We start from the raw sequence: 55,925 nt of genomic DNA on the forward strand, positions 1-55,925 counted from the left end.
CGTCTGCCCTATACGGTGGCGTATACGTTCCTGCAATCGCAGCGTGGGTTTGATGCCGGTGACGGCGGCGGTTCGAATCTTGTCGAGCAGATCGTCTTTCATCTGATCAACGCGTAAGGACAATGTTCCCGAGGGCTTCGCAACGAAATCGAATGCGCCGAGGCGAAGCGCTTGCAGGGTCTCATCGGCGCTCTGTGATGTCACCGACGATACCATGACGACCGGGGTCGGCCTTTCCAGCATGATACGATCAAGGCACATAAAGCCGTTCATCTGCGGCATGTGGACATCGAGCGTGACCACATTGGGGCGGAAGGCGTGCAGGCGCTCCAGTCCTTCGGCGCCATTTCGAGCGGTTTCAACTTGGAATTCGGATGCGTCCGACAGCATTCCGGCAAGCAGCTTTCGAACGAGGGCAGAGTCGTCGATGATCAGAACCTTGATCAAGTCTGCAGCTTGGTTTGAAAAGAGTCCAGAAAGGTGCGCTCGGCACGCGTGAGCAGTTCGGTTGGATCAAGCAGCATGAGGATGCGAACGCCTTCATCCAGGCTGACGATCGACTGGATCAGGCGCGTAGTTTCTCCCGCCAGATCCGGCGCCCGAGCGAGCGCTGATGCATCGACGCCCAGGACTTCCGAGACGCTGTCGACGATGATCCCGGCGCGGTGGGAACCGGATTTGACCACAATCAGACGCGTCCGGCCACGATTCTCAAGCGGCGGCATGTCGAAGCGCTTCCGCTGATCGATGACAGGCAGCACCTCGCCGCGCAGATTGATGACCCCTTCAAGAAATTTGGGCGTCTTTGGAACCCGCGTCACACGCTCCGGCACCAGTGCAACTTCCTCGACGGCCTCAATGCGCAAGGCGAATTCGCCGGCGCCAAGTTGGAAGGCGAGCAGCTTGATCTCGTCGCGCTTTGAACCTTCTGTCGATGCGGAGCCGTCTCGGGCTGGAGCTTGCACATGACCCAGACCACGCATGGTTTCCTCGCTGAGCAACAAATCCGGGTGCAAGACCGAAAGCAGCCGGCTATCAGCCTCGCTCCGATAGATTGCCTTGACCTTAGCCTCGCCGCCAATTCTGGCTGCCATAATTGGCGGCACGGGTTCCAGCCTCAGAGGATCGATGGCGATGCTCTGCTTGACAGCGTCGACAACGACGCCGACCGCGGTGCCGCGGACATACGCGACGATGACCTTCTCATTTCCCTGAAGCTCGTTAGCGAGGCCAAACAGTGCTCTTAGGGACAAAATTGGTAGCAGTCCGTCGCGGAACGATATCAAACCAGGGACCTGCGCATCCGCGCCCGGCAGAGAAGTCAGGCCTCGGGGGATATTGAAGACCTCCTGCACCACGGCAAATGGAAATGCGTAATCCTGCCCATCCACTACGAACGTTGCGAGCATTTCTCGACCTACAGCGCCTATCGCGCTCATATCAGGAACCAACGTGCGGCTGCGGCCGGTTACACGATCCCGGGCTTGGGGGGTAAACGCCCCTTCGAGCAGGGTATCAACGTTGAGAATCCTCACCGCCTCGCCATCATTTGAGAAGACACTGTCATCGCCGCTGCTCACCGCGGCGCCCTTGAGTGAATGACGCTGCTCGATGCTGCTTGCCTGTACGTTGACGATCCCTTCGACAGTGTTGACAAGCAGCGCATACGGCGCGGGTGCGTCGATGACCACGGCTCGCGCCCAATCCGACAGAGGTTCAGAAGCAAGTCGCAGCAAGCGGCTCAAGTCCGCAATTGGCACAATTGACCCACGCAAGTTCGCTAATCCGCACAAAGCCGCTGGGGCTTGCGGCACCTTTGCCATTACGGGTACCCTGACGATCTCGGCCACCCGATCGACCGGAACCGCGTAAGTATGCTCGGAGCAGCGAACCGCCAAGAACCGTTTGGTTAGCGCCGCTGGCGAGCCTTGCTCAGACATTTTGTGACTTGAGCTCTTCAGCGAGGGAGGCAATCTCCTCAATCGCCGCAGCCAGGTCCTCAGCTCCTCGCGCTTGCTCTTGGGAAGCGGTCGATGCCTCTCTAGACGCTGCACCGGCTTCCTCTGCGGCTGTTGCAATCTGCTTCGCGCCAGCTGAAGCCTGGCTCGCCGCAGCGAGTATGTCGGTAGCGCCAGAATTGATCGCTTTGCTCGCCTCGACGAGCTGCGCCAGCTCTTCTCTGGTCTTCTCAAATACCGCTAAAGTGGCGCGACTATTCTGAATCTCGACTTCCGACAGACCGCAGATCCGCTCGAGATCGCCACGCAGCGAAGATATCTGCTCGATAATTCCGCGAACCGTATCCTTCACTTTGTCCAAGGATTGCGATGCTTCGCGCGCCAGCCCGCGAATGTCTTTGGACACCAAGGAGAAGCCGCTGCCATAGTCGCCCGCCCTGGCTGCTTCGACCGCTCCACTGACGGCAAGCATGCTGGTCTGAACCGCGACTAATGTGATCGCATCGACGATCTTCTCGATCTTGCGGCCAGTTACCTCCAAACTAAGCAAGGCAGATACGCTCGCTGTCGTGTCCTGGAGGGAACCCGTCAATCCGTTAATAAGGCTTTCGACCGCTGCGTAAGTTTCCCTCAGCGACTGTTCCATCGCTGCAACACGCTCCTCGGCTGCAACTGCATTTTCTTTTGCAAGGGCAGCACTTTGCTCGATCTGGCTCAGTGAGGCCGAACTTTCGTGGGTGGCCGCTGCCTGCTGCTGGGCGCCACGGTTGATCTGCTCGACCGCAGCCAGAATCTGACCGGCGGCCCCCGAGAGCTCCTGAATATTCGCCGACAGCTGTTCGGCTGCCGAGGACGCCTGCTCGGCGGCTTTTCCCGCGTCTCCGCCGCGCAATAGATTAGCCAAGCGTGCCAGCGCTTGCGCTGCCGTTTGGCCTTCAACAAGCGCCTGCGTCTGCTGTTGGATCGCTGCCTGCGATTCCGCAGCTGCAGCCGACTGCTGCTCCGCGGCACTGGCAACTTGCTCGGCACCTTTTTGCGCCTCGGTGGCAGCTTTTTCGGCTTCAACCGAAGCCAGCGAGATGGCGCGGCTGCCGAGCGCGATCTCGCCCGCGGTTTCCCGCATGGCGCGAAGGTTTCGCAGCACGACGTTTGAGGCCTTTGCTTCGGATGCCGCAGCGCGAGCGGCTGCAGCGACTCCGGCCGCAACCGCGCTGACATCTTTTTGGATGCTGGTGGACAGCGCCTGAACTTCACGTGCGCTGGTGTCGGATATCTGCGCCAGCGACCTTACTTCTTCAGCGACTACGGCAAATCCGCGGCCATGATCGCCGGCGCGAGCGGCTTCGATGGCGGCGTTTAGGGCAAACAGATTCGTCTGGTCCGAGATGCGGCTGACCGTGCGGCCTATAGCGCCGACTTCTTCAGCGCGTTTTTCGATAACAGCAATCAATTGTGCCGAGCTTTCCTGGCGAGCGGCATTTCGTTCAATCGCAGTGACCGCATTCATCACCTGATTCGTCACATCGGCAAGCAAGCCCTGCACCGATTCCGATCGCCTTTGCGAATCCTCGGCTAAGCGTCGTCCCAGGGCGAGCGTTTGCGTGGAGTCGCTGATTGTGCGCAGTTGTTCTTCAGCCGCGCCTGATGCTTCCTCCGCACCCGTGGCGATCTGGTCCATCGATCGCCGTAATTCTTCAGCGGCGGCCGATGCCTCGGTGATGCCGCTGGCCAGTTCCTCAGTGGCGGCGGCAAACCGTTCGGCAATTTGTCCGTGAGGTAGGTCTGATTTGATGCTTTGGCGTGATCTGGCCGGCAAATCTGCTTTTTCGGGATGCAAACCCTTGTCTGGTCCAGTGCGTTTCGCGATCCTTGACGTCTTAACGAGCGACATGTTGGATTGATCCTATTTCGCGGTAGCGGCGTTTGCCTGATATCTATCGTATCGCCGGTAAGCGCGCCACCGCAGATAGCCTGGCCACGTGCTCAGACTTCAAGTTGGCGAGGCAATCCTGCTGGATTGCGGTCGGCCACTATCGCAAGGCAGGTGTCACTGGCCGCGTTATAAGCGGTCCGCTATTCGATGAACGATGCCATTGCGGTAGGTTCGCTTTCTCCCAAAATGAGAGATCATCGAGGGAAGGCCCCACCGCGCAACTGAGATAAAACCGCGACCAGTTTGTCTTGGCCGCAGATGCGGCAACTCGGGAATTCAATCGAAACGGAACCCATACCCATACCCGGACGCCACCCATTTTGGAACCGAAGGCCCGGCCTTTCAAGCCTGGAAGCCGCTGAACATGAGGTTCAAGGGCGCCGCTTCTAGGCGATACTGTGACTTCTCAACGTCCGATAGCGGATCATCCGCGTTCGTGGCGTGAGATGAGACACAGTCCTCTTCATTCTTCGATCTGATATCCTGGCACGTTCGTTCTACTACCTGTTTCCAAGAGCCTTAGCCTCACGCTCCAGCGTATCGCGGTCATTGCCATGCTTCACGATGAGCTGGCGCACGTCGGGGATGCTGAGACCGAATTTGCTGGCGAGATAGCCGACCTCATACTCTTCGTCACCAGACACCCGGCTGCGATCCCGATTATCTGTTTTACTCTTGTCGTCTGGCATGATGATTCAGCTCCGTTCCGATAACCCACAACGCGAAACACGCCGTTTTGTTGCCGCCATGCCGATTCCGGAGCAGTTCTCGCTTTTGAATCGAGCTTGTGGGGGCATCCTGGCGGCGAGGAAGACCTGCCGCGTGCTTCGCTGCAGGATTTCCGTGAGGATGGAAATAATTGCCCTACTTAGTAATAATTGCCCTACTTAGTATTTGACTCGCTACTGTTCGTCCGAAAGCGTACAAGGGCGAGGTCGTCAGCTGAACAGTAATGGGCCCTGACGCTTGGGAGCGACCATCGCACTCTTGCCCTGAAGCGAGAGCAAACGCGATGACAGAAGAACGTCGCCCCGGCCTTAAACCCGAAATCGTCATCGCGCTTGCGCTGGAAGCCGGGGCCACGGAGCAGCAGATCACCGAGATAATTTCGTTGGTCGGCTTCGATCGTTCCTCGATATTGCGGGAAGCTCGCTTGCTTAAGAAGAGGTAAGTGAGCACGTAAATGTCGGTTTTGTACCGAGGCGGACAGACTCTGCTGCCGACGCTATTCCAGCTGAATCGTCTGCAAATTGCCTTGGGCGCCGACGACTGAGGGACGCGTGCTCTCGCCCGAGAGGAGCGAGCGCTAATGGATATGCATCTTGACACAAACAAAAATGCGCTTCTGCGGCGCTTCGATCCTGCCGATCTGGATCATCTCAAGCCGCATCTGCGCAACACCTTCCTCGATCTAGGCACGCCGCTCGAAAATGCCGGGCAAAAAATCGAACATGTTTATTTCCCTTGCAGCGGCCTAGCTTCGGTGGTGGCTAGGAAGAACAGGGGCGCCGACGCAGAAGTCGGCATCATCGGGTTCGAAGGCATGACCGGCTCGGCTCTTGTAATGGGCGACGACCAGGCCACGCATGATTGCTTTATTCAGATGACCGGCGAGGTGTTGGTGATCGACGCCTCGCAGCTCAAAGCGGCTTTAAAGGCGAGCAACACACTTCAGCCGTTTCTGATGCGCTACGTCCACGCTTTTCATATACAAGCCACCTACACCGCTTTGATCAATGCGCGATGTAAAATCGAGGATCGTTTGGCTCGATGGCTTCTGATGTGTGACGACCGTGTTGTTGGCAATAGTCTTTTCATCACCCATGAATACCTGTCGGTGATGCTCGGTGTGAGGCGCCCTGGAGTCACGGTCGCACTGCAGATGATTGAGGGGCGCGGGCTCATACAGTCCCGGCGCGGTGAAGTGGTCATTCGGAACCGAAAAGGTCTGATTAATCTTGCAAACGGTAGCTATGGGGAGCCGGAAGCGGAATACAGGCGGCTCGTCGGCGAAATCGAGATCCAGCCGCAGATTGTCCCTTGACGGGAACCGACGTTGACCCAGGTTTGGGCAAATGGCCCTCTATTATTTCGACGTCGACGACAATGGCTTAGTCTACGATGACGACCAGGGCACCGATTGTTCGGCCTTCGATCAAGTCAAAGAAGAGGCCGTTCGCACTCTCGTTGAAATGATCAAGGAGAGCCTCCAGATGGCGATCATCACAGGTTGACGATCAAGGTCCGCGATGACGGAGGCGGCGTGGTCTTGCAGGTCTCGCTGAACTTTGAGGTTGAGGCAGAGCACCGTTTCGGCGGTGGCAGTTCTCCCGATTCTCACGTTTGATAGCGTCCACGCAAATCGAGCGCCGCCAGAAACGCCCGCGCCGCGGCATCGCACGCATTATGCGATGGCCCATTGGAAACGAGAATAATCTCAGCGGCCTTCAACGAGAGTCCATGCTTGTCGGCAAAGAACGCCACTGCATATGGATCGCCATCTGAACCCGGATCGAGCACTCTTTGCGCCTTAAGCATTACCGCCCCTCAACCCTGTTCAAAATGGCCCGACGTGAACCCGCGCCGCTGCGGCTACGTGATATCCGCTCAGCCGACATAGCGCCGGTGACAAGGCCGGCAACCGCGCGGCTAGCATCGGTAAAAAACGTACCATCAATAGTTATTGTCCCGCATCTCCATCGGCTTATGAGTTGCAAGGGAGCTAGCTGACTTATGCGCTGCTGGCGTTTGAGAGTTCGCCAGCTCTTGCTCATCCTCGGGAGGTTTACCATCATGGGCAAGGACCGTGAATGCGGTCAGATTTCGGCCTTCGATTTCGCCATGGTGCGCCAGGCCTTTCGGCAGTCGGTATGGGAACAAGGGATCGCAGAGGGTCGATGGCCCGATCATGCCAAGCGGCTCTTTCAACAGCTAACCGATGAAGACCCCGACGATGACATGATCGGCCACATCATCGCGCGTTAGTACCTGAATTGCTCGAGCTATCGCCGCACTGGGCCGATCCCGATACTCATAGACAGTGGGTGGACCTTCGTTGCGTCCCTTCGGGAAGTCTATGAGGGTCACTCTGAGACATTTGGCTTGGCTATTCCACAAAGTGACCGCTCGGTTAGCCACCCTTGCGGCGGCGGCTTCGAACGGCGTCAACGCTTCAACTTGGTGGGTCGCCTGCAACACGTCGTCTTCGATCTCTTCCACCCGATATGAGCTCATAGCACCCCGGCCGAAATTCTACGCAGTGATGGACGATACCCTGCGATGGCGGGACCGCGCACTTGTATGAAAGTTCTATACCTAGGAACTTAGCTGGCGGCATTCGCTTATGCATTCATGAGCACACGCGGCGTCAACTTCCTCGATCGCTGGATCGGCAACAATCTTTCCGAAACGGCTAAGGTCGACGCCGTCTCGATAAGTGAGTACACACACAAATTGTATGCCGACGCTAAAGCCTTGGGTATCAAACGCGAAGAGATCGACGAAGAAGTTGACGGCATATATCGGACGCTGGTCGATGCTGTGGTCCACTTTGATGCTGGCTTAACCGAATGAGCGTTCGCGGCCTTAAGTTTCTGGACAGGTGGGTGGCCGAGCAACTGCCCATTGTGGCGCGGGGCGATCCTATCGCCGCCAGCGACTGGCGGACCAATTGATAACAGCTGCCGAGAAGGCTGGCATCCCTGCCGGCGAAATCAACGGCGAGGTCGAAAGCGTCTTTGAAGTCATCCTTAAGGTGATGCGCCGTCGAGCAGTGCCAGATCGGCGCCGGCCAATCGGCCCAAATCATTGATGCAAATCGCCGACAGGCATGCGGCCTTTATCCGACGGAGTCTTACTGGTCCGGCGTCACTATCAACTGCTGGATCGGTGGAGCCCGAGAACGGGGAAGGGCAACACGTTGCCACCCTTCCACCGCCAGCCGCGCAGTTGAATTTCGCGATAGACGAGGATCCCCATCACCATTTCCGCGCTGGCTATTTCTGATCTCGATGGAAACGACTTGAGCAGTTGGTGCGGTTGTCGCGTATCCATGGTGGCAATGTGGCCGGCGATGGCATCGATGCTATCGCCCAAGTTCGCCAGTAGCCCCGCGGCCCTCTGCATAGGCTTGCTCTACAGCCGCAAAAACGTGTTGAGATGCAGGCGCATCCTTTGGCCTTCTGCAAAGGCCAAGGCATAGGATTCGAGCTCGAATGATTGGGTAAGTTCCTGGTCTTCCTCGATCACGCGGACAAACCACTCGCCGCAGGCTTCGCCAACTTCGACACGAGGGTGTGCTTTGCGAATTGGAACTACGTCAGCCATGGTGTTGCCTCCCCAGCAATCAGGCCAAACGGGGACCGTACTGAGGAAAGCGGTCTTCAACAAGAGTGTTTGGGCAACGTGCCGACCAGAAAACGGCCGGCGCCGTGGGTTGGGAAACCTGGGTGGGTTGGCGCCGGCCACGAGCGGAACAGGCCCGCCGCAGCTCATACATCGCCGATTCGTCATGACACGGTTATGGCGTGATCGCGGAAGCTCGGTCGATCCCGTTTCCACAACAACCTGTTCGACCAACGATCTCGTCCGTGAACCAAAAGCGAGCACCTTGGTGCAGAGGCAGCAGGCAAGGTTGCTCCTCATATCCGACATTGAGGTCTCCGTGGCGTTCCTGAAAGCAGACGGCAGGCTCAGCGGGATGATGTCCGGGTTTGACCCGAACGCCACCTTATGAGTGTGAGGAGAATGTGCAACGAGGGCAAGATTGTTGCTGCTGACGGTGGGATTATTGGCGAGAAGAATAGGCTCTGGGCTAAGCCGGACCGGACTGCCCGAAGGGACCAGATGGCAGCAGGATCGTGCTGGAGATAGTGGTCAGTCCTCAATGCGCGAGATCGGAACGACTGGCAGGATGTTGACCTTGGCCTTCTGCGGGTCGTTCGGACCGAACCCTTCATAATAGTTGAATCGCCGGCTCGTGGATCGGCGAAGCTCCGGATTGAAAAGCTTCTTCGGCAGATCCTAGCTGTCGTCCTGAGCCAGCGAGCCTCCGCAGACCACGCCGCGAATGCGGAATTGTGACGATCATCAGGTTCCCTTAGGTCGTATTTGAGGTCCGGCATTAGTTGCTGGTGCTCTCCCCTTGGTAGCCTTCCTTGTTGCAAAGAATTTGACTTTTTGTCCAAACTGCCGAGAATGAATGCGGGCAGGCATTCCTGGGCAGGCATTCCAAGGCCGACGACGCCGATGCAGCACTTAGCCGAGATTGCCTCAACGTATCTTCAACTGCAATTCTGGCGCTCCGCGACCAGTTCGATATTGGCACGTGTTCTTCGACGTGGAGAGGCATGCCGAACCGCGGACGGATCGCTTCGGGGCTTCCATCGACGCGCTGCTGGCAGTGTCGCCAGTTGGCATTGCACGCGCTGTCGAAGAAGCTACCACCGGCTTGATCGTTGGCATGCGATCGTGGCCACCCCACCCGGTACTGACAATACTTCACTGCTGAGGTTGAAGCCCCGATTTCTACCTTAATTGTTCAGAGAGGAACTGAAGATGGGTCGCAAGAACTCGGTAACAATGGGAGAGGGCGGACCGACCCGCCGCGCCGTTCTCGAGGCCGGATTGGCCGTAAGTGCCGTCGCCATTGCCGGACCTATAACAGTCTATGCCGCCCCCGAGGTCGGCACCGATCCCTTGGCGCAGCAGATGCCGGTGACGCAACAGGTCGAAATCTCAATAAACGGTCAGGTACGCAGCCTCACCGTCGACACCCGCACAACTTTGCTGGACGCACTTCGCGAACACCTTGGTCTGACCGGGACCAAGAAAGGTTGCGACCAGGGCCAGTGCGGCGCCTGCACGGTATTATCGAACGATATGCGGATCGTCAGCTGCTTGTCCTTCGCTTGTATGCACGAGGGCGACACGATCACTACCATCGAGGGGCTCGGCGAACCCGAGCGTCTGCATCCCATGCAGGCCGCCTTCGTCGACCATGACGGATTCCAGTGCGGCTACTGCACACCCGGGCAAATCTGCTCGGCGATAGGAATGTTGAAGGAGCACCAAATGGGCTGGCCCAGCCACGCTACTGCCAATGTGGCTGACGGGAAGCTTGCGCTCAGTGACTCGGAAATCCGCGAGCGGATGAGCGGCAATCTCTGCCGCTGCTCGGCCTATCCGAACATTTTGGCCGCGATCAAAGACGCAGGAGGCCTCAAATGAAGCCGTTCACTTACGAGCGCAGCACCGACGTTCAGGGTGCGATCGGCGCCGTTGCCGCCCGCCCAAATTCCAAGTTCATAGCCGGCGGCACCAACCTGATTGACCTCATGAAGGTGCGGGTCGAAACCCCGGCTCATCTGGTGGATGTGAACCATCTGCCCCTCGCCGATATCGAGGAACTCGAGGGTGGGTCCTTGCGCATTGGTGCATTGGTCCGCAACAGCACACTCGCCGGGGACACAAGGGTCCGTGAGAGATACCCGGTGCTCAGTGAAGCGCTGCTTGCCGGCGCCTCAGGCCAGCTTCGCAACAAGGCGACGACCGGCGGCAACCTGCTGCAGCGGACGCGCTGCTTCTACTTTTACAACACGGCGATGCCCTGCAATAAACGCGAGCCAGGCTCCGGTTGCTCGGCCCTTCAGGGACTTAACCGCATTCACGCAATCTTGGGAGCCAGCTCTGAATGCATCGCGGTGCACCCATCGGACATGGCAGTCGCTCTGACCGCGCTGGACGCACGTGTGGAAACGCTTTCGCCCGACGGCAAAACGCGCGAGATAGCCATGACCGAGTTCCACAAACTGCCCGGGGACACTCCAGAGGTAGAGACCGCGTTGAAGCCTGGCGAGTTGATCATCGCCGTCATCTTGCCTCCGCCACCGCCAGGTGGACAGGCTTACCGCAAGGTTCGCGACCGCGCATCCTATGCCTTTGCACTCGTTTCCGTAGCGGTCGCGGGCGACCAGATCGCGATGGGCGGTGTGGCGCATAAACCGTGGCGGGCAACTAAGGCTGAACAAGCCTTGAGATCCGGTGCCGATCCAGCAGCCGCCGCGGATGCAGAATTGATTCCCGCCCGCAGCTATGGCGGAAACGAATACAAAATACCTCTGAGCCGCCGGATGATAATCCGCACCATCGTCCAAGCGAAGGAGAACGCCCGTGGCTGATCTCGCTCCCGGGTATCCGCGAAACATCCTAGACGAAGACAAACAAGGGGTACTCGGCCGCCCTCTCCCTCGCGTGGAGGGGCCGCTCAAGGTCAGCGGACAGGCCCAATACGCTTATGAGTACGCAGGCCTGGGAAAAGTGGCCTATGGCGTTATCGTCGGCGCGACGATCGCCAACGGCCGCATTGCCGCGATCGATGCTTCGGAAGCCCAGCGCATGGCGGGTGTGGTGCTGGTGATGACGCACCTAACCGCTCCGCGCCAGGCAGACTATGTGACCTTCGACGAACTGCCATCCCCTTTCGCGTCCTACAGCGTCGCCAGGCCATTTCTGTTTGACGATAAGGTCCGCTACTACGGCGAGCCTGTCGCCTTGGTAATCGCAGAGACCTTTGAGACGGCGCGTGACGCCGCGGCGCGCTTGAAAGTGCGGTACATCGAGGAAACCACTCCTGCGAGCCGGGTGACGGCGGTGGCCCAACCCTACGCGCCAAAGACCGTGCGGGGATTCATCGAAACCGATACAACCAAAGGCGACTTTGCAGCGGCCTTTGAGGCTGCGCCGGTGAAGATCGACGCTACTTACCAAACGCCATTCCAACATCATCAGGCAATCGAATTGCACGCGAGCATGGCTGTCTGGAACGGTGACGCGGTTACCGTCTACGTATCTACGCAGTTGCCCATCGACTGCCGCGATACAATCGCCGCAACCCTGCAGATTCCTAAGGATAAGGTCCGCGTTGTGTGCAAGTTCGTGGGTGGCGGCTTCGGCGGCAAGTTGGCGACGGAGGCTGACGCGGTGCTTTCGGCGCTCGCGGCGCGTGAACTGGCAAGGCCGGTCAAGACGGCTTTGACCCGGCCGCAGACATTCGTGAATGTCGCGCACCGTACCGAATCGATCCAGAGAGTACGCCTGGGAGCTGCACGTGACGGGCGTCTGCTTGCCCTTGCACATGAGTCCATCGGGCACACATCCGTATTTGACGAGTTTACCGAGCAGATTGTTGGTTCGACACGCCATCTTTATGCCGCAGACAACCGGTGGACGGCTCACAGGTTAGTACGCCTTCACCTGCCGCAGCCGGGAGACATGCGAGCGCCGGGCGAAGCCATCGGGATGTTGGCCTTCGAAGCCGCGATGGACGAACTTGCCTACGCAACCGGCCTGGATCCGATCGAACTGCGCATACGCAACGAACCCCCGGTCCACCCTGAAAACGGAAAGCCGTTCTCCACCCGTAAGTTGCTGGAATGCTACCACGAAGGCGCGAGACGTTTTGGCTGGGAGCGTCGCCCGGCCCAACCGGGTACTTTACGCGATGGACGTTGGCTGGTTGGCTACGGGATGGCGGCGGCTATCCGCAGTAATTTCATGGCTCCATCGCACGCGCGGGCCATGATGGCGGCCGACGGTCGACTAACAGTGCAAACCGCTATGACAGACATCGGTACCGGCACCTACACAATTCTTGCCCAGATAGCCGCTGAAGCGATGGGCCTTCCTATGGACCGTGTCGTGGTGGAACTTGGCGACAGCAACCTTCCGCCATCGCCCGGCTCTGGCGGATCCTGGGGAGCGGGCAGCTCCGGCAGCGGCGTTTACTATGCCTGTATCGCGCTACGTGGACGCATGGCAAAATTGGCGGGCCTGAAACGATCCGGCGCAGATTGAGATCGCAGATGGAATAGTGTCATTCGGCAGTCACAGGTTGGCGATGGACGAATTCATGACGAAATTTGCGCCCGGAGGGCTGGAAGCCGATGGCGAGATCAAGCCGGGCAAGGAAATGGAGGATTACTCGCAAAACGCCTACGGCGCGTGCTTTGTCGAGGTGGGCGTCGATATCGACTCTGGTGAAACCCGCCTGCGCCGGATGCTGGGTGTGTTCGCTGCGGGTCGTATCCTCAACGCCAGGACAGCACGCTCACAGGCAATCGGCGGACTCATCTGGGGGCTGGGATCGGCTCTGCACGAGGAGACTCTGGTGGATGAGCGCTATGGCCTGTTCTTGAACAACGATCTGGCAGGATATCATGTGCCGGCGCATGCCGATGCCGTTGAGGTGGAGGCGATCTTCCTTCCAGAATTGGACGATAAATCGAATCCGCTGAAGTCCAAGGGCATCGGAGAGCTTGGGATTTGCGGGGCAGGCGCCGCCGTGGCCAATGCCATCTACAACGCATCCGGAGTACGGGTCCGCAGCTATCCTATCACGCTGGACAAGCTTATTCTGGACCCAACCTTTCCCACCTAGGCGAGGACCTGTTCTTCAATCCCCAGGTGGGGTGCCTCCGGGATCAGCGGGCGAATAGAAAGTCGGCCGCTGTGCTTCAGGGCCAAGGACAGAAGTCCGCCTCCGGTGCCAAGTTGACAATTGATAATGGCGGCCTCTGGCGCAAAGCTCCGCAACACCCGCTACGCTGGACGCGAGGGTCGCTTCCTTGCCCAGTCATCCGAAGGCTTGCCCGCAAGTCCGGGTACGGCTGTTAGCGCCGGCCGCATGACGGGACGCGGGACCGACTGTCCACGTCCGCGGGGTCCGCATCATGCATCAGGGATCGAACCTGCCCGCGGGACCGGATGCGGGCTTGGATCATGACAGCCCGGTCGCCGATCCTCGGCGATGCTCACCACCATCAGGTTCACTCAATCGAGTCCATCGTGGGGTCGCTCTGAAGCTCCGTCAACCGAAGGTTTTCCGAGAAGTGTTGTGGGAAGGTTCGACGAGGCGAGCGGCGGCTGCGCTCGGGATAAGCAAGCCGGCCGTCAGTCAACATGTGAAGCAGTTCGAGACCACGCTCGCATCACACTGTTCAAGAGATCAGCCAACCGCATCGTTCCCTTGCAGGAAGCCTTGGAACTCCTGCGAAACGTACAACTTGCTCTGACGTCTTTGATCGACTGGAAGCGTCGATCTTCGCAATGAGAATGAGGAAAAGCAACGGATTGGGATCGCCGCGCCTTCTGTTTTCGGTTTCGTGACCTTGCCCTCTATCGAGGCGCAAGACCTGGCAGCCGAAACGATCGTCGATATCGATCCGCAGTTCGCCGCCCACGAGACGAACTTCAATGGTTGCGCTTCGCCGGCGTCGCCGGACATACTGGTTGAATTCGATTGCAACGGTCACGAGACCGGATACGTAGCTTGCGCGCTGGGCGCCAGTCCTTTCATGGCGCGGCGAAGTTTTCTGTGTCGGGGCTCCCAGGCAACAACTCGGGAGCAACGAGCGAGTTGCAACCGAACCTTCCGCCGCTCGTTGACCTATGCTGGCTCGTTCCAGCATACTCCAGGCCATTGCCCGCCGGCTCACGCTGGCGGGCTTTTTTGCGTCAGTCGGGGAACATCCTCACTCTGAGGCTGTTCGGTCACACCCGGCTCGTCCTGCAGCGGTCTCTGCCGGTGACCAAGATGGCCCCTCACTCATCATGGTCGGCCCGCGCTCGGAGCAAGCGCGGGCCATCCCTGCACAAGCCCGGCGTCCCCAGATGTCAGCGGGCTTTTCATCGTTCTCTGTCATTGCTGTGTTGTCGGTGCGCTACCGCTTCTTTGAATGCGCGTGCTGCTGCATCGCAAGCGACACGTGAGGAGCCGTTCACGGACAAGATGATTTCGGCTGCCTTCACTGTCAGACCGTGTTTTTCGGCGAACTCTGCGGCTGTGTACGCGAGCTTTGCTTTTTCGCTACTCCGCATATCTGGCTCGATATACCGCTTCCGCCTCGTGTAAGCTTTGGCGGGTCCATTGCAGGGTGTGGTGCATGCTCGCCAAAAGGCTAATGGCGTCGGTCGTTGGACTGCCTTCGTGATTCAGCAAACCAACGAGTATATCTTGCTTGGAAACGATGCTCTGGTTGTGAGCGAGTTGGCCCATCAAATAAATGAGCCGGATCTCTGCCGGTGTCGGCATGGGCCTTCTCCCTGGTCGGGCGAAAGCCTGATGATCGCTCCCAAGCGCCTCGTGCCTGTTTGTTTTTGGTTTTTCGAGGCGACCGCAACAGTGTGCGTTCGTTAGCAGGCAATGGCAACCGGCTAGGCAATTGCAGCATCGATGGTGAGCGCGGGCCGCTTCGGATTCGAAATTGTGTCAATTGCCCGATGAGCCTGCTGCCCTCGCGGCGCGAGCCGGAATGCATAATGATTGCGGATGCGGCTGTTAAAATAGAGTCCTTTGGCAAAGGCAGATCTGAACGCGACAATTTGCTCAGGCGGCACGTCCAGGAATTCGTAGTGCTTTGCCACAAACCAGACGGAGAGAACCCTGGTGTTCGGGTCATAGTCGAACTTGCGTATGGAGGTCGACGGCATGGTATTGCATCCAAAAACTCAGCTAGCCGAGTTGGATCGCCAGCTACCGGCTGAAACTGTATTCGAACATATGGCCGCGCTTTTCGTCGGCAACCCTGATCCAGATGGGCTCGCTCGTGCGCAGAGTGACGTCGCGCTCTGTCGCTTCCCGCGCCGGGTCATGCTGGCCAGCTTTTTTGTGCGGCGCAAGGAACATCCTCCCTCCGAGGCTGTTCGGTCACACCCGGCTCGTTCTTCAGCGGTCCGTTCCGGTGATCAAGATGTCCTCTCCACTCATCATGGTCGGCCCGCGCAGCCTCGGAAGCAGGCGCGGGCCATTCCATACAAGCCCGCTCGCCTCCGTCGCCGACCTTTTGTTTTTCTCCCGAGAACTCGCCGACAACCTAGTTGTCGAGGCTTTGGGTGGCGGCCAAACTTCGGCCTAAGACCTTGGTCTGAGGGGTGTAAGACTTTTGAGTTTCGAGGGTCGGCCGGTCCCAAGGAGGGTGATCTACTTCAGCAATTTTAAAGAGTTATGGTGGTTGGCGTTTCGCCGGCCGGCCGCTTCGTCTCGCAATGAAAGCACAGCTATATCTAAGTTTACCCTTTGTGTTAGCGATTGCTCATGTTGCCCGGTATACGTTTACCGGCGGTGGCAATGTCGGAGGAAATTATGACATCCCGCAAGACCCTTTTTGCCGCATTCGCGGTGTTCGCGCTTCTGGTGTCGCCGGCCCTGGCTGCTGCTGGTGGCAACGGCCATGGCAATGGTAACGGCCATGGTAATGGTAATGGTAATGGTAATGGTAGTGGTAACGGCAATGGCAATAGCGGAGGAAAGGGTAATACTAGCGGCAATGGCGGAGGCGGCGGTTCGCTCGGAAAGTCGGCATCAGCCAAGGGCCAGGCCGCCAAGGGCCAGGCCGCCAAGGACCAGGTCGCCAAGGCCGCTACCGCTTCTGTGTCCAAGGAAAAGAATATCCATGCCAAGCTCGGCCGGTTGAACTCACTGCAGCGCAACGCCAACGCCTTTATGCACTCCAAGAGCAAGAACTTCGCTGGCGTGCAGGCTTTTGTGACACAGTCGGCAATAGCCAAGAACGCTCAATCGGCGCTCGATGCCGCTAATCAGGCGGTTGCCGACGCCAAAGCGGCGCTCGACGCGCTGAATGCGAAAGCCGCTGACCCGAATACCCCGCCCGAAGATGTCCCGACGCAGGCCGACCTCGATGCAGCACAGGCAGCACTCGATGACGCCACTCAGGCCGCGGCCGATGCTCAGGCCGCCGCCACAGCCGCCGCTGCCAACGTCCCATCGATCGATGCAGCCCTTGCCCAAATGGCCAACAAGCCGGTTGACCCTGAGGTGACAGATTGGGCCAATGGCGTGCTTGCCGACAAGATCGACCAAGTAGCCGCCAAGCTGGCGCCGGCCACGCCTTAAGGCCATGCGGCGGCAGCGATCCAGTCGACGATAAAGCCGTCGGGGCCGCCCGGCGGCTGTCGGGTCCGCGCTTTCCTTTTTAGGTGGCGCGGGCCGCTTTGGGTTAGAAATTGTGTCAACCGCCCGACGAGCCTGCTGCCCTCCCTGGCGCGAGCCGGACTGCATAACGATTGCGGATGTGGCTGTTAAAATAGACGCCCTTGGCAAAGGCAGCTTTGAACGCAGCAACGGCCTCAGCAGGTACGTCCAAAAACTCGTAATGCTTGAGTTAAGCGTCGCGGTAGCCGGCGCGCTCGACTGCACATAACCTCCAACGGTTCCGTCAATCTCGCTTCAGCGACGGCAGCCCGATGCGCATGGGCTTCAGGAGAATTCCTCTCGTTCGTTCATAGGTCGCCTGGGAAAGTACGGTCCAGACCCTATTCAAAATTATCAAGGCGTTCGCGCACGATCTCGCGCATCTGCTCTGCACGTTCTGCACCGACTGAACCATCTGTCAGCGGCAACGGCGGCACGAGGTGGTCCAGACCGTGCGCGAGTGCCGCAATCAGTTCATCCATGGCCGTGTCCGCCGCAGCCGCCGGAATACCCGCGGTCGCCGAAAACCGCCGGAAGTCCGCTCTCTTCAGCCGTTCGTCCTTGCCGTTGACCTTAAGCGCCATGTGGTCATGCTGCAGGTTTGGAAACACCCGCGTCGCCACCGCGTCGTAGAGCGGCGCCAGGCGAACCGAACTGAAATCCCGCCTGCCTGGCTCGGCGATTTTCAGCATGGCCATGTTCTTGAGATGCATGTCGCCATCGGCAATCAGCCACGCAAACAGTGCCCGCCGCAAAAGCGCCAGCAGGTCCGCTTCCGCGTCGGTCGAGAGGGCGCGAAGTGCGCCGGCGATCCGCTCCACGGTGCCCGTGTATTTGTCTTGCGCCCGCACGCCCAGGACCGACGTCATGTCCTCGAGCGCCAGACGGCGCACGTCATCAAGCCTGGTGCGGATATCAAAGCGCTCTACCGCCAGGGCGTGCGGCATGCCATCGGGCATAGCAACGAGCGCGACCGCCGGGACGGTGAAGCCAGCGGCGCGGCCGAGTTCCATGGATTGCCATTCGATTGCGGGCAGCGCCTCGAATCCCGACGTGCCGGCCGGCTTCAGAATATGCGTAAACGGCTTGTTCGTGCTCGGCATCAGGGTGCCGTCGGCATCGAGGAACATCGGCGCCTTGATCTGCACACCCGACAGGCGCGGTGTCTCCCCCGTTGCGAAGATCCGCGCCAGGTTCTGTTCGAACGTGTCCTGGATGTCGCCGCGACCGGGACCAGCATAGATCCCTGTGAACATATGCTCGCTCGTGAAGGTGTTCAGCCGCGTCAGCAAAACATCAGCCGGCAGGGACGCCAGCTCGCTTGCCCGCTCGACGATCATGATATTCGACATATAGCGCTTGCCCGTGCGCAGCTCTGACCGTTCGTCGGGATTGTTCAGCACCCGGCCCAGCCAGCCTTCCGGCAGCAGCGATTCAATGAAGGGGGGCAGTCTGCCGGGCGTCGTCTGGCGCACGAGCGGCGGTCCGTCCTGATCAGCCGCATGCCATCGCCATTCGAAGCCATCGTGCACCAGCATGCCGATCGGCGCCCCGTGCCAAGCGACAATCAGGTCTAGCGCGGCTTGGTTGGCGACGGCGACGGCTGCGGCCGGCTTGCGTTTGAGGAAGCGTTCGGCGGCACTGGCTTCATTAAGCCAGTCATTGTCGCGGGCGAGCTTGAACACGGCGTCCGCGGCACTGTCTGGACTGCCGTATTCTTCGATTAGGCGCTCGGCGATCGCTTCCTTCATCGCTTCGTCGAACGAAGCTGCATGTTCGCTGCGGACGCGGAATGCTTCCAGAAAACGCTGCCGCAGCGAAGATACGTCCACACGCAGCTCGCCCATATCGTCGCCGACTATCGCGGGCGCGACGGACGGATGGTCCGGCGCTTTGTTCTGGATGATTTCGAGGGTCCGGATACGCTGCCGGTGCGCGCGGCGGCCGGTCAGGAACAGGCGGCCATCGCGCATCGGTCCGAGCAATACGGCGCTGGCGGCCGACAGGTAGGCGTTCGGATAAAGGTATTTGGCTAGGCGCACCGCGTGGCTCCGCACCGTCTGGTCTATATCGTCACCGGCATCGACATAGATACCGCGCATCAGCTGTACGAGTTTGCCAGCCTCCGCCTGGCGGTGACCGCGCATTTTGTCGATGTTTTCGCCGACGAGATGGAGGGGCATTATGCAACTTTCACGTATTTCAGATGCGCGATAGTTACGGAACTTGCCCAGACAATTCAAGCCGTATGAAATTATCGCGCGTTTCAGACACGGGATAGTTCACGAACTGGTATTGATACGCCCGCACGATTTGAGCTGCCGAGGAGGACGCAGCGGGAATCTCGCGGGCGGTCGATAGGTTCGGTGAAGGGTCGAAATACTTATACAACCAACAGGCGCATGCGTGGCCTTAATGTCTCTTTCGAAAACACGATTTAGCTTTATAGTCGTCGCCTGTGTGGCGCCTGCGGATTGGTAAAACTGCATGCATGATGAATATATCTTGGTTACCGGCTCCCACGGGCTTGTCGGCAAGGCCGTTATCGAAGGGCTATTGCGAACCGGCAATCGTGTCCTTTGCGCGGACCTTCGCTCCAACACCCCACTGGATATATGCGACCGCGAAAAGGTGGAGGCGGCCGCGGGGCAAGTGACAGGGATCATCCATCTCGCAGCTGTATCGCGCGTCATCGAAGCGGAGCGTCATCCGGCGCTCTGCCAATCCGTCAATGTCGACGCCACGCGTCACATTTTGCAGTCGGCGCTGAAAAGCAAGCTCAAACCCTGGGTCATCTATGCGAGCAGTCGGGAAGTCTATGGTCCTCAACCTGGAAAGCTCGTCCACGAAGATATCTCCCTCGCTCCCATCAACATCTACGGCCGAGCCAAATTTGAGGCCGAGAACCTGGTCGCCTCAGCCCGCGGAGCCGGGCTGAGGACGGCCGTTGTGCGGTTCTCAAGCGTCTATGGAGCCTTGAACGATCATGCCGACCGGGTGGTCCCGGCCTTTGTCGGCGCGGCGGTGCGCGGCGGCACATTGCGCATCGACGGATCTTCCTGTGCATTCGACTTCACTCATATCGATGACGTCGCCCCGGGCGTGATTGCGGTGGCAAATCAACTGGCACTGATGCGGGAGCATCATTTAGGGAAAATGGAGCACGTGGACGCATGACTATCAGGTGCACTGACGCACGGCGCAAGGGAGCGCACCTGACACTGCCCGCGCTCTCTTGTTTTGCAGAGGGCAATGGTTTTGACAGTATCCAGCCCGGTGTTCACTGTCCGAAGTCCAAGCTCAAGGGGCGCCCCTTTTGATCAACGAAACGGGACCTCATTGGCGCCATCGGCGCCGGCTTTATTTGGCCTGGATCGTTGTCGTGGCGATGCTGTTCGGGAGCGGGTTTCTCAATACGCTCCACCCAGCGCTGGACTCCGTCAGCCACTTTCGGTTTCATCTTGCAGCAATCTTGATCCTATCTATGTCGATATCGGTACGACGTCGCCCCGTTATCGCGACCCTTTGCGGCTTGCTTGGCGCTGCGGTTGCCTTATGCGCGAACTCCGCGATCGGGTTTCCGTTTGCCCGCGCGACAACGGCCCCAGACAACGCGTCCGTGCTTCGCCTGCTGCAGATCAATATCCGGTTCGACAATCCTAGGCGTACGGACATAGTCGCACTGATTCGCGGCGCGCAGGCGGACATCGTCCTTCTGGAGGAGGTGAACGATCAATGGGGCGGGCAGCTGACCTCGCTCGACGATCTCTATCCTTACAAGGTTCTTTGCGGCATCCGTCCGACCGATGGTGTTGCGATACTGTCCCGGCGATCATTCGATCCAGCCCGCCCGCCCACCTGCATTGCAGACAGATCGTTTGCCGCAGCCTCGATAGACCTGAATGGCAAGAGTGTATCCTTCGCAGCAGCGCATTTGAAGTGGCCTTGGCCTTTCACGCAAAGCGACCAGATAGAGGCCTTAACCCCCGAAATCGGTCGGCTCGGCCCAAGCGCGTTGTTGGCGGGCGATTTCAATGCCACGCCCTGGAGCGCCGCCATTGGCCGCATCGCCAAAGCAGGTGGCTTGAGTCTCGTCCCTTCTCTTGGCCCCACATGGTCTCCCTACAGCCTGCCGTCGTTCCTGCGCGTAATTGGACTGCCCATCGATCAGCTTTTGCGAAAGGGCGACGTCGTCGTTCGTTCGGTTAGAAAAATCGAAGCCCCTGGCTCAGATCATTCAGCCTTGATCGTTGATTTCACGCTGTGAGATGCCGGAGTCAGAGGGCTGAGGACTGTGATTGTCTGATCCAAGTTACATGACCGATCTGATCACCAGAGGCTATGAGTGGGGTCATCGTGGGACAGCAAACCAAGGGGAGAAGTTTGTCAGATACGGCCGATAGCGAGGGGATGGCGTCAAGTCTTTCAGCTTGGTTCTCGCTGATCAGGCCGGCGCATTGGATCAAGAACCTGCTTCTGGTTGTACCTGTTATTTTCTCCCACGCGTCGATTTCTGCCGGGATGTGCATGAAGCTGGTTGTCGGTATGGTCGCGATGAGCCTCGCGGCTTCAGCCGGCTACATCGTCAACGATATCAAGGACGCGACTTTTGACAGGCTGCATGTGCGCAAGCGTCACCGTCCGATCGCGGCCCGACTGATAAGGCCCAAGCAGGCGCTCTCTGCTGCGATCGGGATGGCGGCGGCATCGCTGACTTTAGCTGCAGCGGGGGTCAGCGCCACGGTGGGGATCGAGGTCGCTGCGTATCTGGTCGCCACCGCTGCATACAGCGCTTATTTCAAGCGGTTTGTAGGGACGGATGTCGCAATCCTTACCGGGCTCTACGTCTGGCGGCTGCTGATCGGCGGCGAGATCACCGCGACGCCCCCGTCCCCTTGGCTCATCTGTCTCAGCGTAAATCTATTCATGGCGCTGGCGTTGATAAAACGCATCGACGAGGTTTCTTCCATAAGCACGCCAGCCACAATGCTCTTGGGTCGGGGCTATACCCATGTGCACCGGTCTTCATTGCTGGCGGGCACCGGTTTTTTTGCCTTTGCCACAGTGATTACGATTTTGGGGTATCTCGCCTGGAGCAATGCCGTCGTTCTTTACTATCGTGATCCTGTTTGGCTCTGGGGCACGGCGGTCGTCGTCTGCCTCTGGCTCGTGCACCTGTGGCGACGCGCAATCGACGGCACAATCGGCGGCGACCCTGTCATGTTCGCCGCGGCCGATCCGGTCAGCCTTGCCTTAGTCGGCCTTGGGACGGCGGCTTACATCCAGGCAGTTTAGTGCTTCGGCGCGCAACTCGCGGGATCACTGATTGCCGAAACAAGTGCCGGGACTGCAAGCGGCACCGTCTTTTCAAAGATGAAGACCTGCGGGCTGTCGAAAACCGTGAACGTTTCCTCCGCCTGTCCCGTAGGGTCTAGCAGTGGCGGCAAGGCCGCCCGCCGCCGGAAAGTCGCCACAAGCTGATATCCGAGTTTCCCCGACCACAAAGCAGCGTAGTATGGGCACATTTCGGGGAACCGGGAGAGGAGCCTTGGAAGCACCGAATAGTGGCGACGGCTGGCCACGATCAACCATCTGCTGTCAGCAAGCACCTCGGCCATTCTAGCGATCTTGTCGGGCGATGAAACAGCCAGTAACGGCAGCATCTTGGTCGTAAGCGGCGTGGCGCTTGGGATCCAATAGGGCGGGCCAACATCCGCAGGCTCGACTGCCACACCATCGCCTGCGGTCAGGCGCGGCAACATCCAGTCCCAGGCGGCGATGCGCGGGTCGGGCTTTTGATAGATGGTCGCCTGCATCAGGCCGGCCAGTCCCGTAACCAGGCCTGTGGCCAGCATGACTCCGGCCCGCGTGCTGCCGACGCGCAGCTGGCTGATGAAATAGCCTGAGAACAGGATCAGCAATGGTAGCAGCGGCGCCAAATAACGTACGAACTTGGCGTGCCAGCTGCAGACGATCGCGGCATAAACGATGGTGAAAGCGAATGCTGGTACATATTCCAGCGCAATTCTGTTGTGGCCGCGCCGCAGATCGAGGACGTGCGCAACCATGCCGGCCAGACCCAGTGCCGGCACCATTGGACCCAGAAGCCATGGCAGTTGCGACACTTCGAACAGGCCGCCGACCGTGCCGACAAACTGGTAAGTCCAGAAGACGTCTGTGGTGCCACGAACGACGCCGCCCTCGAAACGCATCGTATCGAAATACGCGCCCGGGGTAGCCCATAGTTGTGGTGTCGTGACGAGCGCCAGCACGAGCACCGCGACGGCCGCGGCGGCCCCTGCCTTGATTGCCTCGACGACCTGATCTCGCCCCCGGATAGAGCAGGCAACGGCGGCGACTGGGCACAGCGCAAACACCAGCGCTGTCGTTTTTAGCCCGAAGCCCAGCCCAACGATCGCGCCGCTCAGCAGCCCGAAGCGCAGGAGGGAGATCTCACCGCGACTGTAGCATTGGCATAGCTGAATGATCGCGCACAGGCAAAGGATCAGCCCCGCTTCGGTTGTCAGGAAATGCGCCGATTGTATCAGCGCCGGCGAGACGCTCGCACAAATCGCGACGAAGAGCGCGACGCGAGGGCCGAAACTGCGCCACGCGATGCGGGCGAGCACAGCCAATGTCAGGCTCGACCAAAGCGCGGAGAGGACACGTCCGGCAAACTGTATGGAGGCTGGATCGGATCCGGCAGTGCCGGTCAATGGCGAGATCAGGGCTGCGAAATAACGTGGCAAGTAGAGAGCCAGCCCGTTATAGGCGCTGAAGTCGGAAACGAGGTGGTCGGGATAGGACAGCCGTGCAGCGGCGGAGATGATGTTGCGTTCGTCCGGGTTGAGGATCAGCCCGTGATCCCAGCCCAATCCCTGGAACCGCAAGACCGCGCCGAGCCCGACGACAAACCACAACCACTCCCGCAAGTGGCGGTCGCTCAACGGCATTGCTGTCATCTGCGGCGCCGCCGTCGAGACGGTCGACCATCGGGCGGACCTCTGGTCAATGGCGCAGACGATGCGGCCGGCTCATACCTGCCGGCCACCGCAAAGGGCAGAATGAAAAGGTTGAAATGCACCACCATATTTTGCGTCGCCTTCAGAGTTCCAAGCAGAAACGGCGACGGCGCATGATAGGTCTCGACAATTCCATTGAACAACGTGCTGGTGGTCTGCGCGGCTGTCACCGTGTCGTAGCCGATGGTGAGCGCTGCGACTGTTATGGCAACACAAAAGAGCAGGACACTCAACACCATTCGTCCGAACAATTTGGATACAGGCAAGGCCGCACCCCGCGAGGCGACGATCAGCGATGCAAAAACCAGCGGCGCGGCCAAGGTAAAGTCCGACGGGTAAAATCCGGTCGTGACAAGGGCGGGTGGCTCGAGCGCAAGAACACCTGTCGTCGTCAGCAGCGCGCCGGCTTCGGAACACGCAATGCTTTGCGATACGCCGAAGGGCATTAGCCCAAGCATCGTATTTGAAATCGGCGTGGCAAGGGTGCAACTCACATCGTCGCTGACAGCATACCAGGCAAGCGCTCCAAGGCAGGCAATGGCGAGCCAGATTTTAAGGCTTGGCAAAATGTCCGCCAGTCGCAGGCCGCGCGCGTTGGATGCAAGCACGGCAACCAGCACCGAACTTAGCAGAGGAGCGACGTAGAGATGCTGCGCCAGCATCAGTGTGGGCGTTCCAATCGAGAGGAATAGAACGATCACCCTGACGAGGTTGAATATGAAGATGACGACTACAGCAGCAAGGATAGCCATAACGGGTTTCGGAAAAGCGTCCGTTCGCCCTCCGAGCCATGCGGTCATTGCGAAAAGACTCACGACAAGGCCGCTACCGTCACAGGCCGATGTGACGGCGATGGCGTGGCCCGACAGTGTGTCCCGCAACTCGACGCCGTTACGAACCATATCGAAGCCGATGAGAGAAAGCAGCGAGGCAGCAACGATCGCCAGACCATTCGTGACGATGTCGAACAGAGCGGCAATTGGCGGCGTTTCGAGGAATACGAAGCCTGCAAAGAGGACCGTCAGGGTAAGAATGGTCAACTGCCAAGGGCGCCGACGTCGTGGGGCGCTGCCAGGCCGGTAGTCCGAAACCGTCATCTCCGCTGGTCGGACTGCCTAGCCCAGAGCAGCAGTGCCAGTAAGGCGCCAACGACGACGAAAAGCAGAGCGGGTACGCTGAAATTCGAACTCCCGCCGGGAATGGAATCGACATCGACCGGCGTCGACGTCGCCGACGGCGTCACCGACAGGGTCGGCGTATTGCTCGCTGTGGGAGAAAGGGTCCCCGTCGGTGTGTTGGTAGGCGTGCTGGTTGTCGTTGGTGTGGCAGTGTCGGTCGGAGTGTTGGTCGCGGTGGGAGTGGCGGTATCCGTTGGAGTATTGGTAGGCGTGCTGGTCGTAGTGGGTGTTGCAGTATCGGTTGGGGTGTTGGTTGCGGTGGGCGTGGCTGTGTCGGTCGGCGTGTTGGTTTGGGCTTTGACACCCCCTCCTGTCGCTACCAGAACCGCGGCGCACAGCCCCGCACCAACCAGAATACTGCAAAGCCGGGCGCTCACGTGCGTTTTCTCCGTAGGATCATGAGAAATCCCGCTGCCTGAGTTACGAGGACAAAAAGCCCATAGGCGACGGAAGATAGCACAATCTTATCATGCTCCAAACCAAGATGGGTAAACGCGTTCACCAAAGCGAACTCCCGCAATCCCCAGCCTGCAATGGAAAAAGGGAGAACCGACGCGAGCAAGACTGCGGCAAGTACGGCAATCGTAGGCAGGATCGGCGCCTCGGCGCCAAGCGCGTGCGCGATGACGAGAAAGATGGCGATGTTCGCCAAATGGGCAATCATCGCCATTGGAACTACGATCATCAGGCTGCGCCATGAAATGGCGGTGAGCACAGTTTTTGACAAACGTTGCAGCACGCCCAGACGCTTGGAAGTCCCCCAAGCCGTCAGGCCAATGCTAACCGTTACGGCCAAGACGACCGCAGAACTAATCGCCACCGGGTAAAGTAGGGTCTCGCTCAGCATCGGCGCAGCCGCCAGGCAAACGGCCAGCAGTCCAAGCAAACCGTAGATTCTGTCCACGATTACCGATCCGGCAGCAGCGGAGGCCTGTATGCCCCAGCGCGTCAGCAATGTTATCCGCATCGCATCGCCACCGACTACCGATGGCACCAGCTGATTTACGGCCAAGCCAACCCAAGTGAAGGCTCCGAAGTCCGTTATGGATGGGATTATCGGCGCAGCTACGGTCGTTGTCACAATGTGGCGCCATCGCCAGGCAAGTGTAAATAGAATCACCGCTGACAGGGTCAGGCATATCGTAATGCTGCCCGCGCCTATGGCAGCCAGACCCCGCAGCGAAAATTTTTCGGATGAAAGCCAGAATGCAGCGGTCAGCAGTCCGCAGGAAAGCGCAACACGCGCCGTCATCATCCCTACGCCAGTGGCCGGCCGGGGGCTTCGGTCGGTGTTTATTGATGCTGTGAATGTCGCTGCGTTAGTCACGCCTTAGAACGCCTTTGAGAACTTGAGCCCGCCGTCGGCGCCCTGAAAACCGTCCTCATCGGCGAATACCCCGGCAACTACCGAGAGGCGACCTGCCAAGAAGTCGATATCCGCACCAATTCCAAGCCTGCCGGAGAGTGTCTGATCTTCCGGTGCTACCGTGCCGAACGATGCGGCAAAATCGGTATTTTCGAGAAAATTAACATAGCCAGTAGCCTGCACATAAGGCGTTATACCCGGCAGCTTCGTGCCCAGCTTTAGGTCGGCCAAACCCGTCAGGACCGTGAAACCTGAGCCAGGAACGGAGGCAAACGGAATGCCTCCGGAATCTTCCTGGTAGGCATCGTTGTCCTGCCGTATGTATCGCAGCCCGGTTCCGTACTCGATGAAATAGTTGGCGGAATTCAGAGTTCCCCTCAGTTGCGCGTCGACGATATAGCGCATCGCATCGTATTCGCCTCTGTAGGTCCCCCCGGACCTTGTCGTGCGGTAGTTCAGCCACTCGGCGCCACCAAGGACGCTAAAATCGAGCGTGTCATTCAGCTTGACGATGACGCCGGCCAGCCCACCGACACCGTGATTATCTAGTGTGCCCTTGTTGTAGTCGAGATCGCCGTTTCCGTGCTCAGCAATTAACGAAGCGACCACGGTGAGGTTCGGGGAGATTTTGTGGGCTATGGCAAGGCTTCCGAACACTGAGGTGAAATCGAAGCCGAAACCATTCGGGGAACCTTCGACATAGCGAACGCCGCCGCCGAGCGAGATGCCCCACTCGCAGGGATCGCGCAGCGCCTTGGCATCGGCGTTTGCGTGGCCCAGATAATTTTGACAAAGATCAAACAATGCAGCGTCGCGCGCGGTCATTGCGGTCGTGTCGATGAGCGACGTCGCGACAGCCTGGTCGATTCGCGATTGCACCGCGGATGCGGATCCCGGCACATTGCGAGCTTCAGCGGTCGTCGTTGCCAGCAGAAGCAGGGCTACACATAACCCAAGCCACCCCCAGCTTTGCCTGCTCCAAACCCTGCCCACCCGGCCCCCGTCCAAATCAGTGCGCGAACGCAAATAACCATAACGCAACATTACCAAAGGTAAACCCGGGATCAGTTCGCGCAGCTTGCTCGGTCCACCTGAATAATCATTGCGTTGCCGCTTTGCACCACAATCGGCCCAAGCTGCTTGAAAATGTCGACATTGATGCTTGGGAACACCTCCCGCTCGACAGTGCCGATCGCCACATGCGTAACCCCATACGTTGCGACCAATGCACAGGCTTGCCGCAGGGTTGTCGAATTGTAGAACGCCGCGACTTCATCATATCGGCGATAGGCGCTGGAAATATCGCCGCGCCAAAGCCATTCGTGTCCGCGCCAACCGACAATCGTTGGAACGCCCGAGAATGCAGAAAGCCTGCTTTTCTGGGTGAAGCTGTCGCCTGGCGCCTCAACCACGATGATTTGACGGTCTGAACGCTGCGAACGAAGCCACTCGATCAGCGCCATATCGTCGTGGCGACTGCGCACCAGGAAGCCGGTTCCGCTGAGGGTAAAGGTGCGCTCACTCATCGGGAAAACCCGATATCGGTAAATATCGTCGGCATAGGACAGGGTCGCCAGCAATGGAGCCGCAAGGACCAACGCAGCCACAGCGGCGATCCCTCCTGTCCGTTGCAAAAGAAGACCGATCAAAATCATGCTTGCCATCATCGCAATTGGCTGCGCCTCGAAGGCGAGTTTGAACATGGTGTTCGCACGCCTGTTATCCGCACCGTATATGTCTTTGACATAGACGATTTCCGGCAGGGCGATCAGGCAGAGCGCACATAGCGCCAGCAAGGCTCCAGCTCTCCAGCGGGGGTCGCGGCCGAAGGCCACGAACAAGCCGACCAGAAGAGCCAGGCACGGTAGCGCGATATGACCGTAAAGGACTGCCAGTTGCCAAAACGGAGTTCGCCCGTCCATCCAGCGCAAGGTTGATGCGATCGGTTTGAAGCTGACCAGAAATGGAGAGGCAAGCACCAACGCCAAGCCGACAATCACCGCGGCAGTCAGGGAAAGCTTCACGAAAAGCCTTAGCCGGCGGCCCTTGTGGTGCCTCAGCAAAAGAAGCCCCGTCAGCGGCAACAGCAAGCCGTAGGACACCGCATCCCAACTGTTGCTCATCGCCGAGATCGCGAAAAGCAGTGCCAGGATAAGGACCTCTCGCCAGCGAAGGCCAGAATGTGCGGCCGTCCCTGTTTCGCGCTCGACGATGCGAGCAAAGATCATAAGGATCAAGAACGCCACGGGCAGATTCAGGACATGTGCATGCAAATCGCCGACACCGAAGCCGTAGGCGGGCATCTCGGTGAAGCCCCTATCATCGGTAAGTGGATCGAAGCCGACGAAGCGCGTCGAATCCGGATAAAAGAAGCCGCGGCTGTAAGTCGTCGGCGACAGCGCGCGGAAAGGTCCATAAAGGACGCTGTGGAAGTTGCCGCCGAATGCCACAAGTGATGCCGCCAAGAGCCCGCACACAACCGAGATACGGTCGTTCATCTTGCCCAAGCACCCACGGACAATCCGGTAGGTCAGCGATACCGCAAAGGCGAACACGGTTGCGACCATCAAGTTGAAGCCGTGGTCCGCCGGCACGCCACTCAACTGAATAAGCCATGCGGCAGCGACGTGACCAAAATAATAGTAATTGATCGGCTGTCCCATCCACCACGGGTCGGGAGGTGGCATCGACGAGGCCCGCAGCGCCCCGTTGATGAAGCCGAAATCCATGAACTTCTCGAGGCCCTCAATGTCGGCCGCGCTACCCTTGATGAGAATGCCGACCATCAGCAGGGCCAGGAACCCAAGCTCCCATTGCAGAAGTCTGGTCAGTGGCGGCAATCGGGGCTTTGTCCGAAATGTCAGCGCGCACAGCGCGACGAGGCCGACAAGACCGCATATCCACCCATATCGCCAAAATGGAATGCCAGCGACGGCGGCAAGCCAGGCGCAGTAGCCGCCGACCAGCCAGCCGAGCGGCTTGGCGGTCAGAAAGCCCAGATCATCATCTTGTGGAAAGAGAGCAGCCGCGAAAGGCCATGCCAACAGGCCGCATGCGCTTATGGTGAGCCAGAACAGAAGCGCCGAGCCGACGCTTGCCGCATCGATCATTTGGCTGGGACCGACGACGTCATCTTCATGCGTTCGCGATAATAAGCGATATCTGCCGCGCCTTCACGAGAAAAACGCACAAGCCTGCGCAGATTAAGCGTCGAACGACCATGGGGACGCTCCTGGTGCAGGACTGGCACTTCAATCGCATGGACGTCGCGGCGCTGGAGCACATGGGCCGCCAGCAGGACGGACGGAATCCAGCAGCCGTCGCGCATCATTTTGCTCGTCTGCAGCCAAATCTGCCGTCTTACAAGCTTGTATGGAGCTCCCGCATCGTCCACCGCCGTGCCGAGTTGCACGCGCAGCAGAAGCCGCATGAAGAACGAGATAACGAGGCGATGCAACGGATCGCGACGTGGCCGTCTAAGGCCCAGTATTGCATCGTATTGGGACGTCATCGCCCAATGCTTCGCAAACTCCCCCAGTGAGACCTGACGGTCGCTGTCCAGCAGGAGCAGCCATTCCCCTTGCGCCTGGGCCAGGCCATTGGCGAGAGCGGGTCCGTGACCCTTGTTGACCTGGTTCTGCAGCCTGATTCTGCTGTCGCGCCGAGCGACGTCATTCACGATCGCGGCAGTGCGGTCGCTGCTGCCATCGTTCACAACGATGATTTCAACATCCGTCACAATGGCGGCGACATCCTTCAGGACGTCGTCGAGTGCGCCTTCGATATTCTGCTCTTCATTGTAGGCAGGGATGATCACGGACAGGATCGGCATAACGGCACACCAGCACACATCTGGCCGTCAGCGCGCTATGCGACCTCCCGGCAATGAAAACGCCGGCGATTGCGGCGGCTTGCGATCGTGCCTTGGAAGGCTCGACCACAGACACTGAGGTTGCTAACACAAGCTTGGAGAAAAGCACAACAACAATAGACGGCAGGAAGCGCTTGGGAAGAATTCTGGTGGTGGGTGCCGGGTTTAGCGGAGCGGTCGTCGCCCGGAAGTTGGCTGAAGCCGGTTATTCATGTGTCGTTGTCGATGAGCGCGATCATCTCGCAGGTAACTGCCATACATCGGAAGACGCTGAAACCGGCATCATGGTCCATCGTTACGGGCCTCATATATTCCATACCGACGACGACGAGATTTGGGCATTCGTCGCAAAGTTCGGAGAGTGGATGCCTTACCGTCATTCGGTTTTTGCCACGGTCGGCGGCGAGGTTTATTCCCTTCCCGTCAACCTGCTAACCATTAATCAGTTCTTCGGCCGCGCGATGGGGCCTGCTGAGGCAAGGACCTTCATGGAAGCCTTGCAAGTCTCGATCGCGAATCCGGCCAACTTTCGCGAGCAGGCTCTATCCATGGTCGGGGAGAAGTTCTACGACGCGTTTTTTCGCCACTACACCGAAAAGCAATGGGGCGTCGCACCTGAATTGCTGCCCGCCAGCATTCTCAAGCGTCTTCCGCTACGCTTTTCCTACGACAGCAACTATTTCCATCATCGCCAGCAGGCGATGCCGCGCGACGGCTACACCGCCATCGTGGCTGCTATCCTCGACCATAGGCATATCGAGGTTCGGCTTGGCATCTGCGCTGAAGCATTGACCGAGACCTTCGACCATACCTTCTACAGCGGTGGCATAGACCGATACTTCGATTATCGCCTTGGCGAACTCGGCTACCGAACGCTGCGTTTCGAAGAAGTTCGCGGCGCCGACGACGTCCTCGGCTGCCCCGTCATGAACTTTCCTGACCCCGACGTGCCGTGGACACGCATGACCGAGCACCGTCACCTGTCGCCGTGGCTGAAGCCCAAATCGCGGCGATCGATCGTCTGGAAGGAGTTTTCAGAATCGGCGGTTCGCGGCGGTGCCCTGTTCTATCCACTTCGGCTGGCATCCGATGAGCGGCTTCTAGAGGCTTATGTCGCGCTGGCGCGCCGGCAAGCCGGCGTCACATTTTTCGGGCGTCTGGGCTGCCATGCTTATATCGACATGGACGCCGCGATCCGGCGCGCCATCGACACAGCAGCCGTTGCCGTAGAGGCGTTCGCGGGCGGAAGATGCCCGCCAGCCTTTGTTCATCACCCCTTGGGCAAGGCCTGAAGCAGCGTCGTCTCCACTTTTTTGCCGTCGAAGCAGGGCAGCTTTCGGTAGATTTCCACCCTGGCGTGATCGTAGACGCTCCAAGGCTCCTGGACGTCGGTGTCGTCGAACCGGAACCCTGCCGCTGGGTAGCCCAATTTCGAGCGGTAGATCGGTTCGAAGCAGAGGCTACCATCCGCCAGCATCGCATAGTAGGCGGTCGACATCGGGAAGCGCTGGTGAAGAGCGATGATCGGTTTTCGCATCCGCTCGCTAGAAATGATCAGCAGATTGGCACCTTTGAGGACTTTCACCATCTGCAAGGCTTTTTCGCGTGTATCGGGGGCCTCAAGCCCAAGCACCGAAAAGACGAAGTGGTCTTCCAGTCCTGCCCAGGTCAGATCCTTGGACCCTGGCAGACGCACATTTACCGGCAGGCCATCGTCCCAATTCGTTTCGTTAGCCAGTACCACACCTTTGTCAGTGTTCAGCCACAGCCAGCGGGACGCGGCAACGCGGTTGTTGGTCGTGGTGTGCAGGGTTACCATCCCGTAGCCCCACAGGCATGCCGAAACAACGCAAAGTGCCGCGACTGCGCTGGTCCATGGCTTTGAGAATAGTGCAGCGAATGCCAGGACCGACAGAACGCAGAATGCGGGCAGGGCAGGTGAGACGTAGCGCAGGGCTGGGTTCGGGATTGTCAGCCAATAGAGGACAAAAACTGCAGCAGCGGCCAGCAGGGGCAACAGCCTTGGCCAGACCGCCCGATTGCGCATCGCCACGACGATGCCGATGCCCACGGCCAGCGTTGTCGGCAAGCCGATGCCCCACAGAGCCAGGTCGGCGAGAGCGTTGGCAGGTCCATAGCCCCCAAACCACTGCCAGTTCGGGGGAAAGCCCTGGTCGAGCACCAGATTGCTCATCTCCCTGTAGCCCTTGATGAAATTCTCAGTCGGCACAAGACCGAAGAATCCCGGCCCTTGGAAAGTGAACGGGCTGGCAAGCCTGAACACGACAGCGGCGGCACCGAGGGTCAGCAGCACGCCGGCCACAAGATCGGGGAAGCTGCGCTTTTCGCCGGCAATGACATAACGTGTCATGGCGGCGAGGCATGCTGCACCGATCAAGGCCAGGCCAGGCAATTTGCAGGCGGCGGCCAGGCCGGCAAGGCCGCCCGCCACGACGGTCCAGGCGAGCGCTGAACGCCTGGCTTTCGTCGTCACGACCAGCGTCGCGGCAAGCAGACACCAGATGGTGGCCGAGGTCAGCCACACGTCGACGGTGAAAAAATTCGACTGCTGGATAGCCGATGGCAGGAACGCATAGAGCGTTGCGGCGGCAAGGCTGGCGATCGAACTCCGCACGATAAGCCCCGACAAAAGGAACACCGCCAGGATGGTGTAGGCGTCGAGGACGGACCCGATAGTGCGAGCCCGTTCCATGACTTGCGGCCAGCCATCATCCGCGGCGCGCGACACCAGGCTGAGGACAAGATGTGGAAACTCGCCATAGACGTAAAGGCGGTCTTTCCTGCGCGGATCAAGCGGCGATTTGCCGGCGGCAAACCACATATCGCTGACAGACAGCTCCCCGGGCTTGAACTCATTGAAGGCCCGCATCGAGTCCATCACGACGGAGGTCATATGGCGCTCGTCCGGGTGAAGGTTGGCACCTTCGTCCCAATTGGTGCCCATCAGTCTCAGCATGGCACCAATAGTGATGATTACAAGGCACGCGGCCGCGGCGAACGCCTTCGCGCGAAGTCCGGACGGGCGTGTCAGTGCTGAAAGGGATACCAGAGTGATGCTCAACGGTGGCGGCAGTGTCTCGCCATGATGTGCCAGACATCGGCTGCGTCGCAACTGGAAAATCAGCATGGGACAATCGCCTTGGTCGGCTGCGCGGTTTGGGCGTGCCGAGGTGTGAGCTGATTATGTCGCTTGAAGCATGTCGATATAGGGAGCACAGGCGACTTCATCGCCAAAGAGCCGGTCCAGGGCAGTTGGGTCCAACTCATATTCCGGCCCGTTGGTGAGCACATCGATCAAAGCGGAAGCCAGGGCCTTGGCGTCACCCGGCCGGAAGAGCCTGCCCATCCCGGTTCGCTCAACTGGAACCCGCATGCCCGGAAGGTCGGAGGCAACGACTGGGACCCGTCGAAGCATGGCCTCAACCTGCACCAGGCCGAAAGATTCGAGCCTGTCCATGCTGGGCAGCACCAGTACGTCGAGGCTCCGGTACATATCCGCGAGCGGACGTCCCGTCAGCGTTCCACGATATTGGGCCGTTCCCCCAGATGCTTCCGCCATGTCAAGGATGTCGCGCCAGTAGGTTTCGCCGACGACTTCGGCTGCCGGGCCGATCAGGTCGATCACGAAAGGCGCATCGAGTTCGCCCTTCAGGTAGGGAATGGCGTCGAAAAGAACCTCGAGGGTTTTCTGTTTGGCGATCCGTCCGACATAGCCAATGCGGTAAACACGCCCCTCAGGCTTCGGAAGTCCCTTTCTCGGCGGGCAGACTTCACCCGGAAACAGCTTGAGCGCTATCGGAAGTGGCGCGGTCTTCACCTTCGAGCGGAAGATGCGGCAAAAAGTGGATTGCGCCGCGTAATCCTCCGACACGACTTGGACAGTGTCGGCGCACGCGCCGGCGATCAGATGCGGGATGGCGGCAACCGCGCGCATCAACCGGTCGGCAAGTCGCGCCTTGCTCATGCAGCAGATGTAGCTGACGATCAGTTTGCGTCCGCGCAACTTCGCCACGATCGCTACCGCTGCGGCGTCCAGACAAGGCAAATGCACATTGACCACATCAATGTCATCAAGCGAACGCCACAGGTCAATCGCATAGGTGGGCATCACCAAAGCCTTGCCCAATCTAAAGATCGCGCGTGTACGGAAAACCTCCAGGCCATCGACCGTGTCATGGCGCGAGGCGTCATCAGGAACGCGACCGGCAAACACCTTGACGGGGAAGCCGAGACTTTTGACGTAGAGCGCCACTTCGTGTGCCGACAGGGTCAGTCCGCTCACATTGGGCAGATGGTAGGTGAGACACAGCGCAAAGCCTTTGGCTTTCTTACCCACGGTCGCACTTTGGTCTCTCATACCGTATTCCACTTTTCTATCGCGCAGACTAGATGTGCCTTGATGCCAAGGGCGAAGGCGAGGATGGCGGCGGAATGCAGGGAACCAATAGCGGCCGGTCCATTGCCGAGCGGATATTTCAGAACGAGGCGGATCCGGCTTTCCGACGTCGGGCGATATGGATAGGCTCCAATCTTTGGGACCGTTTTCTGGGCCAGCCATACAGGCTTCTGGATATCGGTTGCGGCCGTGGATTTTATTTCCCTCTCTATCATTCGCTAGGCGCCGAACTCGTGGGCGTGGAACGAGACGCTGAACCACTTTCGACGGCACGGCTTCAGGCTGAGCGTTTTGGCGCCGTCGTCCAGGATGCGTCCGCCGACAATCTGCCCTTTCCGGATGAAAGCTTTGACGCTGTCGTCATGTCGGAAATTCTCGAACATCTTCCCATGCCCATCGCCGCCCTGAAAGAAGCGCGCCGAGTCCTTCGCCCCGAGGGGTTGTTGCTGATAACGGTTCCCAACGCAAACTATCCTTTCCTGTGGGACCCGATCAATTGGTTGCTCGAGCACACCCTGCGAAAGCCTATCCGCACCGGACTGCTCTCCGGGATATGGGCAAATCATGAGCGTTTGTATGATGATGAGCTCTTGCTGGGCGAGGTGGAAGCTGCAGGCTTCGAGATCGGACAAGTCGTACATCACACCCACTACTGCATGCCCTTTGTCCACAATATCGTCTATGGACTTGGCAAGCCGCTGCTCGAAAAACGGCTGCTTCCGCAAAACTGGGCGCAAAGCGCCGAACGCGGCACGGGAGGTTCCAGTGCACTTCACCGCTTCAATCCGGTGTCGGCCGGTATCCGATTGATCCACTGGTTTGATCGCAAGAACAAGGACGCCGAATCCGAAACAATTTCGACGCTCAACATCTGCGTATTGGCTACCCCGGCCCGTTGAGCCGAGCCTCAAAGCGAGCCTTCCGGCAGTCCGCCCGCAATCAGCTGAGCAGCATCACTGTGGCTTTCTCGCCGATCATCATTGTCGCAGCGTAGGTATTGGCGGACGGTATCGTCGGCATGATCGAAGCGTCGGCGACGCGAAGCTTTTCGATCCCGTGTACGCGCAGTTGATCGTCCACGACCCTCAAAGGATCGCCGGCCGGACCCATCCGGGCCGTGCCGACAAAGTGGCAGCCCGCCGTCCCCGAATCCCGGCAAAAGGCGAGCATCTCTTCGTCCGTACCGGGCATGCTTGATGGCTGGATCATTCCGGAGAGGACCGGAGCCAATTCTACGCCGGTCAAAAGCGCTGCCATCAGCTGCATTCCAGCAATCACCGTCGTCTGATCGGCCAGAGCCGCAAGGTAGTTCGGCTGAATCTCGGGATCGACAAACACATCCTTTGCCAGCGCCCGCACATATCCCTGACTTTCCGGGCGATGCTGCCACCATGCGCCCGTTACTCCCGGATGGCTGTCAAGACGACCGGCACGATCCCGGCCAAAGCTGCCGGGGGTGAACATGCATTGCAGATCGGGCCGCGCAAACTCCGGGTTAGAGCGGCAGGAGAGAAAGACATGCGAGGGCGAAAGGGTCAGCACGCTTGGTCGGCCAAGCATCCATCGAACGCCTTCAGCCAGCAATCTCGGGCCGCGCGCCATCTGATTGAGCGTCGGCACGCCATCTCTTGCCCGCATCACGATGCGGGAGACAAAATGATCTCTGAGATTTTCGCCCACTCCGGGGAGGTGGTGAACCAGCGGCACGCCGATCTTTCCCAGACTCCGTCCATCGCCAACGCCTGACACCTGAAGAAGCCGGGGCGTGTTGATCGCTCCGCAGCAGAGGATGACCTCGCGCTTCGCGATTACAGTTTCTTCGATCCCGCCTCGCGAACGCACATAGCGGATACCGATGGCCCGCTGTTTGTCGAAGATAATTTGGACAGCGCGCGATCGCGTTTTCAACTCAATGCTGCCGCTACGCAGCGCCGGTCGTAGCATCGCGATCGCCGGCGTCGCGCGCCAACCGCGCCGGACCGTCTGCTGGACATGGGCGACGCCTTCCTGCGTGCCGCTGTTATAGTCAGGGTTCCACTCCCATCCGGCTCCTTGCGCAGCCATGACAAACGCATCCGATGCAGGATGCGACCAGCCCACATCGCCGACCGTGATCGGACCCGTGCGTCCGCGAACCGCATCGTCACCAGATCCGATGCGCGTTTCGCTTCGTCTGAAGTGAGGCAGGACGTCGCCATAGCTCCATCCGCGGAGCCCGAGCGCTGCCCAATCATCGTAGTCCTCAGGCTGGCCCCGTACATAGATCATGCCATTGATCGATGAGGAACCGCCAACGACCCGGCCTTGATAGAGCGCGAGGGACTGGCCTGCGCAAGCAGGTTGAGATGTGAAGTTCCAGCCGATCGACCTCTGCGTCAGCGCCCTCACATAGCCTGCCGGTATCCACACTTCGGGCCTCTGCTCGCAAGGTCCTGCTTCCAGCACGCACACAGTGATGCCTGGCTTTTCGGCCAGTCGGGCGGCCAGAAGCGAACCTGCGGTGCCGGCGCCAACGATGACGTAGTCGAAGGTCTCGGAGTCCAGCCGCGCACCCATGCCAATCTGAAAATCCTATTTTACAAGTTCAAGCCTTAGCAGGCTTTCACACGTTGCCATGATGGCTTCTTCATTTGAGCGAGGCGACCATCCAAGCAAGGTCCGGGCCTTCTCACTGCTGCCTTGCCTATTTCTGCCGAGATCAGATCTCACTCGATCTGCTTCCGGATTGATCAAAGCGAGAAGCCGCATGGCCCAGTTTGGCATCTCAAACCGCGGCGCCTTTGCTCCATCAGCACCCAGCCGCGATCTGAGCACCTGGGCTATCTCGTATATGCTCATTGTTTCACCTGCCATGGCAACGAAGCGCTCGCCATTGGCTACAGGTGCATTCATCGCGCGGATGTGCAGATCGGCAACGTCACGGACATCCACGATGCCGTAGGAAAGCTTCGGAGCCACCGGCAAGCTACCGTTCAGCATGCGCCGGACAAGAGAGACCGAAGGAGAATAGTCGGGACCGAAGACTGGCCCCAATATGACCGCCGGGTTGACCGTCGTGAGCTGCGGTCCACCGGTTCGCTTCACAAAGTTCCAGGCATCCAATTCGGCTAGCGTTTTGGATCGGACATAGGGGTTTTGCGCTGGAACACCAAGATCGCTCCAATCGGCTTCATTGAATCGGGCTGAGTCCGTATCGCGAGCGTAACTCATTGCAACGAACGACGATGTGACCACCACCCGCTCCACCTTGGCTTCATGCGCTGCACGCAGCACTCTCAAGGTGCCGGCCCTGGCCGTGTCGACGATGCCGGCATCTTGTTTCCCCAGAGAAAACGGTGAGGCGACATGCAACACATAGGAGCAACCTGCGACGGCGGCGTCCCAACCCGCATCGGCCGTCAGATCCGTCTCGACAAAAGAAAGAGCCTCACCAATCGGCGACGCCACCATCCGCGAGAGTATCGACCGCAGTTCTGGTTCACGTAGCAGTGAGCGAACCGTGCATCTTACTCGATAACCAAGGTCGAGCAGTTGCAAGACACAGTAAATACCAAGGAAGCCGGAACCTCCCGTCACAAGCACCAGTTCGAATCCTACAGAACGCTGCAGAGGTATGATCATCGGTTCATTGAAGGTTCTTGAATTTTTCAATCGCAGCTTAGGATGCCAAGATGCCAAGTTCAAATTGGGCGGTGATTCGACAGTCGATGACAACCAATCTTCAGCGGCAAAGGTGCGTCTCCGCCCGGCAGATGCGGGCAAGGGAGGCAGCGGTCCGCAATGCTGGATGCGCGATCACTCGTCTAGGAAGCAGCCGATCATGAGGAGACCCATCTTGAACGGCTCATCTCGTCTTCCCGCCGGCGAAATGGCCTCTCGTCTCGCCCGCATCGACCTGCACAATGCGTTTTGTGCCGCGGTTTTTCTCGGCGCTGGGCTCTCCCTTGCAATTGTCGGTCAAATTCTGCTCGCCGGCACGAAAATTGCTGGCGCTCCGCTGACTGTCGAAAATCTCGGTATCTGGCTGTCCGGACTGTGCGTCCTGGTAATTCTCGATCGAGCGGTTCGTAGATCCCAACCACGCGACCGGTCTGACATTCCTCCAACTGGAACGGTGGAGGTGACGGGATGGATTCGATGGGGCTTACTCGCTGCGGCAGGAATGGGGTCATGGTTCGTGTGGACCGAAGTTCGCGATCGAGGCGGGTCAGGCGGGCATGGCGATGTCGTCGCTTTATGGGTCCTGTCCTGCCTTCTTGCAATGATGGCTTTCGCCCCGGTGCCCGCGCAAATTTCGCAGCCGCGGTTGGATGCACGGATTCGCGCCAACTGGGCTGAATGGGTTTGCGTCCTGGCGGTGACAGCCGTCGGGCTCTACCTACGGGTCGTCGACCTTGACCATTTTCCGTGGGTGTTCACATCAGACGAAGCCAAGTTCGGTATGGCTGCCCGTTCAGTCCTGTCGAACCGCCTCCTTACGCCATTCGCCACTGGCTTTGACAATCACCCGACCCTGTATTTTTTCCTTGAAGCGGCAACAATGGACCTGTTTGGAAATAATGTTTCCGGATCGAGAATGTTGTGCGCGCTTCTTGGAACGCTGGCCATTCCGCTGACTTATTTGCTGGTTCGTCAACACCTGGGCAAGCTCCACGGATTCGCCGCAGCAACGATAGCAGCCACATTTCATTTCCATCTTTTTCTAAGCCGCAACGCTCAGAACAATTTTACGGCACCGTTTTTCCTTTTGCTTACTTTGATCATACTGCACCGGTTAGTCGCGGGCTGGCGCAAATTCGATGCCGTGTTACTGGGGATGACAATCGGGCTTGCCCAGTACTTTTATGTCGCAAATCGTCTTTTGGTTCCCACAGCGGCCGCATATATCGGTTTGACTCTCCTTTGCGAACATCGTTCTGAAATCCTGCGATTGCGCAGACATGGTGTTGCCGTAGCCAATCGGGCCGCGCTTGTTGTGGCCGGCATGATCGTGGTTACCGCTCCCCAGGCCGCGTATTTCTCGCAAAATCCTTCGGAGTTTTCTGCGCGGACCCACATCGTGTCCGCATTCGCCTCGGGGTGGCTCGACCGCGAACGCGAAAGCACCGGCGATGGTACGATTGCAATTCTGTGGGGCCAGTTCACTCGCGCCGCTCTGCTTCCCTTTCACACATTTCCTGCCGGATTCTACCGAACCGACGTGCCGTTTGCCGGCATGCCACTGGCTATCCCCGTTGCCCTCGGATTGGCTATCGTTACCGTCGGCTTCAGGCACCGGCGTTATCGGGCCTTTGCAGTGTCCTGCTGGCTGGCAGTGGTCGCGGTCGCCTTGACGGAAGGTCCACCTCAAACCAACCGGATCGCCGTGGGTGCATCGCTGTTTCCCATTCTGGCGGCCATCGGCGCGATGGCGGTCACATCAATGTGCAGCAGCCTTCTTCGTATCCCGAAAACGGTGACGGCAGCAGCCCTTGGGCTGTTTTTCGTCTGGGCGTCCTGGTGGAACGTTGACTTCTACTTTGACGATTCAAATCCGCTGTCGCGGACAAGCGACAACACAAACACGCTTGTCGCCAACACCTTCGCTTACGAGCTGAAAGATCTCGGCCCCGGATACACGGTCTATTATGCCGGGCCGCCGCGCATGTTCTACATGGGCCATCTCAACATCCCGTTTCTCGCAGTAGCCGACACTGGCATCGATGTCGATCGCCCATGGACCGCCAATGCGTCACCACCTGAATTGATCGGTCCAACAGTGTTTTTTTTCGTGCCGGAGCGCGTCGCAGAACTCACCGTCGTACAACAATGGTTCCCCGGCGGAATAGGAACCTCACACCGCACTGAACAAGGGCGAGACCTTTACACGAGCTACATTGTCAAGCCGGGCCCTTGCTCGGTTGCTCCGCAGCTTGGTCGGCTGCCTTCGAGTTCATCGATTGGTGCCGCAGTCCGGAACGCAGGCCCAGTGCACAACCGCGCTTCGTCGACCTGCGGGGCTACCCGGACGTAGACGGCGGGCAGGTGTCTTTCGCCGACAGGGGTGTTATCAATCGGTCGGGGGGAAAACGGTATTGAAGCTGTCGATTGTAGCACCGGCCTTCAACGAAGAACTCAATATTCCAGAGTTCTATCGACGGGCAAGCGACGCCGCCATGATCGCGTGTCCAGATGGGCAATATGAAATTGTCTTGGTTAATGACGGGTCGACTGACGGTACGCTTCAGTTGTTGAAAGGAATCGCAACTGACGACCGTAGGGTCGTCGCGGTCAGCCTAAGCAGAAATTTTGGTCATCAAGTTGCGCTGGCAGCAGGGCTGTCAATCAGCAATGGGGATTACATCCTGCTTATCGATCTCGACCTCCAAGATCCTCCTGAGCTTGTGGGTAGAATGATTGAGCTCGCGACAAACGAGAAAGCTGACGTGGTGTATGGAGTTCGCCGCTCGCGCGAAGGCGAGACGCTCTTCAAGCGGGCGACGGCGGCCGTATTCTACCGGCTCCTCAACGCAATGTCGGAATCCGAGATACCCAAAGACGCAGGGGACTTTCGACTGATTTCGCGACGGGTGGCGGGCATTCTCTCAGAGATGCCGGAGCGCTTCCGCTTCACGCGCGGACTGGTCGGATGGCTTGGCTTTATTCAAGTACCGCTTGAATATGATCGCGAACCTCGGCACGCCGGTACCACAAAATACCCGTTGCGAAAGATGGTGCGATTGGCGATAGATGCGACAACTAGCTTTTCCATACGTCCCTTGCGGCTGGCAAGCTATCTTGGTCTTTTTGCCGCCAGTTGCAGTCTCGTAGGCCTCGCTTATGCGATCATTGCCTGGCTGCTAAATGACACTGTGGCCGGCTGGACCAGCGTCGTTTCCGCCATCTTCTTGGTGGGCGGACTTCAACTGCTTGTGCTGGGCGTCATTGGCGAATATCTAGGACGGCTGTACATCGAGACAAAAGCAAGGCCGCTGTTCGTCGTTGAGAGCGTATTCAGAGCCGACCCGGTCATTACCAGCGCCCAATCTGGGGACTAGTTGTTTAGAACTTGCTGGATGATCAAGGCAGTCCGTAATGGCAAAATTCGCCAATTCCAGAGCGATCACTTTAAGGCTTGGATCACCTGGCTCGAGGGCGCGGAGCCACCGGCACGCACGACGGTCGGAGCCAGCTTCGCGTTGCCCGAGCTTCGCGTCGAGATTCAGTTTACTGCGGCGATCTAACTCTCGGCACGTACGTCCGAGCCAATGAGTTTGATCATTCGTCGACCGACACGCTCGGTTAGAATGACGTCACCAATGTACTTTGTCTGAAACAACAAGAACGGGAGCGATGGCCGGTCGGTCCGTCGTGGCAAGCGCTGGTTCCGATCCGCACTTGCGAGGCGGAAAGCGCGACGGTTCGCCACCTCGGCTGAAGTGCTGTGACCCATCGACGTCAATTCGACGCGCCGGACGCGCTGGTCGTTCGGCGGCAGGAGACGAAAGTCCGTCCGCTGGCGTGGCCGCCCGGTTCGATGCCAGATATGGTTCACGACGGCTGGATCCTCGTGGGGATGCCTCCTGGGACCGCTCCCCCAAAGCGGTGCCTCAAACCGTACTCTGTCTTCAGCTTCACAAGCTGGCGAGGGCTATCTTGGGCAGACAAGCTGCTTGAGAAGCCCAAGAAAGTCATTGACGAAGGTGAAGATGACGGGAATGGCGACGAGACTGAGGGCGGTGGAAGTCATCAGGCCACCGATGACGACAATTGCCATGACGGAAGCTGGAGTCGCCGCCGCTGAAACCAACAGCTTGTGGACACCATCCGGGCGTTCCAATTCATTTTTAGAAGGCGGCGTTGGCTGAGCGCGTCGGAAAAAGCAGGAGTGCGCGTAGGGTCGACATTCCATGAGGATGCCACTGTATAGCGGCGGCTTCGACCGCGTACCCTCTGGTTGCGACCGCGAAGCAGCAGGAATGTGCTACGTATTGTGATACCTATCGTGATACAAATCGGTGGTTAAAGCCGAGAAAAAACGAATAGAAACAATTACGTATGGTCGCACGCGATCCCAGCCAACGGTACCATCGAATTTTCCGCTAAAGTAAGCCGATCCCGGCGATCCACGGGAGATCAAGACCTGTATGGCGCTGTCGGCAGGGCAGGAAGACCCTGACTGCACACACACCGCGGTGCAGATACCCGCGCCGCATCTAAGGTTTCATTTTACTCCAGCGGTTCGTCGGTCGGCCGAGGCGTCGTGCCTGCCTGACGAGGACGGCCGGCATTGCGATTTGCAATACGGCTGTCGAGCGGCGATCTGGACGCTTGCTGGGCGCCAGCGGTCTTGGGCGCCGTCGGCTTGGCGCCGGAATCGCTGTTTTCAGCGTCGCGACGGGGATGTGGCAGGCCGGTGGCCTCAGGCGATCTGACCGAAGGTGTGGCGGCCGGGTTTGTCGATACGGGTTTGTCCTTGGCCATTTTCAACTCTCGCCTTTTCAGCATGCAGACGGCCGGACAACATAGTCGGGCCACTGAGGCAGAACGGTCAGCCGTGCGGGCGCATCACGACTTTGATGCAGCCGTCCTCCTTGTCGCGGAAGGTTTTGTAAAGTTCGGGCCCGGCCTTGGGGCCAGCCCGATGAAATGACGGGTCGATATCGCCGTTCTGAACTTTCTGCAGCGATGTCGCGTTCATCCTGGATCGTCGGATCGGCCACCTGATCGCAGCGTATCTCGCCTTTGCCGTGCCATGTGAGGGCCTGCATGTGCTGTTCCTTGACGACAAGCTCTGCGAGCCCGAACTTGGCTCGATGTGAAATGTTCCCGCTTCCAACGAGCATCCGGCCTCAACCCTTGGCGACCGAACGGGGTTCGGCCATGCCGCAATGCTGCTCGGTCGGGGTGCCGGCCGGCGTGGCATGCGCGGCTGCAACCTGCTTTTCCAGCCGCTGATCGCCTGTTGCCCACGGCCACATCCTTGAACGCGTCCAAGGGCAGAGGTTTGGCGCAAGCGCAGGATCTGCTATCGCGCCAGCATCGCGGCGACAACGAACACGACGGCGGCAACGACGACAAGCGCGACAATGGCCAGCACCGGGCCGTTTTTACTCGGGGCCGGGGCGCTCTCGTCGTCCGGCCGCCGCATCGCATTGGCGAAGCTTGCTTGATTAGCGAAAGCCGGCGTGCCCGTCGCTGCGGGAACCGGCACGGCGCCGGTGTCTGCCGCTTCGGCATCGGTTTCCATAGGCGCCGCCGCCGGGTCGAATCCCGGCGTCTTGTCCTCTGTCGCCCCAGACTGAATATCGCCTCTGTCTTCGGCCGGGTTACGTTCGACGTTCATGATGATGCTCCTGAGCTGGCCCGGGCTTCCCCAACCGCGAGCGGATCAGGATGTTCCATTGGGCGGAATCGCCGACAACGAGGAGCAAATTTCAGATAGCCTTCAAACAGATGTCCCTGGTGGCAACGCGGGCCTTGCAACCGGTCAGCACCGGATTGGTGGTCTCGTTGTAGTCGGCCATGGTCGGCAACGCGGCAGATTCGGCAAAGTTCCAGTCTGGCTGCCCGCTTACGCACACCGCCGCTCGTTGACCTTGAGCTGGCTCGTTCCAGCCACTCCAACCCAAATTGCCAGTCCGGCTCCCGGCGGCGCGCTGTTTGTATTCCGTGGGAACATCAACAGCGCCAGCGAGTTCGGTATGTGCAGCGAGTTCCCTGTTCGCCGCATGGCCAACGTCCGGAACTCTTGACCGTCTCGCGTCTTCGCTCCTGGAGCGCGGGCCACTCCTCTTAGCCCAAGGTTGCGATCATGAGCAGAAACATTCCGGAAAAGCGGGCCAGGCAGGGTGGCTTGGGGCGACCGGTCCTTGGCGTGCTCTTGGCAGGCCTTGTCTTGGCGCTCATTGCCTGGGGGATCGCTGAAATCTATGGCGAGCAGGCTAAGACACCGGCGACACAGCAAAACAGCCGGGTTCCATCGCCAGATACTTACAGCCCAAATCCTGGCCAAACGGACCCTGCAAACTCCAAGGCCGATGATGTGAATGGCGAACCGGTGGACCGAAATCCCAAGCTCGACAAGGATCCCACGCCGCGATCAAGCACTGGCGGGGATCAGCCAGGAACGCCGCCAGCTCAACCTGCTTCGCCATAGCGTTCGCACTAGTTGATAAACACAATTCAAACAGATGCGGAAATGTGGAGCGGCGATTTCAGCCAATTTCAAGAGCCGGGTCTGTCAATAATCGCCGGCGCTCTCTGATAGCTGGGGAGCCACAAAACCTCCGCTGATTCTTACCGCTTGCTGGATGGCACTGGCGGCTCCAGACCGACTGCGCGCTGTGTCACGCCGGCAGACCTTTGCACCTCTGGGCGCTTTTGAAGTTGCAAGTCGATGGAATCGGGCAAGCTGGGTGTAGATGATGCAGTCGTCATCTTATCGAGGTCCGGCAGCAACACCATCTTTGCGTAGCGTGGAGGAACCAGATGGCCTCCGAAAACAGCGAATATCCCGCACACGAATAAAGCGAGAAGCAGGGCCGTAAGCACATCTGTGAAAATCTCGACAAATCTCATGTGCTCGCTCCGCGCGTAAGGATTCGCCGCGCTCTCGACAGTAAGAGCGGCGGGATCCTCAACCGGCGATGAAGGGACTTTGATCGACGGTCTTCTCCTAATGTGGCTTCCGGTTGCGTGTTCCCTGGTTCGGACCTTATCCACCGACTATGGGACTAAGGTCCGGAACCTAAATGGAACCAATGGGGAAGAGCGGAATCCATGTGCCTTTAAGAGGCTTCAACCTGAGGGCACGACGGCTGATCGTCAGCCTCCCGCCAGAGACAGTCCACGGGCGCGCTCGCGCAGCAACGCAAGCAGTTCGTCGCGCCGTGGCTCCGGCGTGTCGACGGGTAACACCAAACACAAGGTCCTTTTGATGGCGCCGTGGCCGTCACGGATGGGGGCCGCCATGCACCAGGTGAAACGGTCGGCCAAGGCTGTGGTCTCGCTGAAACCCTGCCGGTGGGCCAAGGCAACATCGGCAAAGAATTCGGCTGGTGCAATGATGCGGCCGTCGGGAAGCCTGTAGTCGCCAGATGGGATGAAATCCCTCAACTCTTGCTCGTTCATATGGCCGAGGAGCAGCCGTCCGGATGCCGTCCATGGGATCGGCACCTCAACCCCGACATCGCTTGAGATCCGGAACGGGCCCGGCGAATCTCGGCAGTCAAGAACGACGTATTTGTTGCCACGCAGGCCGCATAGCTGGACCGTCTCGCCTGTCTCGGCGGCCAACTTATCCAAGGTCTCGATGATGCGACGGTAATGGGCATTGTGATGTGAGTAGGCCCAGCCGAACAGATGCATGGCGCGTCCGAAATAGACGTAACCTTCACCGCCGACGTTTTCGAGCATTTCGGCGTCGAGCAGGCTGTTGACGATCTCGTAGGTGGTCGAACGCGGCGCGCCGATCATTTTGGCGATGTCGCCGACGCGCATTGGCGCGCGGTGCCGCAGCAACGCCTCGAGCAGCATGATGACGCGGTCAATGCCGCGTCGTCGTTCGCCGTTGCGCGGCTCCGCGCCGGCTTCCTTCCCGATCGCATCGTTAGTGCCGTCGCTCATGACCATCCGCCAAAATCATTTCGGTTCTCGTCTCAAGGCGCTTGAAAGATGTCAAGGCTCGGTCTAGCATCCAATTTGTCCGATATACAGACACATTGTCTGAAATACCAGACAAACTAACGAGCCTGACGCAGACAAATCCCGAGGCGACACGGTTTCCAGGATCCGGCGACCGACGGGTTTCCTCGCCCTTGTTCTGCACGTCGAGGCCACAACCTCTGAAGGGAACAGTCATGATGAAATCACCGTTTTTCGCATCCGCCAGCGCGCTTTGCCTCGGTCTCGTGCTGAGCTTTGGCGCCGGCTCGGCAGCCAATGCCGCCGCCAACTGCATCAAGGGCGACCGCAAGGCGCCGTACACGATCGGCTGGGCCAACATCTATTCCGTGCCGACCTGGATGAAGCAGACCCAAGGCACGATCGAAGCCGAAGTCGAGACCCTGAAGAAGCAGGGACTGGTCGACAAGCTCGTCGTCACCGACGCTCAGGGCGATGCCAACGTCCAGATCCAGCAGATTCAGTCGATGATCGATTCCGATGTCGACGCCATCATCCTGATCGCCGGTTCGTCGACCGCACCGGCACGCGTTCTGGCCGACGCCTGCGCCAAGGGCATCGCCATCATCAACTTCGACAGCCTCGTCGACACCGACAAGGTCACCGCCAAGGTCAACACCGATTCTTCGCAATGGGGCGACCAGGCCGCCAAGTTCCTGATCGATGCCATCGGCGGCAAGGGCAAGATCCTGATCCTCAATGGCCCCGCCGGGGTTTCGGTCAGCGATGACAGGCGCAAAGGCGCCGACGCTGAGCTCAAGGCCCATCCCGACGTGACGGTGCTTGCCGAGACCAACACGCCCTACAACGTCGCGCCGGCACAGGAAGCCGTCACCAGCCTCCTCTTCGCCAACCCCGAGATCGACGGCATCCTGTCGCTCGGCGGCGCTCTGTCGGCAGGCGCCGTGCTGGCCCTCGACAAGCAGGGCCGTGAACAGGTGCCGATCACCGGTGAGAACGCCCGGCAGTTTTTGGAACTCTGGAAAGAAAAGGGCTTGAAGAGCTGGGCGACGATGCAGCCGAACTGGCTCGGCGCCTTCGCCACCTACACTGCCGTCCAGGCGCTGGAAGGCAAGGATGTGCCGGCTTTCGTCAAGATTCCGCTGCCGGTAATCGACAATTCCAACATCGACGAATACCTCGCCCGGGCCAAGGACTTCCCGGCTGACGGCTACATCTTTTCTCCTTACGATGAGGAGCTGTTCAAGAAGCTGCTGGCTCAGAAATAAGCCTGAAGGGTTGTAGCGTTGACAACCATGGCTCCGCTGCTCGCGGCGCGGGGTGTGTCGAAGTCTTTCTTCGGCAACCCCGTCCTGCGCGACGTTTCAATCGCTCTCCAGCCGGGCCGCGTGCATGCGCTGCTCGGCGAGAACGGCGCCGGAAAGTCGACCTTGATCAACCTTTTGTCCGGCGCCTTGAGACCGGATGGCGGGACGATCGAGGTCGATGGACGCGCGGTCTCACGCATGACGCCGGCTGTTGCGCGGCAGGCCGGCATCGCCGTCGTCCAGCAGGAACTCAGCCTGACGGCCAGTCTTTCCATCGCCGAAAATATTGGTCTCGGCGCCTATCCCAAACGGTTCGGCCTGATCGACTACCGCGAACTCGCTGCGCGGGCGAGGGCCGCATGCGAACTTGTCGGGCTGCACGAGCCGCTGTCGACGCCGGTCGGGCATCTGTCGCTCGGCCGCCGCCAAATGGTGGAGATCGCCAAGGCGCTCTACCGCCGGCCGCGCGTGCTCATTCTCGACGAACCGACATCGTCGCTATCGGCAACCGAAACCAAAATTCTCACCGATCTGCTGCAGCGGTTGCGCGGCGAAGGCATCGCCATTCTCTACATCTCGCACCGACTGAACGAAGTCATGGCGCTGTGCCAGCACGTCACCGTTCTGAAGGACGGCACCTGCACGGCCGACCGCACCCTGGAAGGCACCGACGCCGCCGGGTTGGTTCGGCTGATGGTCGGCCGCGATCCCGGTGATCTTTTTCCGCAATGGCAGCCTTCCAGTTTGCCTGCCGACGCTATCTCTGTCCGAAATCTTTCGGCCGGCCTGATGCGCGACGTCGATCTTGATATCAAAACGGGCGAAGTGCTTGGCATTGGCGGCCTGGTCGGGCAAGGGCAGGAAGATCTGCTGCTCGGTCTCTACGGCGCCATTCCGGCACGGACGGCGTCGGCGACCGTCAACGGCGCCTCCGGCCTGCCCGGCGGCGTGCCGAAAGCCAACGCGCTGGGGCTGGCCTATGTGCCCGCGGATCGCAAGCGCGAGGGCCTGCACCTGATCCATCCCATCATCACCAACATGATGCTGCCCGCCTTTGCCAGGCTGCCGGCGCTGAAGCTGCGCAGCCGCCGCGCAGAGCGCGAGACGGCCAAAAGCCTTGCCGCCCAACTCGGCATCAAGGGCCACCTCGGCCGGGCGGCGCAGGCTCTATCGGGCGGCAACCAGCAGAAGGTGGCGCTGGCGAAATGGATGCCGCACGACCCGCTGGTGCTTCTGCTCAACGATCCGACGCGCGGCGTCGACGTCGAAACAAAACGTGAGATCTACATGATGCTTCGCAATTTCGCCGCCGCCGGCAAGGCGGTCGTGCTGCTCAGTTCCGACACGCCCGAACTGGTGCACCTTTGCGACCGTGTAGCCATCGTCCGCGAAGGCCGCATCGTCGCCATGCTGGCGCGTGGAGCGCTGAGCGAGGAAGCCATCGTCTCCGCCGCGATGGGCGCCGAACAGCGGAAGGTTGCGGCATGAACACATCTTCCTCCGCCCGGCAGACCGATGCGCTCTACTGGCCGGTGCAGCTGCGTCGCAATGTCGGCGTGCGCAGCCTGTTTGCCGTCGTCCTGGTGTTTCTCATCGCCTATGGCGTCCTCTTTCCGGGTCTGTTCACGGCGTCCGGCTTCGCCAAATTCACCCAGAGCTGGTTTCCATTGGCTCTGGTTGCCATGGCGCAGGCCATCCTGATGCTCACCGGCGGCATCAGCCTGGCCATCGGCGCGACGGTCAGCTTGGGCGCGGTCATCGCCGCGACGACGATGGCCGGGCAGCTGGGCGTCGCGGGGGGCACTGCCGCGGTGGCGCTGACGGGCCTCGGCATCGGGGCGGCGACCGGCTTCGTCGTGGTACGGCTTCGCCTGCCGGCGATCGTGGTGACGCTTGCCGGGTCCTTCATCATCGGCGGCGCCGCCCTGCTGATCCTGCCGCGGCCCGGCGGCGCAATCCCGGCGTGGCTGTCCGACCTGCTTGCCGGCAACACACCGGCGGCATTCGTGCTGCTGGTGGTCATCATTCTCCTGTGGAAGCTCTATCTCGCCACGCCGCTTGGCTTGAGCCTCTATGCCGCCGGCGAGAATCCGGTCGGCGCCTATCGCTCCGGCGTGCCGGTCGACGGCGCGCGCATTGCGGCCTATGCGATCAGCGGTCTGCTCTCCACCGGCGCCGGCTTGTTCGTCGCCGCACAGACCGGTTCGGGCGACCCGGTCATCGGCGCCGCCTTTACCCTGAACTCGATTGCCGCTGCGGTGCTCGGCGGCATCGGCTTCCTCGGCGGCCAGGGCACGATGCGCGGCGCGCTTGCCGGCAGCCTGCTGCTCAGCCTGATGATCAGCGTCATGTTCTTCCTCGGCTTCACGCCGGTCGCACAATATGTGGCCCAGGGCCTGATCATCATCGGCGCGGTCGCCATCCCGCAATTCCGCAAGGCACAGCAATGACAGCATGGAATGACAGCGCGGGCGGCAAACGCGCCCTGACGGTCCTGCGCAGCCGGCCGTTTCTCACCGTTGCCATCGTTGCCGCGGTCTGGATCGTGGCGAGCTTCGTTTCGCGCGGCTTCGGCGCTTATGGCCATCTGCGCTATCTGGTGGAGCTCGGCGCCGTCATCGGCCTGGTTGCCGCGGGCCAGACTTTTGTGGTGATCGCCGGCGGCATCGACCTTTCCGTCGCGGCCATCGTCACGGTCAGCGCCGTCAGCCTGCCGCTGCTGTCGTGGCAGGTGGATCCGACCGGCATCACCGCCATCCTTGCCGTTCTGGTGCTGACCACGGCAATCGGCCTGGTCAACGGGCTCGGCGTCGCTTTACTGCGCGTCCACCCGATGATCATGACATTGGCCATGGCGACATTCCTGCAGGGTCTGTTGATCATCATCGCCGGCGGCAGCGCCGTGACCGCCGAGAACCCGCTGGTCCACTGGCTCGGCAATGGCCGGCCGGCCGGCATTCCCGCTGGCGTATTGTTGTGGGTGGTCGTCTCGGTGATCGTGCTGACCACGATGCATGCGACATCGCTCGGCGCCCGGATTTTCGCCATGGGCGCCAACCCGCTTGCCGCGGCGCTGTCCGGTGTTCCGGTCACGTCCACGACGCTTGCGGTCTACGGCATCAGCGGCTTCTGCTCGGGACTTGCCGGCGTGCTCGTGTTGGGCATGAACGGACAGGGCTATGTCGGCATCGGCGATCCCTATCTGCTCGCCTCGATTGCCGCCGTGGTCCTCGGTGGCACCTCGATCCTCGGCGGGCTCGGCACCTATGCCGGCACCATCCCCGGCGCCATCCTGCTGGTCACCATCACCGCGCTGATCACCGTCGTCAACGCATCGCCCGGCTGGCGCAGCATCCTGTTCGGCTCGCTGATCCTCGGCCTGCTGCTGCTCTCAGGCCGGGAGCAGGCGCGCCGATGACACATCGTCGAGCCGATAGATGCGCCTTGCGTTGCCGAAGAACAGCGCCGTCTGCTCGTCGGCGGAAAAGTCCGCTGTGATGGTTTTGAAGCCGTCATATATGTCATCGAACGAGGCATGCAGGCCGGCGACCGGAAAGTCGCTGCCGAACATGGCGCGACCGGTGCCGAAACAATCGATGCAATGCAGGACGACGGGCTTCAGGCTGTCGAGCGTCCAGTCATGATCGTAGGCGACCAGATCCGATATTTTGATGGCGACGTTGTCGCATTGCGACAGAAGCCGCAGCCCGTCGCGCCACACCTGCATGCCATCGGCGTCGCGGTCGATCGGGCTACCGCAATGGTTGAGCACGAATTGCTGGTTGGGGAAGGCCCTGGCAAGCCGCCCCGCGTGGGCGAGCTGGCGCGGAAACACCATCAGGTCGAAGGCCAGCCGATGCTGGCCAAGCAAGGCAAGCCCGGCGCGCCAGGCCGGATCGTCCATGATGCCGTCACGGGCCGCAAAACGGCGGGCAGGGTCGGGATCCCAGCTCAATATGTCGCGCACGCCGGCGACACGCTCGAACGCGGCTTGCGCTTCGATCAGCGCCGGCGCCTGGCGATCGGCGAGCGGCACGTGAACGACATAGCGGGCGGCGACGCCGCGCGATTTGTCGAGTGTTTCAAGCCAGCGCGTTTCTCCGATGCAGTCGCCACTCGCCCAGCCGGCTTCGACATGGACGGTGGCGACGACATTATGCCCTATGGCATCGCGCGCATAATCCCCGGGCAGATAGTTCCGCCGCAAGGGGCCAAGCTCGCCCAGGCCGCCGCGCTCGCCGGCCGTGGCGGCGAGCCAGGGATGCCGTCCCAGGCTGAGATCCCAAAGATGATGATGGGCGTCGATGATCGGTCCGGCGTAAGGTTCTGGCACGTATCTCTCTCAGGCTGTGACCGGCGATCGATTCTGGCTTCGTTCTGCGACGGTGAAAGGGTTAGCATCGGATGACTGAAAACTCACCGGTTCCAGCCCTTTCGGTGCACGAAAATTTTCAGCTCGACGACCGCATCCGCGGCGTGCCTCCCGGCACAACCGGGCTTGACAGCAGCCTTGTCGCGGCCGAGCATTGGCATCCCGCCGATGGACGCATGGCGCTTCCGGTGCTGACCCTCCACGAGGCGGCCTTCTCCGCCAATCGCGACCTGTTCCTGCGCTATGCGCGCGAACACAATGTTGAGATCGCTCCGCATGCCAAGACGCCGATGGCGCCCGACCTTGCCCGGTCGCTGGTCGAGGCCGGCGCATGGGGCACGACGGTCGCCGACATCAGGCAAGCGACAGTGATGCTGAGGGCCGGCTTGACACGGCTGATCATCGCCAATGAGGTTGGCGGAGCCGGCGGCGCCAACCGGCTGGCCGTGCTTGCTGGTGCCTGGCCGGATGCCGAGCTCTATGTCTTTGCCGACTCGGTCGACGCCGTGAACGCGCTTGCCGAGGCTTGGCGCGCCAATGCGGCACTGCCGCCTTTGCATGTGCTGGTCGAACTTGGTGCGGGCAGGGCGGGCGCCCGCACCACCGCGCAAGCCGAGGCCATCGCCGATGCGATCACGGCTGCCGGCGGGCGGCTGCTGATCGCCGGCGTTACGACCTATGAAGGGGCGGCGGCGCAACCCGAGCCCGGTCGCACCGATGAGGTGATATCCGGCCTGCTGGCAATGACCGCCGACATGTTCCTGCGGCTGCGTGCCCGCGTCGGCGGCGACGCACCGCTGATCGTCACAGCCGGCGGCTCCGCCTTCTTCGACCAGGCGGTCGCGGCGCTTGCACCCCTCGTTTCCAGCGACGGCAACGCAACGCTGGTGCTGCGCAGTGGCGCCATCTTCTTCCACGACCACGGCACCTATGACCGTTCGCTCGGCGCCCTCGATGCCCGCAAGGGTTTTGCCATAGGCGGCATCAGCGCTTCGGCGCGGCATTCCTTTCGCCCTGCGCTACGCCTGTGGGCCGAAGTGCTGTCGCGGCCTGAGCCCGGCCTCGTCATCTGCGGCATGGGGATGCGCGACGTGTCGTTCGACCAGGGATTTCCAACGCTGCTCACGGTCTTCCGCGCCGGGAAGCCGTCGCCGACGCCCATCGCGCGCGCCGAGGTGGTCAAGCTCAACGACCAGCATGCCTTCCTGTCGATTGCGCCTAGCGACGACATCGCCGTCGGCGACGTCATCGAATTCGGCATCTCGCACCCCTGCACCTGCCTCGACCGTTATCGTGTGATCTTCGGGGTCGACGCGACCGGCCACGTCCGCCACGCTTTCCCCACCTGGTTCGGCTGACCAGATCCCCGAAAAAGAGAACCTCGAAAGGATCCGATATGATCAAGTATTTTCAGTCCGGCTCGCGCATGTCGCAGGCAGTCGTCTATGGCGGCCTCGTTCACATAGCCGGCCAGGTGGCCAACGATCGCAAGGCCGGCATCGAAGGCCAGACCAGCGACGTGCTTGCCAAAGTCGAGGCGCTGCTGGTCGAGGCCGGCAGCAGCAAGTCGAAGTTGGTGGCGGTCAACATCTTCCTGCCGCAGATCGGTGATTTCGAGGCCATGAACAGCATCTACGATGCCTGGATCGATCCTGCCCGCCTGCCGGCGCGGGCCTGCGTCGAGGCGCGGCTTGCCGACCCTGATCTGCGCATCGAAATCACCGCGGTCGCGGCGGTCTGACCATGCACACCGGCCTCGCCCACACGCTCGATTTCGACCGCGACGGCAAGACGCTCAGCCATCTAAGCATTCCGTTCTCGATCGATCGCTCGCCCTACTTTCAGGTCAAGGTGCCGATCTGCCTCATCCGCAATGGCGACGGCCCGTCACTGCTTTTGATGGCCGGCAATCACGGCGACGAATATGAGGGCGAGCTGTCGCTGGCAAAACTGGCGCGCCGGCTCGATCCGAAGCGCATCAAGGGCCGCATCACCATCATGCCGATGGCCAACGCCCCTGCGGTGATGGCCGCCAAGCGCTGCTCGCCGCTCGACGGCGGCAATCTCAACCGGGCCTTTCCCGGCGATCCCTCGGGAACGCCGACAAGCCGGCTCGCCAATTTCCTTGAGACGGAGCTGTTCCCCCGTCACGACGTCGTCTTCGATATCCATTCGGGCGGCACGTCGATGGAGCATCTGCCGACCGCGCTGGTCGAACGCAACGCCGATCCCGAGCGCCACCGGCGTGGCGTCGAGCTGATGCGCAAGCTCGGCATGCCCTACGGCTTTATCGCTGACAACGGCCAGGCCTCGCCAACCTCGATGGGCGCAGCGCGCCGCGCCGGCGCCGTCGGCGTCAGCGGTGAGTTCGGCGGCGGTGGCACCGCAACGGTCGATTCGATGGCGATCACGGCCCGCGCACTCGACCGTCTGATGATAGCAATGGGTGTGGTCGGCGCGCCGGTTCTTGGCGCTAGCGAAAAGCATTCGGCGCCGACAAGGCTGCTGTCCCTGTCCAGGCACAGCCAGGGCCTCTATGCCACCCGCCGCGGCTGGTTCGAGCCCGCCGCCAGGCTCGGCGACAGTGTCACTTCAGGACAATTGGCCGGCTGGTACCACGATCTCGAGCGGCTCGATGTTGCCGAGGAGGCCCTACATTTCGCCGAAAGCGGCTTGGTGCTGTCGCGCCGGCTGCACACGATGTGTGAGGCGGGCGACTGCCTAATGCAGATCGCAGAGCCGGTCGACGGCTGAGCCAAACCCGGATCAGGCAGAGGATATTCCATGCAGCAACTGTCCATGTGGACCTATCCCTGGGACATCCAGGATCTCGGCCTGGAGACGGTCGAACGTGATCTTGTCGGGCGCGCCGGGCTCAACATGATCAGCCTGGCGACATCCTATCATGCCGGGCGCTTCCTGCAGCCGCGCAGTCCGCGCCGCAAGGCCTATTTCCCTGAGGACGGCACCATCTATTTCAAGCCGACCGCAGCGCGCTGGGGAAGTCTAGCCATCCAGCCCAAGGTGGCTGACGTGATCACCGAGGGCGGCGACGTGCTCGGTCAGCTCATCCGCCGTCGCGACGCGGGCGGACTAGGCGTTTCGTGCTGGACGGTCTGCCTGCACAACACCCGCCTGGGCATGCTGCATCCGCAGGCCGTCACCCGCAACGCCTTCGGCGATGCCAATTACTACAATCTCTGCCCGTCCCATCCCGATGCGCGCGCCTATGTCCGCGCGCTGATCGCCGACATCTCGCACAGCTACCGGCCGGACCGGATAGAACTTGAAAGCCCGTCCTTCATGGGCTTTGCCCATGAATACCATCACGAGAAGGACGGTGTCGGGCTGACGCCGGAAGACGATTTTCTTTTGTCTCTGTGCTTCTGTCCGTCCTGCGTCTCCCGTGCGGCAAAAGCCGGCATCGATGCCGAGGCGGCGAGCAAGCTCACCAGGCAATGGATCGTCGAGACCTGCGAGCGTGCGGTGCCTGAGCGGCGCTTTCCCAATTTTCCCGCCTGCGGGCTCGACGCCTTTGCCCCATGGCCGGAACTCCATGCCTATCTCTTGTGGCGATTCGAGCCAGTGACCAGCCTGGTCGCCGAACTGCGCGAGGTAGCCGATCCCACGACGCGGGTCGTTATTATCGATCTGAAAGACGGCTGGCTTGGCGGTTGCGATCTGGCAGCGCTGGGCAAGGTCTGCGACGGGGCGATCCTGTGCGCCTACGACATGCAGGCCGGCGATGTCGCCAGCCTGATGGCGGCCGGCCGTGCGGCACTGGGCGCGGACAAATTCCTCGGCGCCGGCTACCGGCTGTTCTATCCGGAAATGGCCCGCCCCGACATCCTGGCGGCCAAGGTGAAGCCGGCGCTGGCGCCCGGTGTT

Annotated in this window: 54 protein-coding genes and 3 pseudogenes (1 of these 57 running past the window's edge); 28 read left to right on the forward strand and 29 right to left on the reverse strand. The window is 60.1% G+C overall.

Features of this window, described 5'->3' with window-relative positions; translation table 11 throughout:
• From NKI61_RS14890 to NKI61_RS14905, 4 genes are all read right to left on the reverse strand, one after another.
• A partial coding sequence (locus NKI61_RS14890; RefSeq protein WP_352839924.1) for a response regulator occupies positions 1–447 on the reverse strand: 447 nt, incomplete at its 3' end.
• Complete coding sequence (locus NKI61_RS14895; RefSeq protein ID WP_081725449.1) at positions 444–1,940, reverse strand: chemotaxis protein CheW; 1,497 nt, start codon at positions 1,938–1,940, stop codon at positions 444–446. The genes NKI61_RS14895 and NKI61_RS14890, both read right to left, overlap by 4 nt.
• Complete coding sequence (locus NKI61_RS14900) at positions 1,933–3,849, reverse strand: methyl-accepting chemotaxis protein (protein ID WP_352839926.1); 1,917 nt, start codon at positions 3,847–3,849, stop codon at positions 1,933–1,935. Before NKI61_RS14900 ends, NKI61_RS14895 begins: the two co-directional genes overlap by 8 nt.
• A 542-nt stretch (positions 3,850–4,391) precedes the next feature.
• Positions 4,392–4,580: a DUF3606 domain-containing protein gene (locus NKI61_RS14905; RefSeq protein WP_023807131.1), complete on the reverse strand. Its 189-nt coding sequence runs from the start codon at positions 4,578–4,580 to the stop codon at positions 4,392–4,394.
• A gap of 323 nt (positions 4,581–4,903) precedes the next feature.
• Here NKI61_RS14905 and NKI61_RS14910 point away from each other — a divergent pair, with 323 nt between their 5' ends.
• The 3 genes from NKI61_RS14910 to NKI61_RS14920 all read left to right on the forward strand — a co-directional run bounded on the left by NKI61_RS14910 (position 4,904) and on the right by NKI61_RS14920 (position 6,125).
• Positions 4,904–5,062 carry a hypothetical protein gene (locus NKI61_RS14910; RefSeq protein ID WP_023807630.1) on the forward strand — a complete coding sequence of 53 codons (159 nt, stop codon included), beginning with the start codon at positions 4,904–4,906 and terminating at the stop codon, positions 5,060–5,062.
• A gap of 138 nt (positions 5,063–5,200) precedes the next feature.
• The gene (locus tag NKI61_RS14915) at positions 5,201–5,935 is read left to right on the forward strand and encodes a Crp/Fnr family transcriptional regulator (RefSeq protein WP_023807629.1); all 735 of its coding nucleotides are present in this window, start codon (positions 5,201–5,203) and stop codon (positions 5,933–5,935) included.
• Between the two features lie 31 nt (positions 5,936–5,966).
• The gene (locus NKI61_RS14920; protein ID WP_023807628.1) at positions 5,967–6,125 is read left to right on the forward strand and encodes a DUF6894 family protein; all 159 of its coding nucleotides are present in this window, start codon (positions 5,967–5,969) and stop codon (positions 6,123–6,125) included.
• Between the two features lie 103 nt (positions 6,126–6,228).
• On the opposite strand, the gene NKI61_RS14925 is transcribed toward NKI61_RS14920, so the two are convergent.
• Positions 6,229–6,429, reverse strand: coding sequence for a hypothetical protein (locus tag NKI61_RS14925; RefSeq protein ID WP_023807627.1), 201 nt, complete (start codon positions 6,427–6,429; stop codon positions 6,229–6,231).
• A 195-nt stretch (positions 6,430–6,624) separates the two neighbouring features.
• On the opposite strand from NKI61_RS14925, the gene NKI61_RS14930 reads away from it, so the two are divergent.
• Complete coding sequence (locus NKI61_RS14930) at positions 6,625–6,876, forward strand: hypothetical protein (RefSeq protein WP_031208395.1); 252 nt, start codon at positions 6,625–6,627, stop codon at positions 6,874–6,876.
• Between the two features lie 366 nt (positions 6,877–7,242).
• On the forward strand, positions 7,243–7,464 hold the full coding sequence (locus tag NKI61_RS14935; RefSeq protein ID WP_352839929.1) for a DUF768 domain-containing protein: 222 nt from the start codon (positions 7,243–7,245) through the stop codon (positions 7,462–7,464).
• A gap of 300 nt (positions 7,465–7,764) precedes the next feature.
• On the opposite strand, the gene NKI61_RS14940 is transcribed toward NKI61_RS14935, so the two are convergent.
• Positions 7,765–7,986, reverse strand: a complete 222-nt coding sequence (locus NKI61_RS14940; RefSeq protein ID WP_155927205.1) for a hypothetical protein — start codon at positions 7,984–7,986, stop codon at positions 7,765–7,767.
• Positions 7,987–8,025: 39 nt separating this feature from the next.
• A complete protein-coding gene (locus tag NKI61_RS14945; protein ID WP_031208392.1) occupies positions 8,026–8,217 on the reverse strand; it encodes a hypothetical protein in 192 nt (63 codons plus the stop codon).
• A gap of 1,230 nt (positions 8,218–9,447) precedes the next feature.
• On the opposite strand from NKI61_RS14945, the gene NKI61_RS14950 reads away from it, so the two are divergent.
• From NKI61_RS14950 to NKI61_RS14970, 4 genes and pseudogenes are all read left to right on the forward strand, one after another.
• Positions 9,448–10,119: a 2Fe-2S iron-sulfur cluster-binding protein gene (locus NKI61_RS14950; protein WP_023807621.1), complete on the forward strand. Its 672-nt coding sequence runs from the start codon at positions 9,448–9,450 to the stop codon at positions 10,117–10,119.
• Positions 10,116–11,069 carry an FAD binding domain-containing protein gene (locus NKI61_RS14955; protein WP_023807620.1) on the forward strand — a complete coding sequence of 318 codons (954 nt, stop codon included), beginning with the start codon at positions 10,116–10,118 and terminating at the stop codon, positions 11,067–11,069. Before NKI61_RS14950 ends, NKI61_RS14955 begins: the two co-directional genes overlap by 4 nt.
• Positions 11,062–13,327: pseudogene (locus NKI61_RS14960) on the forward strand (molybdopterin cofactor-binding domain-containing protein). The gene NKI61_RS14955 and the pseudogene NKI61_RS14960 overlap by 8 nt, the downstream one beginning before the upstream one ends.
• Positions 13,328–13,619: 292 nt before the next feature.
• Positions 13,620–13,961 (forward strand): helix-turn-helix domain-containing protein, encoded by a 342-nt coding sequence (locus NKI61_RS14970; RefSeq protein ID WP_081725448.1) that lies wholly within the window; start codon positions 13,620–13,622, stop codon positions 13,959–13,961.
• A gap of 794 nt (positions 13,962–14,755) precedes the next feature.
• Here NKI61_RS14970 and NKI61_RS14975 read toward each other — a convergent pair.
• The 3 genes from NKI61_RS14975 to NKI61_RS14985 form a co-directional block, all read right to left on the reverse strand.
• Positions 14,756–14,980 (reverse strand): hypothetical protein, encoded by a 225-nt coding sequence (locus NKI61_RS14975; RefSeq protein WP_023682359.1) that lies wholly within the window; start codon positions 14,978–14,980, stop codon positions 14,756–14,758.
• Between the two features lie 122 nt (positions 14,981–15,102).
• Positions 15,103–15,378 (reverse strand): KTSC domain-containing protein, encoded by a 276-nt coding sequence (locus NKI61_RS14980; protein ID WP_023807618.1) that lies wholly within the window; start codon positions 15,376–15,378, stop codon positions 15,103–15,105.
• A 43-nt stretch (positions 15,379–15,421) separates the two neighbouring features.
• The gene (locus NKI61_RS14985) at positions 15,422–15,574 is read right to left on the reverse strand and encodes a hypothetical protein (RefSeq protein ID WP_023807617.1); all 153 of its coding nucleotides are present in this window, start codon (positions 15,572–15,574) and stop codon (positions 15,422–15,424) included.
• A gap of 408 nt (positions 15,575–15,982) precedes the next feature.
• Here NKI61_RS14985 and NKI61_RS14990 point away from each other — a divergent pair, with 408 nt between their 5' ends.
• Positions 15,983–16,801 (forward strand): hypothetical protein, encoded by an 819-nt coding sequence (locus NKI61_RS14990; protein ID WP_352839937.1) that lies wholly within the window; start codon positions 15,983–15,985, stop codon positions 16,799–16,801.
• Positions 16,802–16,916: 115 nt separating this feature from the next.
• Here the strand turns inward: NKI61_RS14990 and NKI61_RS14995 are convergent, their stop codons facing one another.
• Positions 16,917–17,051 (reverse strand): KTSC domain-containing protein, encoded by a 135-nt coding sequence (locus NKI61_RS14995; RefSeq protein ID WP_081725445.1) that lies wholly within the window; start codon positions 17,049–17,051, stop codon positions 16,917–16,919.
• Between the two features lie 169 nt (positions 17,052–17,220).
• Complete coding sequence (locus tag NKI61_RS15000; protein WP_352839939.1) at positions 17,221–19,062, reverse strand: type II toxin-antitoxin system HipA family toxin; 1,842 nt, start codon at positions 19,060–19,062, stop codon at positions 17,221–17,223.
• 304 nt (positions 19,063–19,366) lie between these two features.
• Here NKI61_RS15000 and NKI61_RS15005 point away from each other — a divergent pair, with 304 nt between their 5' ends.
• The 3 genes from NKI61_RS15005 (at position 19,367) to NKI61_RS15015 (ending at position 22,174) form a co-directional block, all read left to right on the forward strand.
• Positions 19,367–20,056, forward strand: coding sequence for an NAD-dependent epimerase/dehydratase family protein (locus NKI61_RS15005; RefSeq protein WP_023807612.1), 690 nt, complete (start codon positions 19,367–19,369; stop codon positions 20,054–20,056).
• Between the two features lie 139 nt (positions 20,057–20,195).
• Positions 20,196–21,146 (forward strand): endonuclease/exonuclease/phosphatase family protein, encoded by a 951-nt coding sequence (locus tag NKI61_RS15010; protein ID WP_155927201.1) that lies wholly within the window; start codon positions 20,196–20,198, stop codon positions 21,144–21,146.
• Positions 21,147–21,262: 116 nt separating this feature from the next.
• A complete protein-coding gene (locus NKI61_RS15015) occupies positions 21,263–22,174 on the forward strand; it encodes a UbiA prenyltransferase family protein (RefSeq protein ID WP_352839941.1) in 912 nt (303 codons plus the stop codon).
• Here NKI61_RS15015 and NKI61_RS15020 read toward each other — a convergent pair.
• The 6 genes from NKI61_RS15020 to NKI61_RS15045 all read right to left on the reverse strand — a co-directional run bounded on the left by NKI61_RS15020 (position 22,171) and on the right by NKI61_RS15045 (position 30,277).
• On the reverse strand, positions 22,171–23,841 hold the full coding sequence (locus NKI61_RS15020) for an ArnT family glycosyltransferase (protein ID WP_081725444.1): 1,671 nt from the start codon (positions 23,839–23,841) through the stop codon (positions 22,171–22,173). The two genes, NKI61_RS15015 and NKI61_RS15020, sit on opposite strands and share 4 nt — an antisense overlap.
• Positions 23,838–24,941 carry an archaeosortase/exosortase family protein gene (locus NKI61_RS15025; protein ID WP_023807608.1) on the reverse strand — a complete coding sequence of 368 codons (1,104 nt, stop codon included), beginning with the start codon at positions 24,939–24,941 and terminating at the stop codon, positions 23,838–23,840. Before NKI61_RS15025 ends, NKI61_RS15020 begins: the two co-directional genes overlap by 4 nt.
• Before the next feature lie 511 nt (positions 24,942–25,452).
• Positions 25,453–26,334, reverse strand: a complete 882-nt coding sequence (locus tag NKI61_RS15030) for a lysylphosphatidylglycerol synthase transmembrane domain-containing protein (protein WP_023807607.1) — start codon at positions 26,332–26,334, stop codon at positions 25,453–25,455.
• A 75-nt stretch (positions 26,335–26,409) separates the two neighbouring features.
• Complete coding sequence (locus NKI61_RS15035) at positions 26,410–27,270, reverse strand: autotransporter outer membrane beta-barrel domain-containing protein (protein ID WP_196814094.1); 861 nt, start codon at positions 27,268–27,270, stop codon at positions 26,410–26,412.
• Between the two features lie 239 nt (positions 27,271–27,509).
• On the reverse strand, positions 27,510–29,555 hold the full coding sequence (locus tag NKI61_RS15040; protein ID WP_023807605.1) for a DUF2298 domain-containing protein: 2,046 nt from the start codon (positions 29,553–29,555) through the stop codon (positions 27,510–27,512).
• On the reverse strand, positions 29,552–30,277 hold the full coding sequence (locus NKI61_RS15045) for a glycosyltransferase family 2 protein (protein ID WP_023807604.1): 726 nt from the start codon (positions 30,275–30,277) through the stop codon (positions 29,552–29,554). The genes NKI61_RS15040 and NKI61_RS15045 overlap by 4 nt, the downstream gene beginning before the upstream one ends.
• 53 nt (positions 30,278–30,330) lie before the next feature.
• Here NKI61_RS15045 and NKI61_RS15050 point away from each other — a divergent pair, with 53 nt between their 5' ends.
• Positions 30,331–31,608, forward strand: a complete 1,278-nt coding sequence (locus NKI61_RS15050; RefSeq protein ID WP_081725443.1) for a UDP-galactopyranose/dTDP-fucopyranose mutase family protein — start codon at positions 30,331–30,333, stop codon at positions 31,606–31,608.
• Here NKI61_RS15050 and NKI61_RS15055 read toward each other — a convergent pair.
• Both NKI61_RS15055 and NKI61_RS15060 read right to left on the reverse strand, forming a co-directional pair.
• Positions 31,587–33,293, reverse strand: coding sequence for a hypothetical protein (locus tag NKI61_RS15055; protein WP_031208366.1), 1,707 nt, complete (start codon positions 33,291–33,293; stop codon positions 31,587–31,589). The two genes, NKI61_RS15050 and NKI61_RS15055, sit on opposite strands and share 22 nt — an antisense overlap.
• Before the next feature lie 225 nt (positions 33,294–33,518).
• The gene (locus tag NKI61_RS15060; protein ID WP_023807601.1) at positions 33,519–34,694 is read right to left on the reverse strand and encodes a glycosyltransferase family 4 protein; all 1,176 of its coding nucleotides are present in this window, start codon (positions 34,692–34,694) and stop codon (positions 33,519–33,521) included.
• 32 nt (positions 34,695–34,726) lie between these two features.
• Here NKI61_RS15060 and NKI61_RS15065 point away from each other — a divergent pair, with 32 nt between their 5' ends.
• A complete protein-coding gene (locus tag NKI61_RS15065) occupies positions 34,727–35,632 on the forward strand; it encodes a class I SAM-dependent methyltransferase (protein ID WP_023807600.1) in 906 nt (301 codons plus the stop codon).
• Between the two features lie 40 nt (positions 35,633–35,672).
• Here NKI61_RS15065 and NKI61_RS15070 read toward each other — a convergent pair whose 3' ends face one another.
• Complete coding sequence (locus tag NKI61_RS15070) at positions 35,673–37,289, reverse strand: GMC family oxidoreductase (protein WP_023807599.1); 1,617 nt, start codon at positions 37,287–37,289, stop codon at positions 35,673–35,675.
• Between the two features lie 15 nt (positions 37,290–37,304).
• On the reverse strand, positions 37,305–38,354 hold the full coding sequence (locus NKI61_RS15075) for an NAD-dependent epimerase/dehydratase family protein (RefSeq protein WP_050593006.1): 1,050 nt from the start codon (positions 38,352–38,354) through the stop codon (positions 37,305–37,307).
• Between NKI61_RS15075 and NKI61_RS15080 the strand changes: the two genes are divergently transcribed.
• The 3 genes from NKI61_RS15080 (at position 38,347) to NKI61_RS15090 (ending at position 41,956) form a co-directional block, all read left to right on the forward strand.
• Positions 38,347–40,746 carry a glycosyltransferase family 39 protein gene (locus tag NKI61_RS15080; protein ID WP_081725441.1) on the forward strand — a complete coding sequence of 800 codons (2,400 nt, stop codon included), beginning with the start codon at positions 38,347–38,349 and terminating at the stop codon, positions 40,744–40,746. The two genes, NKI61_RS15075 and NKI61_RS15080, sit on opposite strands and share 8 nt — an antisense overlap.
• A 61-nt stretch (positions 40,747–40,807) precedes the next feature.
• Positions 40,808–41,770, forward strand: coding sequence for a glycosyltransferase family 2 protein (locus NKI61_RS15085; protein WP_023807595.1), 963 nt, complete (start codon positions 40,808–40,810; stop codon positions 41,768–41,770).
• 18 nt (positions 41,771–41,788) lie between these two features.
• Complete coding sequence (locus tag NKI61_RS15090; protein ID WP_023807594.1) at positions 41,789–41,956, forward strand: RidA family protein; 168 nt, start codon at positions 41,789–41,791, stop codon at positions 41,954–41,956.
• 407 nt (positions 41,957–42,363) lie between these two features.
• On the opposite strand, the pseudogene NKI61_RS15095 reads toward NKI61_RS15090, so the two are convergent.
• The 5 genes and pseudogenes from NKI61_RS15095 to NKI61_RS15115 all read right to left on the reverse strand — a co-directional run.
• Positions 42,364–42,541, reverse strand: a pseudogene (locus NKI61_RS15095) (efflux RND transporter permease subunit); the annotation flags it as partial.
• Positions 42,542–42,941: 400 nt separating this feature from the next.
• The gene (locus NKI61_RS15100) at positions 42,942–43,196 is read right to left on the reverse strand and encodes a hypothetical protein (protein ID WP_023681865.1); all 255 of its coding nucleotides are present in this window, start codon (positions 43,194–43,196) and stop codon (positions 42,942–42,944) included.
• Positions 43,197–43,263: 67 nt separating this feature from the next.
• Positions 43,264–43,383: pseudogene (locus NKI61_RS15105) on the reverse strand (zinc-binding dehydrogenase); the annotation flags it as partial.
• 181 nt (positions 43,384–43,564) lie between these two features.
• Positions 43,565–43,693 carry a hypothetical protein gene (locus tag NKI61_RS15110; RefSeq protein ID WP_023715625.1) on the reverse strand — a complete coding sequence of 43 codons (129 nt, stop codon included), beginning with the start codon at positions 43,691–43,693 and terminating at the stop codon, positions 43,565–43,567.
• 47 nt (positions 43,694–43,740) lie between these two features.
• Positions 43,741–44,058 carry a hypothetical protein gene (locus tag NKI61_RS15115; RefSeq protein ID WP_023715626.1) on the reverse strand — a complete coding sequence of 106 codons (318 nt, stop codon included), beginning with the start codon at positions 44,056–44,058 and terminating at the stop codon, positions 43,741–43,743.
• 58 nt (positions 44,059–44,116) lie between these two features.
• Between NKI61_RS15115 and NKI61_RS15120 the strand changes: the two genes are divergently transcribed.
• Positions 44,117–44,467 carry a hypothetical protein gene (locus tag NKI61_RS15120; RefSeq protein WP_156931535.1) on the forward strand — a complete coding sequence of 117 codons (351 nt, stop codon included), beginning with the start codon at positions 44,117–44,119 and terminating at the stop codon, positions 44,465–44,467.
• Between the two features lie 59 nt (positions 44,468–44,526).
• Positions 44,527–44,871, forward strand: a complete 345-nt coding sequence (locus tag NKI61_RS15125; RefSeq protein ID WP_084566291.1) for a hypothetical protein — start codon at positions 44,527–44,529, stop codon at positions 44,869–44,871.
• Between the two features lie 668 nt (positions 44,872–45,539).
• Here the strand turns inward: NKI61_RS15125 and NKI61_RS15130 are convergent.
• A complete protein-coding gene (locus NKI61_RS15130; RefSeq protein WP_023723361.1) occupies positions 45,540–46,346 on the reverse strand; it encodes an IclR family transcriptional regulator in 807 nt (268 codons plus the stop codon).
• 227 nt (positions 46,347–46,573) lie between these two features.
• Between NKI61_RS15130 and NKI61_RS15135 the strand changes: the two genes are divergently transcribed.
• The 4 genes from NKI61_RS15135 to NKI61_RS15150 are packed head-to-tail and all read left to right on the forward strand — an operon-like array spanning position 46,574 to position 51,083.
• A complete protein-coding gene (locus NKI61_RS15135) occupies positions 46,574–47,626 on the forward strand; it encodes an ABC transporter substrate-binding protein (protein ID WP_023723360.1) in 1,053 nt (350 codons plus the stop codon).
• Positions 47,627–47,653: 27 nt separating this feature from the next.
• On the forward strand, positions 47,654–49,153 hold the full coding sequence (locus NKI61_RS15140; protein ID WP_352839955.1) for a sugar ABC transporter ATP-binding protein: 1,500 nt from the start codon (positions 47,654–47,656) through the stop codon (positions 49,151–49,153).
• Positions 49,150–50,115, forward strand: a complete 966-nt coding sequence (locus NKI61_RS15145) for an ABC transporter permease (protein ID WP_352521121.1) — start codon at positions 49,150–49,152, stop codon at positions 50,113–50,115. The genes NKI61_RS15140 and NKI61_RS15145 overlap by 4 nt, the downstream gene beginning before the upstream one ends.
• Positions 50,112–51,083: an ABC transporter permease gene (locus NKI61_RS15150; RefSeq protein ID WP_023748645.1), complete on the forward strand. Its 972-nt coding sequence runs from the start codon at positions 50,112–50,114 to the stop codon at positions 51,081–51,083. Before NKI61_RS15145 ends, NKI61_RS15150 begins: the two co-directional genes overlap by 4 nt.
• Here NKI61_RS15150 and NKI61_RS15155 read toward each other — a convergent pair.
• A complete protein-coding gene (locus NKI61_RS15155) occupies positions 51,057–51,998 on the reverse strand; it encodes an amidohydrolase family protein (RefSeq protein ID WP_352839947.1) in 942 nt (313 codons plus the stop codon). The genes NKI61_RS15150 and NKI61_RS15155 overlap by 27 nt on opposite strands.
• Positions 51,999–52,069: 71 nt before the next feature.
• Here NKI61_RS15155 and NKI61_RS15160 point away from each other — a divergent pair, with 71 nt between their 5' ends.
• The 4 genes in view from NKI61_RS15160 to NKI61_RS15175 are tightly spaced (at most 38 nt apart) and all read left to right on the forward strand, a layout consistent with a single transcriptional unit that may run on beyond the window.
• Positions 52,070–53,395, forward strand: a complete 1,326-nt coding sequence (locus NKI61_RS15160) for an alanine racemase (protein WP_352839949.1) — start codon at positions 52,070–52,072, stop codon at positions 53,393–53,395.
• A gap of 38 nt (positions 53,396–53,433) precedes the next feature.
• A complete protein-coding gene (locus NKI61_RS15165) occupies positions 53,434–53,778 on the forward strand; it encodes a RidA family protein (RefSeq protein WP_023670576.1) in 345 nt (114 codons plus the stop codon).
• Between the two features lie 2 nt (positions 53,779–53,780).
• On the forward strand, positions 53,781–54,791 hold the full coding sequence (locus NKI61_RS15170) for a succinylglutamate desuccinylase/aspartoacylase family protein (RefSeq protein WP_352839951.1): 1,011 nt from the start codon (positions 53,781–53,783) through the stop codon (positions 54,789–54,791).
• 30 nt (positions 54,792–54,821) lie between these two features.
• Positions 54,822–55,925: the 5' portion of a hypothetical protein gene (locus tag NKI61_RS15175; protein WP_352658207.1), read on the forward strand. 78 nt of this gene lie beyond the right edge of the window; the window shows 1,104 of its 1,182 coding nt (coding positions 1–1,104); the start codon lies at positions 54,822–54,824; its stop codon lies beyond the right edge, outside the window.

The sequence above is a fragment of the Mesorhizobium sp. M0514 genome (assembly GCF_040321145.1).
GTDB lineage: Bacteria > Pseudomonadota > Alphaproteobacteria > Rhizobiales > Rhizobiaceae > Mesorhizobium.

Bases quoted from the DNA above. Each gene is read 5' to 3' on its own strand.
- NKI61_RS14895 (WP_081725449.1), bottom strand. From the start codon at position 1,940: ATGTCTGAGCAAGGCTCGCCAGCGGCGCTAACCAAACGGTTCTTGGCG.
- NKI61_RS15135 (WP_023723360.1), top strand. From the start codon at position 46,574: ATGATGAAATCACCGTTTTTCGCATCCGCCAGCGCGCTTTGCCTCGGT.
- NKI61_RS15070 (WP_023807599.1), bottom strand. From the start codon at position 37,289: ATGGGTGCGCGGCTGGACTCCGAGACCTTCGACTACGTCATCGTTGGC.
- NKI61_RS15020 (WP_081725444.1), bottom strand. From the start codon at position 23,841: ATGACAGCAATGCCGTTGAGCGACCGCCACTTGCGGGAGTGGTTGTGG.
- NKI61_RS15170 (WP_352839951.1), top strand. From the start codon at position 53,781: ATGCACACCGGCCTCGCCCACACGCTCGATTTCGACCGCGACGGCAAG.
- NKI61_RS15130 (WP_023723361.1), bottom strand. From the start codon at position 46,346: ATGGTCATGAGCGACGGCACTAACGATGCGATCGGGAAGGAAGCCGGC.
- NKI61_RS14955 (WP_023807620.1), top strand. From the start codon at position 10,116: ATGAAGCCGTTCACTTACGAGCGCAGCACCGACGTTCAGGGTGCGATC.
- NKI61_RS15035 (WP_196814094.1), bottom strand. From the start codon at position 27,270: ATGACCGCGCGCGACGCTGCATTGTTTGATCTTTGTCAAAATTATCTG.
- NKI61_RS14970 (WP_081725448.1), top strand. From the start codon at position 13,620: ATGCATCAGGGATCGAACCTGCCCGCGGGACCGGATGCGGGCTTGGAT.
- NKI61_RS15040 (WP_023807605.1), bottom strand. From the start codon at position 29,555: ATGATCGATGCGGCAAGCGTCGGCTCGGCGCTTCTGTTCTGGCTCACC.
- NKI61_RS14985 (WP_023807617.1), bottom strand. From the start codon at position 15,574: ATGTTCCTTGCGCCGCACAAAAAAGCTGGCCAGCATGACCCGGCGCGG.
- NKI61_RS15140 (WP_352839955.1), top strand. From the start codon at position 47,654: ATGGCTCCGCTGCTCGCGGCGCGGGGTGTGTCGAAGTCTTTCTTCGGC.
- NKI61_RS15090 (WP_023807594.1), top strand. From the start codon at position 41,789: ATGATCAAGGCAGTCCGTAATGGCAAAATTCGCCAATTCCAGAGCGAT.
- NKI61_RS15005 (WP_023807612.1), top strand. From the start codon at position 19,367: ATGCATGATGAATATATCTTGGTTACCGGCTCCCACGGGCTTGTCGGC.
- NKI61_RS14910 (WP_023807630.1), top strand. From the start codon at position 4,904: ATGACAGAAGAACGTCGCCCCGGCCTTAAACCCGAAATCGTCATCGCG.
- NKI61_RS14990 (WP_352839937.1), top strand. From the start codon at position 15,983: ATGTTGCCCGGTATACGTTTACCGGCGGTGGCAATGTCGGAGGAAATT.
- NKI61_RS15160 (WP_352839949.1), top strand. From the start codon at position 52,070: ATGACTGAAAACTCACCGGTTCCAGCCCTTTCGGTGCACGAAAATTTT.
- NKI61_RS14975 (WP_023682359.1), bottom strand. From the start codon at position 14,980: ATGCCGACACCGGCAGAGATCCGGCTCATTTATTTGATGGGCCAACTC.
- NKI61_RS14925 (WP_023807627.1), bottom strand. From the start codon at position 6,429: ATGCTTAAGGCGCAAAGAGTGCTCGATCCGGGTTCAGATGGCGATCCA.
- NKI61_RS15000 (WP_352839939.1), bottom strand. From the start codon at position 19,062: ATGCCCCTCCATCTCGTCGGCGAAAACATCGACAAAATGCGCGGTCAC.
- NKI61_RS14945 (WP_031208392.1), bottom strand. From the start codon at position 8,217: ATGGCTGACGTAGTTCCAATTCGCAAAGCACACCCTCGTGTCGAAGTT.
- NKI61_RS15110 (WP_023715625.1), bottom strand. From the start codon at position 43,693: ATGTGGCCGTGGGCAACAGGCGATCAGCGGCTGGAAAAGCAGGTTGCA.
- NKI61_RS15065 (WP_023807600.1), top strand. From the start codon at position 34,727: ATGTGCCTTGATGCCAAGGGCGAAGGCGAGGATGGCGGCGGAATGCAG.
- NKI61_RS15050 (WP_081725443.1), top strand. From the start codon at position 30,331: ATGAAAACGCCGGCGATTGCGGCGGCTTGCGATCGTGCCTTGGAAGGC.
- NKI61_RS14950 (WP_023807621.1), top strand. From the start codon at position 9,448: ATGGGTCGCAAGAACTCGGTAACAATGGGAGAGGGCGGACCGACCCGC.
- NKI61_RS14915 (WP_023807629.1), top strand. From the start codon at position 5,201: ATGGATATGCATCTTGACACAAACAAAAATGCGCTTCTGCGGCGCTTC.
- NKI61_RS14980 (WP_023807618.1), bottom strand. From the start codon at position 15,378: ATGCCGTCGACCTCCATACGCAAGTTCGACTATGACCCGAACACCAGG.
- NKI61_RS14930 (WP_031208395.1), top strand. From the start codon at position 6,625: ATGCGCTGCTGGCGTTTGAGAGTTCGCCAGCTCTTGCTCATCCTCGGG.
- NKI61_RS15045 (WP_023807604.1), bottom strand. From the start codon at position 30,277: ATGCCGATCCTGTCCGTGATCATCCCTGCCTACAATGAAGAGCAGAAT.
- NKI61_RS15055 (WP_031208366.1), bottom strand. From the start codon at position 33,293: ATGCTGAGACTGATGGGCACCAATTGGGACGAAGGTGCCAACCTTCAC.
- NKI61_RS15080 (WP_081725441.1), top strand. From the start codon at position 38,347: ATGATCATCGGTTCATTGAAGGTTCTTGAATTTTTCAATCGCAGCTTA.
- NKI61_RS14935 (WP_352839929.1), top strand. From the start codon at position 7,243: ATGAGCACACGCGGCGTCAACTTCCTCGATCGCTGGATCGGCAACAAT.
- NKI61_RS15075 (WP_050593006.1), bottom strand. From the start codon at position 38,354: ATGATCATACCTCTGCAGCGTTCTGTAGGATTCGAACTGGTGCTTGTG.
- NKI61_RS15145 (WP_352521121.1), top strand. From the start codon at position 49,150: ATGAACACATCTTCCTCCGCCCGGCAGACCGATGCGCTCTACTGGCCG.
- NKI61_RS15060 (WP_023807601.1), bottom strand. From the start codon at position 34,694: ATGAGAGACCAAAGTGCGACCGTGGGTAAGAAAGCCAAAGGCTTTGCG.
- NKI61_RS14920 (WP_023807628.1), top strand. From the start codon at position 5,967: ATGGCCCTCTATTATTTCGACGTCGACGACAATGGCTTAGTCTACGAT.
- NKI61_RS15150 (WP_023748645.1), top strand. From the start codon at position 50,112: ATGACAGCATGGAATGACAGCGCGGGCGGCAAACGCGCCCTGACGGTC.
- NKI61_RS15125 (WP_084566291.1), top strand. From the start codon at position 44,527: ATGAGCAGAAACATTCCGGAAAAGCGGGCCAGGCAGGGTGGCTTGGGG.
- NKI61_RS14905 (WP_023807131.1), bottom strand. From the start codon at position 4,580: ATGCCAGACGACAAGAGTAAAACAGATAATCGGGATCGCAGCCGGGTG.
- NKI61_RS14900 (WP_352839926.1), bottom strand. From the start codon at position 3,849: ATGTCGCTCGTTAAGACGTCAAGGATCGCGAAACGCACTGGACCAGAC.
- NKI61_RS15100 (WP_023681865.1), bottom strand. From the start codon at position 43,196: ATGGCCAAGGACAAACCCGTATCGACAAACCCGGCCGCCACACCTTCG.
- NKI61_RS15165 (WP_023670576.1), top strand. From the start codon at position 53,434: ATGATCAAGTATTTTCAGTCCGGCTCGCGCATGTCGCAGGCAGTCGTC.
- NKI61_RS15115 (WP_023715626.1), bottom strand. From the start codon at position 44,058: ATGAACGTCGAACGTAACCCGGCCGAAGACAGAGGCGATATTCAGTCT.
- NKI61_RS15030 (WP_023807607.1), bottom strand. From the start codon at position 26,334: ATGATGACGGCGCGTGTTGCGCTTTCCTGCGGACTGCTGACCGCTGCA.